Annotated in this window: 43 protein-coding genes and 1 pseudogene (1 of these 44 running past the window's edge); 21 read left to right on the top strand and 23 right to left on the bottom strand. The window is 33.4% G+C overall.

Annotation, left to right across the window (positions count from 1 at the left end; genetic code table 11):
• Positions 1–554: 554 nt before the first annotated feature.
• Genes DES48_RS13660 through DES48_RS13650 form a run of 3 tightly spaced genes read right to left on the bottom strand, consistent with a single transcriptional unit; the run spans position 555 to position 3,479 of the window.
• Positions 555–1,598, bottom strand: coding sequence for a PIN domain-containing protein (locus DES48_RS13660; RefSeq protein WP_113869935.1), 1,044 nt, complete (start codon positions 1,596–1,598; stop codon positions 555–557).
• A gap of 47 nt (positions 1,599–1,645) precedes the next feature.
• Positions 1,646–2,839: a site-specific integrase gene (locus DES48_RS13655; protein ID WP_113869934.1), complete on the bottom strand. Its 1,194-nt coding sequence runs from the start codon at positions 2,837–2,839 to the stop codon at positions 1,646–1,648.
• Positions 2,840–2,843: 4 nt separating this feature from the next.
• Positions 2,844–3,479 carry a helix-turn-helix domain-containing protein gene (locus DES48_RS13650; RefSeq protein ID WP_113869933.1) on the bottom strand — a complete coding sequence of 212 codons (636 nt, stop codon included), beginning with the start codon at positions 3,477–3,479 and terminating at the stop codon, positions 2,844–2,846.
• A gap of 150 nt (positions 3,480–3,629) precedes the next feature.
• On the opposite strand from DES48_RS13650, the gene DES48_RS13645 reads away from it, so the two are divergent.
• The 8 genes from DES48_RS13645 to DES48_RS13615 all read left to right on the top strand — a co-directional run bounded on the left by DES48_RS13645 (position 3,630) and on the right by DES48_RS13615 (position 13,838).
• On the top strand, positions 3,630–3,911 hold the full coding sequence (locus DES48_RS13645; RefSeq protein WP_113869932.1) for a helix-turn-helix domain-containing protein: 282 nt from the start codon (positions 3,630–3,632) through the stop codon (positions 3,909–3,911).
• On the top strand, positions 3,892–4,209 hold the full coding sequence (locus DES48_RS13640) for an excisionase family DNA-binding protein (protein WP_113869931.1): 318 nt from the start codon (positions 3,892–3,894) through the stop codon (positions 4,207–4,209). Before DES48_RS13645 ends, DES48_RS13640 begins: the two co-directional genes overlap by 20 nt.
• Positions 4,210–4,336: 127 nt before the next feature.
• Positions 4,337–5,152, top strand: a complete 816-nt coding sequence (locus tag DES48_RS13635) for a hypothetical protein (protein WP_113869930.1) — start codon at positions 4,337–4,339, stop codon at positions 5,150–5,152.
• A gap of 45 nt (positions 5,153–5,197) precedes the next feature.
• Complete coding sequence (locus DES48_RS13630; protein WP_113869929.1) at positions 5,198–5,467, top strand: hypothetical protein; 270 nt, start codon at positions 5,198–5,200, stop codon at positions 5,465–5,467.
• 210 nt (positions 5,468–5,677) lie between these two features.
• Positions 5,678–7,708 (top strand): MobQ family relaxase, encoded by a 2,031-nt coding sequence (mobQ, locus tag DES48_RS13625; RefSeq protein WP_113869928.1) that lies wholly within the window; start codon positions 5,678–5,680, stop codon positions 7,706–7,708.
• Between the two features lie 16 nt (positions 7,709–7,724).
• Complete coding sequence (locus DES48_RS15960; protein WP_170126225.1) at positions 7,725–7,898, top strand: hypothetical protein; 174 nt, start codon at positions 7,725–7,727, stop codon at positions 7,896–7,898.
• 362 nt (positions 7,899–8,260) lie between these two features.
• A complete protein-coding gene (locus tag DES48_RS13620; protein WP_170126224.1) occupies positions 8,261–10,885 on the top strand; it encodes a DNA methyltransferase in 2,625 nt (874 codons plus the stop codon).
• The gene (locus tag DES48_RS13615; protein WP_113869926.1) at positions 10,878–13,838 is read left to right on the top strand and encodes a DEAD/DEAH box helicase family protein; all 2,961 of its coding nucleotides are present in this window, start codon (positions 10,878–10,880) and stop codon (positions 13,836–13,838) included. Before DES48_RS13620 ends, DES48_RS13615 begins: the two co-directional genes overlap by 8 nt.
• Positions 13,839–14,316: 478 nt before the next feature.
• On the opposite strand, the gene DES48_RS13610 is transcribed toward DES48_RS13615, so the two are convergent.
• The 4 genes from DES48_RS13610 to DES48_RS13595 form a co-directional block, all read right to left on the bottom strand.
• The gene (locus DES48_RS13610; protein WP_113869925.1) at positions 14,317–14,784 is read right to left on the bottom strand and encodes a hypothetical protein; all 468 of its coding nucleotides are present in this window, start codon (positions 14,782–14,784) and stop codon (positions 14,317–14,319) included.
• A gap of 422 nt (positions 14,785–15,206) precedes the next feature.
• The gene (locus DES48_RS13605) at positions 15,207–15,737 is read right to left on the bottom strand and encodes a DUF4352 domain-containing protein (RefSeq protein WP_170126223.1); all 531 of its coding nucleotides are present in this window, start codon (positions 15,735–15,737) and stop codon (positions 15,207–15,209) included.
• A 1,918-nt stretch (positions 15,738–17,655) separates the two neighbouring features.
• Positions 17,656–18,042: a thiol-disulfide oxidoreductase DCC family protein gene (locus DES48_RS13600; RefSeq protein WP_113869923.1), complete on the bottom strand. Its 387-nt coding sequence runs from the start codon at positions 18,040–18,042 to the stop codon at positions 17,656–17,658.
• 916 nt (positions 18,043–18,958) lie between these two features.
• A complete protein-coding gene (locus DES48_RS13595; RefSeq protein ID WP_113869922.1) occupies positions 18,959–19,396 on the bottom strand; it encodes a cell wall hydrolase in 438 nt (145 codons plus the stop codon).
• Positions 19,397–19,682: 286 nt separating this feature from the next.
• Here DES48_RS13595 and DES48_RS16445 point away from each other — a divergent pair, with 286 nt between their 5' ends.
• From DES48_RS16445 to DES48_RS16440, 3 genes and pseudogenes are all read left to right on the top strand, one after another.
• Positions 19,683–19,811: a hypothetical protein gene (locus DES48_RS16445; RefSeq protein WP_281269249.1), complete on the top strand. Its 129-nt coding sequence runs from the start codon at positions 19,683–19,685 to the stop codon at positions 19,809–19,811.
• A 286-nt stretch (positions 19,812–20,097) separates the two neighbouring features.
• Complete coding sequence (locus DES48_RS13590) at positions 20,098–20,790, top strand: N-acetylmannosamine-6-phosphate 2-epimerase (protein WP_113869921.1); 693 nt, start codon at positions 20,098–20,100, stop codon at positions 20,788–20,790.
• Positions 20,791–20,869: 79 nt separating this feature from the next.
• Positions 20,870–20,980 (top strand): annotated as a pseudogene (locus DES48_RS16440) (manganese catalase family protein); the annotation flags it as partial.
• Between the two features lie 81 nt (positions 20,981–21,061).
• Here DES48_RS16440 and DES48_RS16515 read toward each other — a convergent pair.
• The 6 genes from DES48_RS16515 to DES48_RS13560 all read right to left on the bottom strand — a co-directional run bounded on the left by DES48_RS16515 (position 21,062) and on the right by DES48_RS13560 (position 25,671).
• Positions 21,062–21,241: a YetF domain-containing protein gene (locus DES48_RS16515; RefSeq protein WP_342769954.1), complete on the bottom strand. Its 180-nt coding sequence runs from the start codon at positions 21,239–21,241 to the stop codon at positions 21,062–21,064.
• Entirely contained in the window at positions 21,213–21,761 is a 549-nt protein-coding gene (locus DES48_RS13580; protein WP_342769953.1) for a DUF421 domain-containing protein, read from the bottom strand. The genes DES48_RS16515 and DES48_RS13580 overlap by 29 nt, the downstream gene beginning before the upstream one ends.
• Positions 21,762–22,059: 298 nt before the next feature.
• Positions 22,060–22,752: a hypothetical protein gene (locus DES48_RS13575; protein WP_113869920.1), complete on the bottom strand. Its 693-nt coding sequence runs from the start codon at positions 22,750–22,752 to the stop codon at positions 22,060–22,062.
• A gap of 458 nt (positions 22,753–23,210) precedes the next feature.
• Positions 23,211–23,612, bottom strand: coding sequence for a Spx/MgsR family RNA polymerase-binding regulatory protein (locus DES48_RS13570; protein ID WP_079708646.1), 402 nt, complete (start codon positions 23,610–23,612; stop codon positions 23,211–23,213).
• Between the two features lie 17 nt (positions 23,613–23,629).
• A complete protein-coding gene (locus tag DES48_RS13565) occupies positions 23,630–24,247 on the bottom strand; it encodes a TetR/AcrR family transcriptional regulator (RefSeq protein WP_113869919.1) in 618 nt (205 codons plus the stop codon).
• 164 nt (positions 24,248–24,411) lie between these two features.
• Positions 24,412–25,671, bottom strand: a complete 1,260-nt coding sequence (locus DES48_RS13560) for a methyl-accepting chemotaxis protein (RefSeq protein ID WP_113869918.1) — start codon at positions 25,669–25,671, stop codon at positions 24,412–24,414.
• Between the two features lie 323 nt (positions 25,672–25,994).
• Between DES48_RS13560 and cyoE the strand changes: the two genes are divergently transcribed.
• Positions 25,995–26,912 (top strand): heme o synthase, encoded by a 918-nt coding sequence (cyoE, locus tag DES48_RS13555; RefSeq protein WP_113869917.1) that lies wholly within the window; start codon positions 25,995–25,997, stop codon positions 26,910–26,912.
• A 74-nt stretch (positions 26,913–26,986) separates the two neighbouring features.
• Here cyoE and DES48_RS13550 read toward each other — a convergent pair whose 3' ends face one another.
• On the bottom strand, positions 26,987–27,460 hold the full coding sequence (locus DES48_RS13550) for a hypothetical protein (protein ID WP_079708650.1): 474 nt from the start codon (positions 27,458–27,460) through the stop codon (positions 26,987–26,989).
• Between the two features lie 5 nt (positions 27,461–27,465).
• A complete protein-coding gene (locus DES48_RS13545) occupies positions 27,466–27,657 on the bottom strand; it encodes a helix-turn-helix transcriptional regulator (protein WP_079708651.1) in 192 nt (63 codons plus the stop codon).
• An 845-nt stretch (positions 27,658–28,502) separates the two neighbouring features.
• Between DES48_RS13545 and DES48_RS13540 the strand changes: the two genes are divergently transcribed.
• Together DES48_RS13540 and DES48_RS13535 are read left to right on the top strand one after the other, a co-directional pair.
• Positions 28,503–30,194 (top strand): methyl-accepting chemotaxis protein, encoded by a 1,692-nt coding sequence (locus DES48_RS13540; RefSeq protein WP_113869916.1) that lies wholly within the window; start codon positions 28,503–28,505, stop codon positions 30,192–30,194.
• 118 nt (positions 30,195–30,312) lie between these two features.
• Positions 30,313–30,525, top strand: a complete 213-nt coding sequence (locus DES48_RS13535; RefSeq protein WP_113869915.1) for a hypothetical protein — start codon at positions 30,313–30,315, stop codon at positions 30,523–30,525.
• A gap of 110 nt (positions 30,526–30,635) precedes the next feature.
• Here DES48_RS13535 and DES48_RS13530 read toward each other — a convergent pair whose 3' ends face one another.
• From DES48_RS13530 to DES48_RS13505, 6 genes are all read right to left on the bottom strand, one after another.
• Positions 30,636–31,196 carry a sugar O-acetyltransferase gene (locus DES48_RS13530; protein WP_113869914.1) on the bottom strand — a complete coding sequence of 187 codons (561 nt, stop codon included), beginning with the start codon at positions 31,194–31,196 and terminating at the stop codon, positions 30,636–30,638.
• A 246-nt stretch (positions 31,197–31,442) separates the two neighbouring features.
• On the bottom strand, positions 31,443–32,447 hold the full coding sequence (locus DES48_RS13525) for a LacI family DNA-binding transcriptional regulator (RefSeq protein WP_113869913.1): 1,005 nt from the start codon (positions 32,445–32,447) through the stop codon (positions 31,443–31,445).
• Between the two features lie 23 nt (positions 32,448–32,470).
• On the bottom strand, positions 32,471–33,229 hold the full coding sequence (locus tag DES48_RS13520; protein ID WP_113869912.1) for an alpha/beta hydrolase: 759 nt from the start codon (positions 33,227–33,229) through the stop codon (positions 32,471–32,473).
• 21 nt (positions 33,230–33,250) lie between these two features.
• Positions 33,251–34,075 (bottom strand): carbohydrate ABC transporter permease, encoded by an 825-nt coding sequence (locus DES48_RS13515; protein ID WP_113869911.1) that lies wholly within the window; start codon positions 34,073–34,075, stop codon positions 33,251–33,253.
• A 14-nt stretch (positions 34,076–34,089) separates the two neighbouring features.
• Positions 34,090–34,974: a carbohydrate ABC transporter permease gene (locus tag DES48_RS13510; RefSeq protein WP_370622723.1), complete on the bottom strand. Its 885-nt coding sequence runs from the start codon at positions 34,972–34,974 to the stop codon at positions 34,090–34,092.
• 74 nt (positions 34,975–35,048) lie between these two features.
• Entirely contained in the window at positions 35,049–36,293 is a 1,245-nt protein-coding gene (locus tag DES48_RS13505) for an extracellular solute-binding protein (protein ID WP_425451892.1), read from the bottom strand.
• Positions 36,294–36,709: 416 nt separating this feature from the next.
• Here DES48_RS13505 and bglX point away from each other — a divergent pair, with 416 nt between their 5' ends.
• The 4 genes from bglX to DES48_RS16435 all read left to right on the top strand — a co-directional run bounded on the left by bglX (position 36,710) and on the right by DES48_RS16435 (position 45,456).
• Positions 36,710–38,917, top strand: coding sequence for a beta-glucosidase BglX (gene bglX, locus DES48_RS13500; RefSeq protein WP_113869910.1), 2,208 nt, complete (start codon positions 36,710–36,712; stop codon positions 38,915–38,917).
• A complete protein-coding gene (locus tag DES48_RS13495; RefSeq protein WP_113869909.1) occupies positions 38,880–42,221 on the top strand; it encodes a cellobiose phosphorylase in 3,342 nt (1,113 codons plus the stop codon). The genes bglX and DES48_RS13495 overlap by 38 nt, the downstream gene beginning before the upstream one ends.
• A gap of 496 nt (positions 42,222–42,717) precedes the next feature.
• Positions 42,718–44,469 carry a methyl-accepting chemotaxis protein gene (locus tag DES48_RS13490; protein WP_113869908.1) on the top strand — a complete coding sequence of 584 codons (1,752 nt, stop codon included), beginning with the start codon at positions 42,718–42,720 and terminating at the stop codon, positions 44,467–44,469.
• A 165-nt stretch (positions 44,470–44,634) separates the two neighbouring features.
• Positions 44,635–45,456: a methyl-accepting chemotaxis protein gene (locus DES48_RS16435; RefSeq protein ID WP_113869907.1), complete on the top strand. Its 822-nt coding sequence runs from the start codon at positions 44,635–44,637 to the stop codon at positions 45,454–45,456.
• Positions 45,457–45,537: 81 nt separating this feature from the next.
• Here DES48_RS16435 and DES48_RS13480 read toward each other — a convergent pair whose 3' ends face one another.
• Positions 45,538–46,674 carry an NADH-dependent flavin oxidoreductase gene (locus DES48_RS13480; RefSeq protein ID WP_113869906.1) on the bottom strand — a complete coding sequence of 379 codons (1,137 nt, stop codon included), beginning with the start codon at positions 46,672–46,674 and terminating at the stop codon, positions 45,538–45,540.
• Between the two features lie 204 nt (positions 46,675–46,878).
• Between DES48_RS13480 and aldA the strand changes: the two genes are divergently transcribed.
• Together aldA and DES48_RS13470 are read left to right on the top strand one after the other, a co-directional pair.
• Entirely contained in the window at positions 46,879–48,324 is a 1,446-nt protein-coding gene (gene aldA, locus DES48_RS13475) for an aldehyde dehydrogenase (protein ID WP_113869905.1), read from the top strand.
• 144 nt (positions 48,325–48,468) lie between these two features.
• A complete protein-coding gene (locus DES48_RS13470) occupies positions 48,469–49,155 on the top strand; it encodes a uracil-DNA glycosylase (RefSeq protein WP_113869904.1) in 687 nt (228 codons plus the stop codon).
• Positions 49,156–49,207: 52 nt separating this feature from the next.
• On the opposite strand, the gene ytvA is transcribed toward DES48_RS13470, so the two are convergent.
• Entirely contained in the window at positions 49,208–49,981 is a 774-nt protein-coding gene (gene ytvA, locus DES48_RS13465; protein ID WP_079708667.1) for a YtvA family blue-light photoreceptor, read from the bottom strand.
• Between the two features lie 244 nt (positions 49,982–50,225).
• Between ytvA and DES48_RS13460 the strand changes: the two genes are divergently transcribed.
• Positions 50,226–51,232, top strand: the 5' portion of a protein-coding gene (locus DES48_RS13460; RefSeq protein WP_113869903.1) for a TrkH family potassium uptake protein. Its footprint extends 361 nt past the window's final position; the window shows 1,007 of its 1,368 coding nt (coding positions 1–1,007); its start codon is at positions 50,226–50,228; the stop codon falls past the right edge of the window.

Genomic DNA, 51,232 nt, shown 5'->3' with positions numbered 1-51,232 from the left:
GATAACTGAAGCTATTATTTTTGCTAAGTATTCCACTTGTTCACCTCCTTTTCTATAATTCAATTATATCATTATGGTTGCGTGAATGCAACTATATTATAAAATAATTTTGTCTAATTTATGAAAAATAACCAATAAATATTTCCAAATAACAAAAGTATGGTAATATAAGTTACATGTATTTTATAAAAATACATCTCCAAAAAAAGACTTGGCGCGGAAACGTCAGGTCTTTTTTGTTTGTGAGAATTTAATTTCTCACAAAAATCTCACCAATAGATTGAAAGTTGCTTATTAGAGATGAATAGAATGATAGATATAAATAAAAATAGAATAATATTTTTGAGGGGAAATGAGGAGTTGTGAAAAGATATGAATCGGTTTAATTATGGGCGGCATGATGTAATATAGGTGATTAAACCTTGTTATATCAACGTTTACCACTTTGTTAATGAAAACAGAGTCCGAAAAAAAGACCGATATTAATTACTGAGATTTTTTGAGAGGTTTTCCAATTTGTTATTAAACTTTGGAAAACCTCTTTTTATATAATTTTAAGAAATTATTGATATATCATCTAAGTCAAAATTATTGAATTTGTACCCCTTACCAATATCTAAGGTAAAGGAAGTTTTTAGCTTAATCGTTCCGTGACCAGTAAGAGTTTTTGGTTCATTTAGAAAATACGATTCAAATTCATATAAATCTATATGTATAAATAAAGATAAAACTCCATTTATAATGATTGAGTCATCAATTATATCATAATTAGTCACTTCTATAGTATCAAAGGTTATGTCAGTTGTTTCAAATGGCTCCTCTTTATCATCAGAGAATAAATCTTTACTAGTATATCTTTCTAAAAACATTGAACAGCTATTGAATAAACTATTCAAAGCATTTTCTTCTATTAAATCTTGAAGCATATCATAGCGCTCAGTTAAATTTTCATCTTGAATCCAGTTTTGTAGTTCCATTGATTTTTGGATAGTTATTAATTTTTTATTTAAAGAAAAAAATTGTTTAGTGGAATTATATAATTTAAAAGTCTCGGCATCTTTTTTTAAATCGTCATGAAGTTCTCCATTATCCCCTTGAAAATCATGTTTATTATTGGTAATCAAATGACATTCTTCTAATAAATTTTCTTTGGCATAACTTACATATGATAACCATATAATGGCATCTCGAAATTCTTGCTTATTGTTAGAAAAAGGTTTTTCTCTTTTTATAGACCTATTAACCAACTCTGGTAGTAGATCATTGCTGTATCTTACAAGTCTAATGACATTATGGAAAAACATATTGTTATAAAACGATAAAAGCGCATTACAATGTACTTCTACAGATTTATCTATATATAACTGTTCCTCATACTTATTTGCAACTAAGGTCTTTATCTTATTATGTTCTAAGTTAATTGAATGATAAATTTCATTTAATTGTTTCTTATAATTGTTGATTACTTCTTCATATACAACTTCAGACATATATAATTTTATTTCGCCTAACCAAGCTAAATTTACTAAAATGTCATTATGTATACTTTTTAGGAAAGGATCTTTATACAAAATATTTGAATCTAAAAATATATTCATTTAGAAACTCCATTCTATATTAATTGTATTATGGTAATTTATTCATGCTATTTCATTAAAGTTGTAGAGAGTTCATTCATCAATTTACTGAACTTTAGAGAGGATTCTTTTTTTATACTTTTTGTCATGTGTGCATAAATGTCCATTGTTGTTTTTATATCTGCATGTCCTAGCCTTTCTTGTATCTCTTTAATGTGCACATCGGCTTCAATTAACAAAGAGGTGTGAGTGTGCCTGAACGAATGTGGAGTGATTGCTTTTTTTATGTTCGTTTTTTTTAGTAGCCGTTGTAACCTTATTGATATTGCTTTTATAGTTTTTGGATAACCTTCATTAGATGCAAAGATAAAATCATTATCTTGATAAAATGGCTTGTTATCCTTCTTTATTTGATCTTGCTCCTTTTTATACATCTGAAGTATAGTAATTAATAGCTCATCTATCGAAATGGTACGCCTTGATGTTCTAGTTTTTGGAGTTAGCAATTGATATTTTAACTTATTACTAGTTGGATTGTAATAAGTTCTTATAACTCGTAAAGTTTTGTTTTCGAAATCAATATCATTCCATTTTAAAGCAACTAATTCTCCAACCCTCAATCCAGTATATGCTAACATTGTAAAAGCAAGTAAATCACCTTCTAAGCCTTCATTTTTAGTTGCTGTTAAAAATTCCTCTAATTCTTCCTTTTCAAGATACTTTTTGAAAATAGAGTTATCATTTTCGAGATCTTCAACTGTTTCTTTTTTCTTTGGGAGTTTAATGTTCTTAGTTGGTATATCCTTAATCAACTTATTTTCATAAGCATATTGAAAAACCATGTTTGCAGAAGTATGAATACTTGAAACATAATTCGTACTAAATTTATTAGCTAGTTGATCTATACTGTCTTGGTATGCTTTTTTTGTGATCTTCTGAATTGGTACATTACCAAATGCATTTAGAATATGCTTTAAAGCAATTTTCCTAGCCCTTAAGCTACTATCTTTTGCACCTTGTGAATGATAATGTTGTTCCCAATCAATACACAAGTTATTAAATGTAATCTTAGAAGGTTGAATGTATTCACCGTTATGGTATTGTCTTTCAAATAGAGCTGCAGCAAGCTTAGCATCTTTTTGAGTTAAAAAACCTTCTTTACTTTTTCTTATGTCTTTTCCTGTTACCGGATCTGTACCCATATAAACACGGAATCCCCATTTAATTCCTTTTTTAGTTTTCTTTTTGTATATACGTGCCATGTAGTCACCTCTTTACAAAATTATCTATAAACTTAGTAATATTCTGTTTATCCTCTTTAGAAAGAAGTTGATTATCATAATACAAATCTGTATCTATATTTGTTAATTCCAATACATCAATTGTGTAATCATTTATAGAATTAATCTTTCTATTAGCTAGTTCTTTTTCAAATCTTTTTATAGCCGTATAGTCTTTTTCCAAGTCAGAATTCACCTTATTGTTACTCTGTAACTTTTCAAAAAATTGATGGGCATCTCGTATATCATTCTGCAATTTTATCAATTGTATAATATTGATGTTTTCAAGCCGAAGACTCTCAAGGTCTTCTTTTAAATTTTTTATAACCTCTCCACTAAGATGCGATTCCTCTCTCTCAAGTTGCTCTAATTCTTCTGATAACTTTAACTGTTGATGGTAAAAGCTGTTATCAATGTATCCTGCTTTGTACATTAATAGGCTAGGGTTGATGTTTAATCCTTTTGCCAATTTACGAATGATTTCAGGTTTTGGGGCATTCCTTTTACCGTTCTCTATTTGTGAAATATATGAATGTGACAAATCACCTTTTTTTGCCACTTCTTTTAAAGAAAGCTTTTTTTCTTTTCTTAGCTTTTTTAATTCATTTCCAAAATCAGTCATTTCAGACACCACCTATTTATATTACTAATATTATATACATGCAGGTGTTCATTTGCAAACTTCTGTTAAAAACTTTGTAAAAATTGTTGCAAAAGATAACCGTTTTGTTTATAATTTGTTTAACGATTTTTATAGAAAGGTGGTGAAGATATGATAAAAATGGAACTTACGAATAGAGAATTAACTAGAGTATTAATAGCCGAGCAAGGGAAAAATTTAAAAGAATTTGCACAACACATTAATATTTCACAAACTTATTTAACGCAAATATTAAATGGGAATCGCCATCCTTCACCAACAGTTGCTAATAAAATCGCCAAAGGGCTAAATCAACAAATAAAAGATATTTTTACAATAGAAAATTTTACAAATGATAACCGATTGAACAAATTGCAACAAGGGGGTGTAAGAATTGCTGAACGTTCAAATTGACGAAAAAACAGTTAATAAGATGCTAGAAAATGCAATCAATGAACGAGTAGAGGAAATAGCAAAACAAAAATATTTTTTAACTTTTTCGGAGCTATCTAAGTATCTAAATATTAGCAGACCATTAATAGAGGATAGATTGATAAAGAATGGATTAAATTTTTATAGAATAGGGTCTAAATATTTATTCAAACGTGAAGAAGTGGACGAATTTTTAGATTATATGACTGCGAATATGAATATTTATAATAATGATATTAAGCTTTTTGGTAGATTAGAAAGTATCTCTGAAGATAAATAAAGGTGCAAACGTTTATAAAAGAGAAGGTGTAAGAAATGGCGATTCTTACACCTTAAAGAGTAATCTCAAAAATGTATTTATGACTATAATAGCAGATTGCAAAGATTATTCAAAATAGTAAGGGGTGGTGAAAAAGCTGGAACCTAAAATACCAGGAGGATATATTAATATTGCTAGAAAGATTATTGAGAGCAAGATATGGGATAAGCCACCTTTATATACTAAGGTTTGGATTTATTTGCTTACAAAGGCTCAGCATTCACAATTTAAAGGATTAAAGAGAAGTCAACTTTATACATCTATTCCTGAAATAATAGAAGAGTGTAGTTGGTATGTTGGTTTTAGAAAGGAGAAACCCACAAAAGATCAAGTATTTCAAATAATTGATTGGTTGCGAAAGTGTCATGATTCATTTCATGAAACTGACACGAAAGCAACAATGATTACAACAGTGAAAGCAACTCAAGGATTATTAATAACTATTGATAACTACGACTTCTACCAAAACCCTAAGAATTATGAAAGCAATAGTGAAGATAACAATGAAAAGTCAACGAGAGCAACAAGGGAGCAACGAGAACCCGATAATACAAACAAGAATGATAACAATGTTAATAATGACAAGAATATATTATCAATTGTTAACAAGGAAGATGTCGAATCATTAGAAGAAATCGAAAATGATTTTAAAAATATATGTCATGAATATTATACTGATTTTAGTATAGGTAGATGGACAAAAGATCAATGGCTAGTTCTGGTTGATAAATATGTAGATGAAATCATACAGGAAAAAAGATATTTAAAAATTAGGAAAAACAAAAGAAAAGCCTACGTTTATAATTCTATTAAAAATATTGCTCATAAGCATGATAGTAGAAATGGACCGCCAAATAATCAAGTAGATAATATCCTCCATTATGATTATTTAGCTGATGAATAATAGATTTACAATTAACTTTGAGATATGTAGAAAGTTGGTAAACAAATGGTTGGTAGAAAAAGAATAGAGATACAATTTGATGAAAAAAAAGAAAGAGATGTTATTGATTTTCTTGAAAATGAAATAGACAACAAGGCAGGATTTATCAAAACTTTGGTAAGAGATTATGTAAGGTATAAACACTCAATAAATAAAGCAGACTCATTTCAGAATAATATTCAAGAACAACAGGCTGAATTAAAAGAACATAGTGTCAATGACGATACAAGGAAAGTAAGTCAATTTCTTATAGATTTTTTTCATAAATACAGTTGAAAGCTATTCTTAAAATGCATGAAAAAATGAACTCCCAGAAGCATATTACATGTATCTGGGAGTTCAAAAATCACTCGAGTGCCCACTTACATACCATCAATAAATGTTATTCGTGGGTGTTGGGAAAAATCGCCCAACTTTCGTTTGCTCCGCAAATAGCACTTCGTGGAATACAAAGATTAAAATAATCATACGAGAGGGAATAGTAAAATGGGCTATTATCATCTATCGGCTAACATTATATCAAGAGGAAAAGGTCAATCAGCTGTTGCTTCTGCTTCTTATCGTAGTGGTGAAAAATTATGGTGTGAAGATGATCAGGAATATAAAAACTATCGTACAAGAGAAGTTAAACCTGAAACCATGATATTAGCTCCTAAACATGCGCCTAATTTTGTTTATGATCGTGAAAAATTGTGGAATGAAGTAGAGCAAGTTGAAAGTAATATAAATAGTCGTTTATCTAGGGAAATTCGTGTTGCATTACCAAAAGAATTATCCAATGAAAGACAAATAGAATTGGTTAAAAGTTATTCAGAAGAAAACTTTGTTGATCGAGGTATGGTAGCTGATATTGCTATACATAGAGAGAAAAAACATAATCCTCACGCGCATATTATGCTAACGGTTAGACCATTTAATGAAGATGGTTCATGGGGAAAGAAACAAAAGAAAGTATATGTACTAGATGAAAACGGAAACAAAACTAAAACAGAAAACGGAAATATTAAATCAAAAACAATTCAGCTAACTGATTGGGATAAAAAAGAATCGCTACAATCATGGCGTGAAAATTGGGCTGAAAAAGTTAATGAATTTTACAAAGAAGCAGGTGTAAATAATTCTGTTTCGCATGAATCGTATGAAAAACAAGGAATTGATAAATACGCTACTCATAGATTAACTTATGATGAATGGAAAGCTGAACAAGAAGCGCAAATTCAAGCACAAATTAACAGTGAAGAATACGAGCCAGTTACACATATGGGAATGGTCAATTACGACATACGAGAAACCAATAGACTAAAAGATATATTACAAGAACAAATCGTTGATTTAGAGGATTACAAAGAGGAATTAGAAAGAGAAATTGAAGAACAATATATCCCTGATGTTAGAGAAGAATTTCCTCTAACCAATCAACAAGCTGAATCGCTACAATTTGTTGCTAAACGTATTCATGGATATGTGACATATGAAAGTGCTAAAAAGAACATGGAAACTGTGAAAGACTGGGGTAAAGCCATAGATCTAACAGGTAAAAAACTAGGTGTTGAAGCTATCATGTTGGATAAAGCACAAGATGATTATAAAGTTGATCACATAAGGGCTATACGATACGGATTGTCACCAAAAAGATTTGAAGAAGAAAAAGGTCAAAAAATTAGAACTATTAATAGTAAAGTTAATAAGTACGAAAGAGATATTGAAGCATATAAAAAAGCTGATTATTACAGCAATATAGCTTTTGAAGTACAAAAAGAAATCCTCCACAAAGAATTTGGTGAAATTTATCCTCAATACAGCCATATTAAAGAGGATCATAACAAATTAATAAGTGACTTAAAAAATGAATATGTTCAGGATTATCTAAAAACAGGTTATAAACATGAAAGTATAAAAGAATTTGAAGATTCACAGGTAATGAAACACTATACTTCTGAATGGTCAAAGGACATTGATCTGAATAAAAATTTGCAAGAGAATCAACAAAACTTATTAATTGCTAATCGTACTGTTTCTAAATACAGCAAAGAATATAGAGAGATTTATAGGGAAGGAGCAACAAAGGATAAAATATATGATGCCAAATTGAAGCTTGAAGTCGCTAAATATCAGGTAAAAAAAGGAGAGAATCAAAAATACGAATTAGATGGTAGATTGAATAAAACTTTAATCTTTAAGTATCAAAATCAACCTACTGAACTAATTGAAATAATACCTACTAAATTAAAAGGGAAATTACTTGAATTGCAACTTGACGAAAGAGCAACAGGTAAACTTTCTAAGGATCTAAAAACAGTTGAGAAGGATCTTGCTAAAGTAGGGAAAGACATGTCTCATTTGTATGATAAAGAATTTGTAGAAGCAACGCTTAGTGTCGGTAGTGTAGCTAAATTGTTTGGTGACTTAGGTAATGAAGCACAAAAAAATGATAAAAATACAGATGAAATAAAACGTAAAAGTAAGTCTAAGATGAAAGAAAAATCATTACACAAAGAGAATGAGATGGAATTGTAATAAAGGAGAGTTATCAATGAGGAAAAGAGTCGAACCAATCACAGTAGAAGAATTTGAAGAACATTGGAAACATATAAAGTACCAACTGGAGATTGAAGGGTTAAAACCTTCTCAAAAGGACAAAGAAGTCATTAGGAAAGTTCTAACAGGAGAAATGGATATAAGGCACCTTACTGATGGTATATTATAGTCTGCCTGTTATGAGAACCTTTTAATGAAGTTGAGACTTTTTATTTAATAGAATACACTTGAAGGTGCTGAAAACAATTTTTTGGGGAATCACTCATACATTAATTTGGGTTGGACTTTTTCCATATTTCTATTTCTAATAAGGTGATTACCGTCTGATATTCTCGATTCTATCTATTTAAACCTAAATTTGATATATTTGTAATGTATACATAAAGCGAGTTATAAGTACGTGGTTGGTCTAATTTTACTTGTCAAGAGAATGGTTCAAATCTAAGTTAATGCAAGAAATTCTATAATGTTGAATTTTTAGTACAACAAATAGATGATTTATTGAATCAAAATTATATTGGAGGGTTAATGATGAAAGAACAAAACATGCAATCAAAACAAAGATTTTTTAGTGCATTATCTAATGTATTCTTAGGAGAAGTTGGCTCCAAATTAGAGGGAAACTCAGGCTATACAAACTTAATGAAAATAAGAAACCAGTACTTCAATAAAATTAAACCCTTAATCGAACATGAAGTTTCAGAGGAATTTCAAGGACATGAGAATGGTGTAGGCGACTTATATAATAAACTTTACACCTTCTTCGATAGCTATCTAAACGAAACAGGTACACCATTTTATAATAAGACACAATTACATAAGAATTTATACGAAAAGATTTATAGTGATAAAGAAGATACTTCTTTATTCTGGAAAACACAAAAACTTTTCTATGTTAAATCAGAAGCAGTTTTTACTTCAATGGAATTCGATTTAGATGGTGTGAATTTTGAATTTGATGCAAGTGAGATTGAATACCAAAAAAATAATGAGAAGAAAGAAATAGAATTCTTATTAGTGGAAGCAAGTAAAGATAAGTTAAAATTTAAGGTGGAATATAAAGACAATAGTAATTCAAAGTATGAAAGACTGAAGAAATATTTAAACTTGAAGGAACCGAATGATATTAAAGATTATTTATTCAATAATATTAGCAATTTTAATCATCCTAACATTATTATAAATAAAAACGAGCTTAATTTGGAGCATTTTACCTCTAAAACTAGTTTTAGAAAAATAGTGAGAGTTAAAAATATGGATGATGCACTAGAAACAGTGGTCCTTTCTCTTGTCATTAATAGTGTTGAGGATATGGGTAGTTATTTGAACAAAGAAGAAATTACCGTAGACGAAGATTTGATAAAGAAAGCTATAAGAATATACAAAAAACAAAAAGAAGTGGATTATTTTATCCATAAAGATGCATCATCATTTTTAAAAGAACAGTTTAATATATTCATATACGATTATTTATTTAATGAAAAAGAATTAGATACATTGTGGGACAAAGATAGAATCTACGCAATTCAAAAAATAAAAAAAATTGCTTTTAAAATAATCGATTATATTGGTAAATTTGAAAATGAGCTCAAGGCAATCTGGCTAAAACCAAGATTAGTTAAAAGTTGTCACTATGTAATTACTTTAGACCGAATAGATGATGTGAATATTATTAGGAAAATAATTGAATCAGAAGGTTTTGAGAATCAAATAGAAGAGTGGAAATGGTTATATGAACCAGAAATAGATGAAGATACAGGACAAGAATTGAAAGGGGAAATGAAGGAATTTGAATTTGCTTTAGAATTGAATAAAGATGATATTTTAGTAACCAATGAAGATGGTAAGGAAGTCTTAAATGATGTATATAAGTATCTTCCGATAGACACTCGACACTTTGAAGATATCAAATTTGAAATTCTAAGTTGTTTTAGTGAAATTGATAATGAAATAGATGGAGTTCTAATCAAGAGTGAAAATTATCAGGCGCTAAATGATATAGTTTCTAAGGAGAAAGGTGAAATTCAGTTAATTTATATAGACCCACCCTTCAATACCGGTGACGACTTTGATTATAAAGATGAGTATCAAGATAGCACATGGTTAACTATTATGAACGATAGGTTAAATCTAAGTAGTGATTTACTGTCTGATGAAGGTAGTCTTTTCCTACATTTAGGCGAAGATGCATCTTATTACGGAAGGATGTTATTAGATAGAGCATTTGGGAAGGGATCTTATTTAAACAATATAATATGGGCTTATAACCTTATTGGTGGCAATGCTAAAAAATACGAAAGAAATCATGAATACATCACATGGTACGCTGTCAATCCTAACAAATATATTTTTAATAAAGATTTAGTAAGACAACCGTATAGCAAAGACTTTTTAGAATCTTTAAAGGAGAACGAAAAAGGAGAGCTTGTTTATACTAGAGGTTCTGGTAGAGATGGAGAACGATTAAACAGAAAAAAAGAAAGTAAAATTAACCCATTAGGTAAAGCACCATCTGATATATGGGATGATATTGCTTATATGCCACCAGCACCCGAAAGGTTAGGATTCGGTACACAGAAACCCGAGGAATTATTATATAGGGTTATTGCTGGAGCTAGTAATGAAGGAGGAAAAGTGCTTGATTTTTTCTCGGGAAGTGGGACGACTATAAGTGTAGCGCATAAACTGAAAAGGAAATGGATTGGTGTAGAAATGGGAGAACATTTTTATACCAAGATTCTTCCTAGGTTAAAGCGAGTCCTTAAAGGTGATGTGAGGACTAAGGTCTCTAAGAAAGTAGATTGGCAAGGTGGAGGATTTTTTAAGTATTATGAGTTAGAGCAGTATGAAGATATCTTGAAGAAGTCTAAGTATATTTATAGTGATAATAATATCTCTAATATCTTTTACGATAGTGAAAAGTTATTAGATGCTATTAATATAGAAGAAGACAAAGTCACAGTTGTGTTAAAAAACATTTATAATGATGTTGATATTGCTGAAACCATTTCCAATCTCTCTGGCAAAAAAATAAAGAGCTTAACTGAGGAAAGAGTAACATTCACAGATAATACCGAAGTAGAATTAGGTTCATTAGAGTGGGAAAGTAATAAATTTTTAAGACCTCTTATTTGGTGGGGTGAAAAAGATGATTAATAAACCCGTATTACTTGAAAAATATGTTAAAGGTTATCTGAATTCGAAGATTGATTTAACTGACTATGGTTTAGACCTAGAAAGATTTGATAATGAAAGAAATTTATATGATTATCAAAAAGACGCACTGCAAAATATTACTCGTTTATTGATCAATTATTTTAGTGATGACGGCAAAAGTGAGCTATTGAATTATTATAATATTGAATTGGAAGATGAACTTAAACAAGATTTTTCATTTACAAATGAAAATAGCCATTTTGATTTGCTCAAAGGTTACTATAGTGAAGAGAATGGAGAAATTTCTTATAAGAATTTCTTGAATCGTGCTTCGTTTTGGATGGCTACTGGTTCAGGTAAAACTTTGATAATTGTAAAGTTAATCGAATTGTTATATGAACTTATGAGTCAAAAGGTAATTCCTGAAAAAAAAGTGTTAGTTGTAACACCTAATGATGATATTTTTAAACAAATTAATGACCACGTTCATAAATTTAATGAAACTAATTTCAGATATGCAAATATTCAATTTAGGAATATTAGGCAGTACGAAAAAAGGGAGTTTGCGGGAATTAATCCTCTTCAACCTGACTCATTGACTGTTTATCATACAAGGTCAACTGTTTTATCAAACGAAAATAAAGAAAACATGATTGACTTTTCTTCATATATTGAAAGTGATGGCTGGTATATTATTTTGGACGAGGCGCATAAAGGCAAAGATGATGAAAGTTTGAGGAAACAGTATCTAAATATTCTCTCTCGAAATGGATTTATGTTCAATTTTTCTGCAACCTTCGTAGACAACTTAGATGTTGTGTCAACTATTTCAAACTTTAATTTATCTGAATTTATAAAGGCTGGTTATGGAAAAAATATTAAGGTTCTTGATGATGAATTTAGAAATTTTAAAGCTAAAAACAAACAAGAACTTAATGATAATTTAAGTGATTCCGAAAAAAGAGAAATAATATTGAAATCTTTAATAGTATATACTTCAATTAAAAAACAGTGTAGAAAAATCAAAGAAATTGATACGAGCTTATATCATAATCCCTTGATGTTAACGATATCTAATGAAATTAATACTAATAACGCTGATATGAAAATCTACTTTAAATATCTTTCAGAGATAGCTGCAAGTCCAATAAGTGAAGATGTATTAAAAATGGTAAAGAATTCAATAATAAACAACCTAGAAGATAATTTACAATATACTGTTGGTGAAGAGAATTTAGATAGTGAATTTAAAAGCTCTATTTCCAACGTAACCTATCAAGATATTTTAAGTAATGTATATAATTCTGATACACCTGGTAGAATTGAAGTTTACCAAATAGGTTCAAATAATAATGAATTATCTTTTCGACTAAAATCATCTATTAATTCAGTACCATTTGCTATCATAAAAGCTTCTGATGTTTATAAATGGAGAAACAATATCTTGGAAGATTATTTATTTAATGAGGACATTGTTGTTGATAAAAGTAGGTTTAAAGATATTCACAAAAAGAACAACGAAATAAATATATTGATGGGTTCTAGGCAGTTCATTGAAGGTTGGGATAGTAATAGACCAAATGTAATTAATTTCATAAATATGGGTACAAATGATGAAAATACAAAATTAATTTTACAGGCAATTGGTCGAGGGGTAAGGGTTGAGCCAATACCTAATGTGCGTACAAGATTTAAATTAACTGATGAGAGTATTACTGAATTTAATAAAGACGAAAGAAGTAGTATAATAAATTATGGTGAATTGCTCGAGACGCTATTTGTATTCGCTACAAACAAACAAGTTGTATCTAACATTATTAAAGAATTAAACATCCAAGATGATAATTGGAATGTTATAAAAGGAATTCAAAGAACTAATATTAAGGAGAAATTACAAGTCCCTGTTTATAGAGAGTTAAATTACAACAATAAAGACTTTAGAATTAGTAAAGTTGATTTTAATAAAGTAAATCAACTTGTTAATAATACCCCTGATAAGTTATTAATAGTAAGAGATGATTTTAGATATGAAACTATCAAGGGGATAAAAAATGGCGAAAAAATAGAAGTTGTTGATGAAAAACCCACAAGCAAAAAACCTAAAGAAGTATTAAGAAACATAGAAAAGCATAGAAATATGAAAACCAAAGAATTAGTTGGGTTTAGAATTGAAGCGCCACAAATAGATATAAAACATTACAAGCATTTTCAAACAACTTATTCAGATGAAGACTTGTTTAAATTAGAAGAATATATTAGAAATAGTATTTCTCAATACATGAAAAGAGACTTTACGTCGGAACAACAGGAATTTGTAAATGATTTGATTACCATTTATCAAGATGGAAGAGAGCCTGGTACTGCTCTTATGAACATGGCTAAAGATATGGGCATATACGAGGATGATCTTCTGAATTTGATGAATGAGAATGAATTAGAAGAAAAATATGGGTTAGAATTAAAGAATATACAATCTCATTATTACAAACCTATGATTATTTCCAATAGCAATAAATTTAAGTATTCAATAAAAGAGAATAGCGAAATTGATTTCGTTAAAAACTTGGAAGAATATTTGAAAGCTGACAATTCAAAAACTCATGAATTTGATTGGTGGTATTTTTCTAAGTTGAATGAATCTACTGATGAAATTTACATTCCTTACTATGATACTGAAAAGCAGTTATTCAGGAATTTCTATCCAGACTTTATTTTTTGGTTAAAAATAGACAATCAATACTTTTTGAAATTTGTTGACCCTAAAGGCTTAAGGCTAAGTCCACAAAATGCTATTGATAAGGTTAGAGGATTTGAAGAAGTATTTAATGACGATAATATACAAGATGATTCCGAAGTGAACGTTGAATTGCTATACTACTATCCAAGTGATTCTGGTAATCCAAAGTTAGAGGAATATCGATTCTATGATATAAGTAAGATATTTGATTATTGAATTGGATTTCTTATATTAAAAAGGAGATGAATAATACCATCTCCTTTTTAAAAAACACCAAAGGAAGTATCTGTAAAAAAATAATTAATTAAAATTCTGGATACTTTTCTTAGTTGTGGTTAGGAAAGCAGGTTTGTGTCACTATAAGTTTAAGTTTAAGCAATGATTGCTACTGTGGATTTGATAGCTGTATACTTATTGTGTCTCATTTTCATAATCAGTTATTTATGTTCGCTTTTATATTTGAATAAAAGCATTATAGTAATAAGGTTTAAACCAATTGCAATAATGGACAAAGTTATAGAAAGTTCTGGCATGTTTTATCACCCCCTTTACTTTTTTAATTAGCCTCTTTTGGTATATCCTCACGAACGACAGTGTAATCACTTCTTTTTCATTTTAAAAAATGAAATCACATATTTTGGAATAGCCTCATTTTTATTTGATTGCTTTAAGGTAAAATATAAATATGGAATTATTAATATATTTGTTTCAAATTTTCATTATATTCACTTATTAATTCTCTTAACTTAATTATATTAGTTGAATAACCAACTTCAATATATTTCAACCCTAAAAGGGCATCTAAGAAATATCCATCTCTTATTAGATCCCAGAATGAATAAATTTCTGTAATCTTAAATGGTGCTGTGAATTTTATTTTTATTATTATTCTTTTCTCAAAGTAGTAAACAATCAATTTATCTTCTTTTTCATCATGTCCCAAAATAGGACCAATTTCATTTTTTATACGCAGGTCTGGATGTTTAAAATCAACATTATTTTCTAAATACCATTCCATTACTGGTAGGTACTTTTCAATAGTATTTTTTAAAATGTTTATTTGTTCTTGCATGATTTTTTCGTAATCCTCTGTTACTTTATAGTATATATGCATTTCTTCTTCGAGTTTTTTTATGATCTTGTCGGTTTCAATGTTACACATTGCTCTCACCTTCTTTATTTTTGGTTAGAAATATTTTTAGGTATTTTAGTATCCGAAAAGTGACCGATAGTTTTTAAAAAAGTATTTTCTCATATTAGTGTAAAATTATAAATGTTGTTACAACAAGGTTTTTATTCAATATTTTTAATTATTTCAATGGTTATTATATGGGCGGCATGATGTAAACCATCTCCCATAAACGCTGGTATAACGGTGTTTTAGGTTGTTTTCAATCTGATTTTTGATAAAAAAACAACATTTAGACAACATTTTATTTTAGCTTAATCTAAGATGTTTCCGTACAGATTTTCTATCTTTGCGGAAGCATCTTTTTTTCATACTGGTAGTATGATGTGTATAAATCTGGCTCTATTATTTATTGTACAATCATAAAAAAAGCGCACCTAAGTGCGCTTAAATATTTATTCTGGACTTACTTCAAATTCAACTGTATCAGAGCTAAGTGTGAAGGTTGGTTCGTATATAATCTTATAAGTTTCTGATTCTGGCACATCATATTTCATTGTTCCAGATATACTATTACCAGAGCTTATATTTTCGTTCATGAATCCATCACCACTCATGTATTCGCTATATTGCGTACCATCCACACTTATAGTGAATTCATCTACTCCTATGTACAATGAATCATCACCAGTATTTTTTGCTTCAAAGTCTACAGCCAACACTTTACCATTCTCAGCTTCCATAAATTCATTTGCTTCGGCATAATAAACTTTGGTAAACGTAACTTCTGCATCTCCTAAATTAACCGTATCACCAACTCCGTATACTTTGTCACTTTGATCTGCTTCTTTTTCACTTTTGTTTTCATTTGTTTCTGACTGACCTGAATCACTTCCACTACTTTCATCGCTTGTGCTGCTCTCGCTTCCGCAAGCCGCCAAAAACAATAACGTACTAATTACTGCTAAAAATAAAAATTTCTTCATCATTAACCCTCCATAAATTTTGTTTATTTATTTGATTAAATCATTAATCATTTAGTTAGTTTCTTTCCATATAAATAACTTCTTTGAAATCTACAATACTTATAATCAGTTTTGAGACTTCGTTTTCTAGAGAGTTCTATAATTCTAACTTTGATTCTACTTAAATTAATTCCAGCATGATTGGTTATAGTTGAATTAACTATAATATCACTGCTCAAAACCGAAACACTATTATCATTAAAAGGAAAATCAATAATATTCTCTGGTTTATATGGGGTATCAATTAGATGTAGATGAAGTTATTATTCCAATCAGTGTTACTATTACTACCAACTGTTAACTTTAGATTTTTTAATATTTTATAAAATCACTATAGATAGTAATATCATTCATGTTTGACTACATCCATCGGTTAATATGGTTTGTTGATAACCATATTGATTTCAGTAGACTACTCGCTCGGCTCATTACTTGATTACAAGTTGATGGTTGCTCTCTAATTATTTTATCAATAGAAGCTAGCTGTATTCTTGCAGTATTTGCTCTGATCTTTTTGCACAATGTCCATCGTAACATTAAACTTATAAAACAAAAATAATTTCCAATGATAATCGATGTACGCCTCGCTAGCTTTTTAAAATCATATAGAAAGGCATAGAAGCATAAAGCCTAAATTGATTAGCTTGCTTCCATGTAAGGCTTAAAAGTTCTAACATTGTTTGCTTGACCTCCGTAGTGCTAAGTGGATGATAGAGTCCAAGGAAAATATCGCCCGAACTGCTTCTTTACTTTTTTCTGGATTTAGAAATATAGTAAAGGCTCTTTCATACCAAATTACAACCTCTTCATAACTTTCCATAAAAATTACATTTATATTTAGTTTATCGGTAACGTTATCAATATTTAAATCGAATATAGATAATAAAATATTATTTTCTATGTTTAAACTCTTCAACCAATTCTCTAAATAGTTTTTCTTAAAGGATTTAGGTATATAAACCATTCAAAATAAGAAAGTAAGTTCGTTTTATCGGCATAAAAAATACCAAACCAAACTAAAGGTTATCTTATTTATTATCTCTTAGTTTTCGGAAAATTTTTAGCCACTCTATTCCTTGGTTTGTTCTAAGCAACCTTTTTTCTAATTCCATGTTCTTCAAACTTATTGAAATACATTATATACCAATACTACTATTTCTAAAATAGATAAACAACCTAATATTCTAAAAAAATTTCAATATATTTTTATAAAATAAGTATAAAGTCATATTTTATAGGATGTTTATGTTAAAATTATACATTTTTTTGGATGGTGATTTTTTCATTATCTGTCACATACCTGCTTCATGTTCAATTCTTTTCATAATCGGTAGGGGAATCAACGCCAGGTTGAATCATCATACTAACATCAAAGAAATAAATTAGATGCACTTTAGAGTTGTGAGAGAAATTAACAAAAACGGAACAATCTAATTGAACTATACCCCGAATAATGGACACAGATAAAAAAGTGCCCTTATTCGGGGTATAGTTCACATGGTAAAGCAATATATAGAACATTATAAAAAAGAAACTAACTGAAACGAGTGTCACTATTTTATTAATTTCCGTATCGATTTCAATTTTATTTCCGTACTATAGTAAAATTATTATTCTATTATGATTGTGTATACCATCCATTAATTAAAAGACACTGAGAATAAAAAGATATTTTTTGGTTCTTTCTATTGGTCCGATCACAATATCTAATTCTATTGGAAGGTTAACCATAGAAAAGAGTGAATTTAGGAATTATTTTGGTGGGCTTACTGGGTTGACTCTACCTGTAGGTTAAAGTCCAATGCGAAAAAGCTTCTTCCTGTTTTGCAACTAAGTCTAGCCAATCCAGCTCCCAACGTGTTTTCTGAAACAGCCTCGTTTAACTCTGGTTGTCATTCATCCTATTATAAGGCACTCTCCCAAACCACTTATAACGATGAGTTGAAATAAAACGATACACAGGATCCCCAATATTTTTGACAAATGGTAGATAAAGTAATAAAGCTAAAGGGATAGTGGCTGGTAGTAAAGAAAGAATCTTTCGAACGGTATTAAATCCTGTCAGAACTCGTTTGTCTATTGTATACATATAGATTTCGTCATACATATTCTTATAGTTATTGTTAACTCTCTCTTTTATTGATTCACGTACTTCTTGAACAGGGTGCCAAAAAATAGTGTTATTCCAGTCCAGTCTTTTCAGCACAGCTTTCACTGTTCGGCATAAAGGGCATTCAGCATCGAAAAATACAATATGCTTATTCAAAGGTTTTTCTCCTTTCTGTTTTATATTTTAGCACAGAGATTATTTGTCAATTTTGTATATTCCGTTGTAAGCTTCAATTCAAATACATTTCGTTTTATTTCTTCTGTGTAAACATTTATATTTTCCCCAATAAAAAGCACTACTAACATCTTTTTAAATTTATATATGACTCAAATCGAGACTCTTTTCTCTGTCTTACTCAATTAAGTCTCTCCATACAAGGACTAAAGTGACTAAAATAACCATATTAAACATTTCAAAACATACTAACATAATAATCGAATTGAAATTTGTTCCGTTATAAAGAGGGGCGTTTTATTTAAAAAGTGTTGAATGGTTGGTTATGGCTGAAAGTGATCCTGCGCTGTATTGATCACTGTACATATAATCCTAGTATAAGTTTATTTAACATATAATAATCAGAGCTTAGTTTTTTCACATTATTTGTAATACATAGTAGCAAGCGTTCTATGATTTGGAGTATTAGAGAAATTATTTAGACGTTTTTTCGTGGAAAAATTGAACAATTTAGTTCTCTTTGGGGTTAATTTTCACTTCAATTATTTTAATACGGGCCATTATACAATAGTAGTGTATTTCTCTGCAAAATTATATATGGAAAAATATCATTGGGGGAACAGAAGAGTGAAATTCATGGAACTGGCGTGTTTATCATCATTGTAACTTGTTCTGCCTTTAGGAATAAGGTGAGGCTTCTCATTAGTTGAAAAACTTCTGAGAAGCCTTTTTTTATTAAATGCTCGATAAGCTAATCATGTTCCTTTTATCTATAAATTTGTAGTATACCGTTTATCTAATATTCAGGAAAGTAAAGTGATCGTCAGACACTCATTCTCATCGCAATCAAACAGAACGAAGCATATCTAATAGAGAATTGGCTTGGGGGTATTCGTTATTATCTGTAAGCACTGGCACACGTGTTAGCTACCGGTTCATAATAACAATGTTGTTTGAATTGTCCTGTAAGTGGTTGACCGTACCATGTAGGAGGGCATTCGCCATACGGATTAAAATACCAAAGGGCGTACTTAGAGGGGTGTTCTCTCCAGTACTTTACCACTTGGCGCGCTAATCTTCTCTCTACTTCTCTTGCGGGACTATAAAATAAATTGCCTTTTTGAACTGCTTCAAATGAATAATTTCCACCCTGCACTTGAAAAATCACATCACGTATGGATCTTACATCCCGAAAGTCTAAACAATCAGCTCTTGCTCGATTGACAATGACATTCCCAACCATCAGCATCCCTAGTTTTCCTTCGCCCTCTGCTTCTGCTCGCATCATCCTAGCAATTAAATCGATATCCTTACTGGTGTGTGCTACTCTTGCCAATGTTATCACCTCTAAAGAATTGTATGCATAAAATCTTTAAAAATTGACCACTTTTTCATAAAGAAAAAGGACTTATCTTAAAAAAAATGGGGGATAGCAGTTAAGATATATGATGAAGCATTCATTAGAAATGGTTTCAAATCGCTAAGCTTCCTTTCTCTATTTATTAAATGGAGGCTGTTTAAGAACGATGTATGCCTCCATAATGATTTAACCACTTGCATTTAATATTAAGTAAATATTTTCTTTTCTTCCACAAATAATAAGCAAGAAAGGAGGAGTTACGTTGAAAGTAGATGACGTTGGCAAAAAAATTGAAGAAACCACTGAAAGCCTGATGAAAAAAGGAGTTCCTCCCAGAGCTGCAGCATTTGCCTCTTCTATGGGGTATCTTAGACATGTGAAAAAGAAATAATCGCAATATCTAAAAAGGAGCAAAATTTTTTGCTCCTTCTTAGATATTGGATCGGATACTTTTCCAAGTTATACTAATAAGGGGTGATGACTGCTTCTATTAGAGGTATTCCATTATATCTATTTTCGAATGCCTAAGATTGGACAGTATACAATGCACATTTAAACAACAATCTCAATAGTTGAATATTTTAAAAAGTAAGTGAAGTTATTGGGAAAAAGAGAAAAGCTAAACGAAGTTGATCAGCACCAAGCAGCTATAAAAATAAGTAAGGGAAGTGTTTGCAATGCATCCGTTGTTAGAACAAATCCGAAAAGGTTTAATCGTTTCCTGTCAAGCCTTAGAAGGGGAGCCATTACATAGTTCATTTATTATGGGGCGAATGGCATTAGCGGCAAAAGAAGGTGGAGCAGTTGGAATTAGAGCTAACTCTGTTTCTGACATTAAAGAAATAAAAAAGCAAGTATCACTTCCTGTAATTGGGATTGTTAAACAAGTATACGGGACTCATCCAGTGTTTATTACGCCAACGATAAAGGAAGTGGAAGCCTTAGCCAAGACAGGTGTGGAGATTATTGCGACAGATGCTACAAATCGAATACGGCCAGATGGTAGTGACTTAAACACATTTTATCAAGAGGTAAGAAGTGCCTATCCGAATATCCTATTGATGGCTGATGTATCAACGTTAGAAGAAGCGATTTATGCAGATGAGTTAGGGTTTGATATTGTAGCACCGACATTATATGGGTATACAGAAGAGACAAAGGGTAAAAAAATCGATGATCATGATTATGCTGTTATTAAACAAATCGTCAAAGAAGTTAAAAATGCCAAAGTGATTGCAGAAGGCAACGTTTCCACTCCAGAAATTGCTCGCTCCGTGTTAGATATAAATGTGCATGCGGTCGTGGTAGGCGGGGCGATTACCAGACCACAAATGATTACGAAAAGATTCGTTGATGCCATGGGAAAATGATAAATACTATCTAAGGTAGAATAACCTGTACAAAATTTGTTTTTATCTTAAAATGAAGGCAGGTAATAATTAAGCTTATCTTCAAGTTTGTTGGCTTTATGAAATGTCTACCGATCCTGGCGTAAGGGACATGCTCTCGTTCTTAATTGCTCGTGCTACGATGCATGAAAACCAATGGGTGGCAGCTATTTTTGTTTAGATCTCTAGAGATGTGATTCCAGGTAGCCCTTTCATTCATCCAAATGGTTAAGTAGTCAATCATATATTTAACCTAGTGTAACATGTCGTCTCTTTTATCAATGTATAATGCTCCATTTTTTTGCACTTCAGCATAAAATACATCAGAAATTGCAGCAATTCCAGCAGTTTTCAACTGTTGAGATAACCATTGTTCGTTAAGGTTTAATTTATCAAGATTTGTTTTAATAATTTGCCCATCTGATACAATCATTGTGGAAGTAGGGAAAATATTTGGGGGCAGGTTGTCGTATGCTTAAATCATTTTTCGTAACAGGTAGCTGGGATTCTTTTTTCAACACAGATAATTTACCATCGGTTTCAAATATAGCATAATCTACATCCGCAATCGAGAACACATTTTTTTCTCTTAATTTTGTATTTAATGCGTTTATATCTAAACGGACCTTCTTGGGTTCATCCTCTAATACTTTCCCTTTTTTTATAAGGATCCTAGGTTCACCGTCTATCACTTTACGAGCAGCTTGTGATTTAATATCCAATACTCCGAGAGTGATTGTAAATGCACTCCAAACAATTAATGCAATCATACCATTACGTATCGATAAGGTAGCATCTATTGCTAAAGATGCTCCAATTGTTCCGACTGCGATACTTGAAACAAAATTAAAAAAGGTCATTTGTGTTATTTCTTTTCTCCCCATTAATCGCGTTAGTGTTAATAACGTTACAAAAGCAATAGCTAGTCTTAGAATCAATTCGGATAGCTCCATTGTTGTTACTCCTTTAGTGTTTTTGTGGTTTCTTGTTAGTTGTTTCAATTTTTCATTATACTTATCCCAGTTATTTCGTTTTTTGAGTCATTTCGATTTCCCCCCATTCTTGTTAAGGCTAATGGAGGGTATAATAGTTATAAACCAAAGGGAAAGGTAGTTTTGATTTTCATGGATTTGAATTGGTCTGTTTTTTTAAAGTGCGGTATTAAGGTAGTGAAATAGAGGTTGAAACTTAACTGGTAAATACTAAAAAGAAAAAGCAGGGGATCTTTACGCTTCCCCTGCTTTGTTCTAATTAGTCACGAATTTCAGATGCTGTCAGTGTGATTGGTCCACGTAACAGGACATCATTAGTAGCTTGAGCAGTTAGAATATAGGTTACATTATTTAAATCTGTAGTAGGTTCATCAACATGAAGTACTGGGATTGGTTGGTTTTGATCGTCACGATTTTCTCCATCAATTTCCATGAAGTTTGCATCATAGATAACATTTGCCGGCGCAATTGTATTACGATAGATTCTAACACGTAACGTGCGGAAAGCTTTGGCATCATTATCTACATGGAATAATCCATTTAACAGCACTTGATTACCAGCTGCTACATTGTCTAAATTGACTTCAGCTACAGTAGTTTCGTTACCTAGAGGTGTACTAGGTGCTAAAGGATTTAATGAAAATCTAGTATCATAGTCAAAATCCACTAGCTTCCCTACCTGATCTGCACTCTTACCATCAGCTGTAACAGTAACATTGACATTTTGGTTTTGGCTTGGGTTGCCGACATTTGAGATTGTGTCTGTATCATTTTGAGCTTGTGCTTGATTTTGGTCTTGATCTTGGTTCTGTAATTGTAACTGTAGTTGTTTTTGAAGTTGTAATTGTAGTTGCAATTGCTTTTGCAGCTGTACTTGCTCTTGTAGCTGCAGTAATAGATCCTCCATCTCGTACTTCAACTCTTTGATTTCCCTCTTATAATCTTTTACCACTTAAATCTTTCCCCTTTCTTATTTGGTATACAATAATTTATGTAATCTAAATCTATTGGTCCGAACCGATGTCATAGATTCACTTAAAATGAGGAAAGGGTTGATAGATTTAGATTAAATGATTAATCAGGGAAAAGGAAAGGGATGGCACGGTTGAATGTCAGGTACATGAACAGATTCAACAAATAGAATCTGTGAGATGTTTGGATAAAAGTTAAAGGGATTACCCATGTCTGTTAAGATACAATCTTTATAATTGTCCTCTATCCATTCCAGATAATCAATTAATGAGTAACCGCTTGAACCTCTACTCGTTGTGTCTCCTTAACGTGTCTCCTTCTCTCTAATGAATGCAGAAAATAAGTATCCGCTCTTAAAACGGGCGGATACTTATTGAATAATTTATAACCAAAACAGGTTACTCCTGTATGTAATTGCTCAAGCAATGCTGAAAACAACTAGTTTGCATAAAGCACATTCAAATGACTGAGACGCCAATCTAAACGCGTTCTTCGTGGCAAGAACTGACGAATATCCTCCTCACTAAAGCCTGCTAACAGACGTTTTTCATCAACAATAATTGGGCTTTTAAGTAAATGAGGATGCTCTTGGATAGCCGTAACTAATTCACGTAGCGATATTTCTTCCATGTTTAAATTTAACTCTTTATATGCTTTCGATCGGGTAGCAATAATTTCGCTTGTGCCATCTTCTGTCATTCGTAAAATTTGAAGGATTTCATCCATTGTTATCGGTTCGTGCACAATATCTCTTTCTTTAAAAGTTATATCATTTGCTTTCAACCATTGTTTTGCTTTCCTAAATGATTTACTTCGGAATCCAAAAACTGTAACAGTCATGTGTTCTCCTCCTAACATTATTTAGATTTTTCTGTATAGACACCATATTTTATAAAGTCCATTTGAATACGGAACTGTTTAATCGCTACTTCATCTGATAATTTGTTCGTTAACTTTACAATTGAATTATGAAAAGCAATAGCTCCGATCATTTGTAAAATAGAGATAACTTCTTCTTTATCTTTAAATGGTTTGTGGTCAATTAATTCCATCAAACGATTGAAATGTTCTCGATCACTTGTAGAATCAAATATATCAGCAAACGTATTCTCCACTCTATAAGTGGCAAATAGTAATGCGTTTTTAATAAAGTTATGCTCTTCTTCATCCGGCATTGTAATTAGAAAATCATTATATATTTCGATGAATGCTTCAAATATGTCACCGTGGTGTTTTTCTAAAGCTTCAATAAAATTTTTCTTGCTTGTTTGTAATTTACTATCTAATAGAAAAAAATAAAGATCTTCTTTGTCGCTAAAATATTGATAAAAACTACCTCGTGGAATACCAGCTGTTTTAATAATATTAGCAATGGATGCTTCATGGAGTGGAGCACGAGCAAATTCCTGTTCTGCTGCCTCGATTAGTTTCGATTTTTTATTCTCTGTCAGATTAAAAAATGTTTCTTTTGGCAAAAACTTCCCTCCTATGTATATGACACGGTGTCACTTATCTACTATAATATATGACAATGTGTCACTTGTCAAATAAAAATGACACATTGTCATATGTGGTGCGTTGTAAAACAAAAAAAGAGCAAAGGAAAATCCTTTGCTCTCTTGTAGCATAGTTAGCTAACCTATATTTTAAATTGGCTTACAAACTGTTGTAACTCTTTGGATACGCCGCTCAGATTTTCAGAATGATCATAAACGTCTTGAATGGCCTTAGTTGATTGGTCAGAAGAACCAGTGATTTCTTCTATGCCAGCTGCTGATTCTTCAGCTACCGCAGCAATTTCTTCAACGCCACTGCTCATCTTTCTTGTCTCGGATGTGATTTCAGCTAAGATGTTAGCAATGTTTTTGATACTAAGCCCCATTTCATGAACAGAATTAGTAATATTTTTAAATGTTTCCCCAGTTTGTTGTACTTGATCGGTACCTTTTTCAACTTCTTCATAACCATTTTGTAATGTACTTACTACCTCAGTTGTTTCTGTTTGAATACTGTTAACAATTTGGGTAATCTCGCCAACAGAGCTTGATACTTGCTCAGCTAGGTTTCTTACTTCATCAGCGACGACAGCGAAACCTTTTCCATGTTCACCTGCTCGAGCTGCTTCAATTGCTGCGTTTAGTGCTAATAAGTTGGTTTGTTCGGCAATTTCTTCAATAACACGTACAAGCTTCGTTACTTCTTTTGACTTATTATCTAATCCTTTTACCGTATTAACGGAATCCTTAATGATTTTATCAATAACACCCATTTGCGTAACCGAAGATTGCATCATATTACTGCCTTCTTCGGTAAGGTTGATGACGTTATTAGAAGATTGTGAAATTTGTTTACTTCTTTCATAGGAATTATTTACCTGTTGCACAAAACTATTCATACTGTCTGATAAAGTACTAGCGTGATTAGCTTGAGAATCAGCACCAGCTGATAATTCTTCCATAGTAGAAGAAACTTGGTCGGCCCCATACATCATTTGTTCAGAAGATTGCATCAAGACATTACTAGACCTATCAATTCTATTTGATGTATCTTTTAACATCACGTTCATCTGTACAAATTGTTCTTGCATTTGATTGGTTGTGTGGATTAATTCACCAATTTCGTCATTTCGATTGCTCTGAAGATGTTCCTCACGTAAATTTCCTTCACCTAATTGTTGAAGTCTCGTAATGATCTGTTTTACTCCAGAACTAATAGAACCTGCCATCGCAATACCTATCACAGCTCCAATGATTAAGGATACTATTAGTAATGTCATGAGTGAAATTATTTTAGCAGCGCCTTCCAATCCATCTAAAAAAGTAAATGTAACTATTGTTAATGCGGAAGTGATCAATGCAACAACTAAATGTGATAATAATAATTTCTTTTTAATCTTCATCTTATCTCTCCTAGTAAGTTATAATGTGAATACTATGTTAAGTATTGAACAAATGAAAAGTGTAGTAATTATATCGACATTTTTGCATAATAGTGTAGTGATTTTCGCTATTTATTTTATCTGTATGCTTTGGAAATAATCTATTATGTAAATAACAAGTTACATATACGAATTCTTAAATAATTAGGTTAAAATATATTGGAGAAGTGATAAACAACACATAAGAGAATACAAGCATTTGCTAATAGTCTATTGGTAATTATTTTTAGAATTTACCATTTTAGTTTTAAATGGGAAAGAATTTTTAATAAGGGGATTGTGAAATGCTAACGAATATAGAACCAGTTGAAAATAATATAAAAGATAAAAAAAGCGATCATCAATTGAAAGTCGCTGATTTCTTATCATTAGTAAAGTTTAAGGTGTTGATAGCAAATCTTTTGCCAATACTGACGGGATTTGTGTTAGCATTGGACTTTTTTCATCAATCACTTATGGATTATTGGTTGACGAGTATCTTTATATGCGTTGGTGCCATGCTAGTTATAGCAGGAGCACTTGTGATGAATAATTGGTATGATGCAGATATTGATTCTGTGATGGAACGAACGAAAAAAAGGCCAACGGTAACTGGTGTCATGCCATTAAAAGCGGTATTTATTTTGGCGATATGTCTAACCATCATTGGTTACACTTTACTATTTATGGTGAATGTAGCAACGATATGGTTCGCTTTTATTGGTTGGTTTACGTATGTGTTTTTGTACACGATGTGGTCCAAACGTCGCTACACTTTTAACACGTTTATTGGTAGTGTATCTGGTGCTGTGACACCATTAATAGGCTGGGCTTCAGTGGGATCTATCTTTCATGTGGTTCCGATTGTATTATGTTTACTTCTGTTTATATGGCAAATGCTGCACACTTATGCGATAGCTATTAAAAAATACCAAGAGTATCTAGCTGCAAATGTAGCTATGCTACCAGTGGTTTCTGGAATAAACAGAACCAAAAGGCATATGGTTATTTATCTCCATTGTTTATTACCAATACCATTTTTACTATCATCATTAGGTCTGATATTTGTTCTTGTTACTTCCATTTTAAATATTGGATGGTTGATTTTGGTGGTTAGTGGTTTTTTAATGAAGGACGATACAACATGGGCGCACTGGAATTTCTTATACTCCGTGAATTATTTAATGATTGTTTTTTTATTATTGATTATTGTGACACTCTAAATTGAGAATGGCTAACACAATGCGGAAAACACTGTACTTCAATAATGACAGTGTTTTCTTTTGTTAAGGAGATGTTATTCATCTAGTAAATTTCTATTTTTATTATAAGATTTTCGAAGTGATGTGTAATTCCCGAAAAATGTAAAAATACCTATGAGTATTGCGGGTCCGACTATATCAGCAGACTCTGATAGATTAGCAGGGATGCCTTGAATCACTATAGAAAAGATTACGATCAAAATTATTGATACGATGCTTCGAGTTAAAATAGCTTTTCTTTCTTTCGTGTATTTTGTTTTAGTGGTTACTTCCGTATATTCGATACCTGAAAGCGTGTATCTGACCAGAATATAAGCAATGAAAAAAAATAAGGCAAGTAAAGTAATCGTTCCAGTTGTTGAATTTCCATATAGGGAATAGTTATTAATCAAAGCAAACACAACTAACAGCAATGCAAGTATCACGGCAGACTCTGCAATAAAATATACCATTTTCCTTTCCTTGTATTCATCGTTAGGTAAAAACTTAGATAACCAAGATTTTTCCATTTTCTTCACTCCTCCCAGAATAATTGATCAAGTGTTTTGTCTAACGCTTTTGCAATGGATAAGCATAAACGTAAAGTAGGATTGTATTCTCCTTTTTCGATTAGACCAATAGTTTGTCTTGTAACATTTACTTTTTTAGCTAATTGTTCTTGTGTGTAAGATTTCTCAGCTCTAGCTACTTTTATTCGATTTTTCATTGAATCACCAACTATGCAATATATAAATTACTTAATGTATTATATATATTACATTATTTTTATTAGAAAATCAATTCTTTGCTTGAAGTTTATTCCATAATCCGTTTAGGTGTGCCTTGGTATGACCGCTCACAAAATACCATGATTTGTTTCAGCAAGCTTCCTCTACTTAACAGAGGGTGAGCAATTATGTAAGCAATATAATGTCATAGGGCTAGTGGCAACACATCACGGATCAATTGCACCAAGTGCAGGCTTAACGTATCATTTGATTAGCCAATTAGATCCCCAGCATATTCGGTTTTATATGAACCTGGTAAAATGGTACATGAAGGACATGAAACTTACCTCATGGGCATGGAATTGTTGGGCGAGTATCATTTAAATAGTATTACAGATGCTTGCTGGATCGAGATATAAAATTCACCAGCGCCGTACAAGCAAATGCGGTACCTGTTGCTGCGTTCACCTTATCTCAAATTTTATTTTGCTTGAAAAATGGTTGACAATTCACAAAACAGATAAGAAAAACAAAGCGATATCCACTAAAACCTTTTGCTCTTACTTAGCAAGCTAGGAGATATAATATCCGAGCATAGAACATAATAACAACAGGCGATCCAAAGTGGGTGGCCTGTTACTTTTTTATCGGTAGCGATGTAAATAGATAGTACATTGTTCTTATTGGTTATAGCGCAATCTAGGGGTCTACTAATGTAGTTCATTTCTATTTCTACTGAAATATTGTTAAAAATATTCAATATATCACCATAATTTGTTTCATTTATAGTCATTTGTGCCGATATATAAATGGTCAAAAAAAGAGAAAAAAAGGGGACTACATCATGAGATTAAATATTAAACAGAAATTGGTAGTTAGCTTTATAATTGTAGCCATGGTTTTTGGAATAGCTTCATTTGTTGCCTACAAAAATATGAAACAATCAAATGAATCCTATAATTACTTAATTGAAACAGTGGAAGAACTTAGTTCTATTAGTCAATCAATTCAAACCGATACAGCACTTCAAATTGGTTATTATCGAGCATTTATGTTGTATGATAATGAGCAGTATATCGAATCGATGAAACAAGCAAATGAACGAATAAACGAATCCATTGAGGCAGGAAAGCAACTATCGACTTTACAAGAAACAACTGATCGTTTAGACAAAATTCAAACTGCCAATAATGACTTTCTAGAGGTGGCTAATCAACTCATTAATGAAAGTAGCGTTGATAAACAACAAGCACTTGCAGATGGATTAGACTTAATAACTCCTATTGCCAACAGTTTAACGGAAGACACAGACTCTTTCGAAACATGGCTTAATGAAGATATTTTAGACGTGAAATTTGCAGAGACGCAGACGAATTCACAAGCTGCTAGTCGCACAGTTCTAATCGTTAGTGCAATTGCCCTTATCATCGCAATTGGTGTAGGATTAGTAATCGCCCGCTTCATCTCTAAACCAATTGTGAAATTAGGGGAAGTAGCAGAAAAAGTAGCTGCTGGAGATCTGAAGGTTGAATCGATAACATTAAAAAGCAAAGATGAGATTTATTATTTGAATGAATCTTTTAATCAAATGACAACAAATTTACGAGACATGATTTATTCTATTGGCGAGAATTCTAATCAAGTAGCTGCTTCAGCTGAACAGTTAAATGCTGGTGCTGATCAATCTACGACAGCTGCACAAACTATTGCTTCATCTATCCAAGAGATCGCAACTGGAGCAGAGGAAACAACAACAAAATTAGAAAAAAATTCTCAGACATTACAAGAAGTAAGACAAGGTGTGTTTCATATTTCAGAGAAATCAGCAAATGTTTCTGAACTATCGAAGAAAACAGCCAATGAAGCAGAAGAAGGAACGCAATATGTTGAAAATAATTTATCACAAATGCAACATATTCATGAGTCGGTTAGTCGTTCCAATCAAGTTATTTCTTCATTATCCAATCGCTCGAAAGAAATCGGTGGGATTTTAGATGTCATTAGTAACATAGCAGAACAAACAAATCTGTTGGCACTGAATGCAGCAATAGAGGCAGCCCGAGCTGGTGAACATGGAACTGGCTTTGCGGTAGTTGCTGATGAAGTTAGAAAACTAGCAGAACAATCACAAACATCTGCAAGTAGTATCTCTGAATTAATTACGCTAATGCAACATGATACAGAAGAGTCAGTGAAAATTATGAATGAAGTCGTGATAAATGCGGAAGCTGGGGTTAAAGTAACGGAACAAACATCAGATAAATTCACGCAAATCCTAGAAAGTACTAGAAATATGACACCTCAAATAGAGCAGGTAACAGCAACGGTACAACAAATCTCTGCAAGTATTGATGAGGTAGCAAATGCAGCAATGAATATCTCGCAGGTAGCCCAAAACAATGCGGCAAGTTCTGAAGAGGTAGCAGCTTCAACAGAAGAACAACTTGCTTCAATGGAAGAAATCGATGCATCTGCCAAATCTTTAGCGCAAATGGCAGAAGCGTTAAAAGTATTAGTAAGTAAATTTAATGTCTGATTGTCTAGATATAAAAAGTAGAAGTCCTATATACAGACTTCTACTTTTTTATTATTAGTTACCGTTTGCTGATCATCTTTAGTATAATGATAACAAAATTTCTAAAGGATGGCGTTTTATGACAATTTTTGATGGCATTATTCTATTCTGTTCTATGTTGTTGATTATTTCTACCATTTTGCAAAAAAATTTAAAAAGGAAAAAAGAGCTTATCATCATTACTGTCGCTATAACTGCCATAATTGTAATAAATAATACAATAATTTGGCTAATAATTTGGGGTGGTTTAACAATTTACTTGTTAGTGACTGTTAACGATAAGCAAGAATAGTGTTTCCGCCGTATGTAACTGTCAAAAATAAAATAGTTATCTATCATTTAATACTTTGCTAGCAGACGCAACAGCCAACTCTATTACTTAGCTTATAAGTATATTGTTAATTACGGATCAATATGTTTAATTATCTTTGCGGGGTTACCTCCGACGACAACATTATCAGGAACATCTTTTGTCACAACAGCTCCTGATGCAATAACTGCATTGTTACCTATTGTGACCCCAGGATTAATAATAGCGCCACCGCCAATCCATACATTATGCTTTATAGTAATCGGTTTTCCAAATTCTTTTCCTGAATTTCGTTCAGTTGGATGAAGCGGATGGGTAGCCGTATAGGTTTGCACGCAAGGGCCGAACATGCAATTATCACCAATTCTTACTTCACAAACATCTAAAATGGTACAGTCATAATTGGCAAAAAAGTTATTGCCAATATAGGTGTTGTATCCATAATCAAAGCGAATGGTTGGTTGCATATATACGTTTTTACCAGTGGAGCCGAGTATATCGGTCAATAAAGTCATTCGTTTTTCCAAGTCACTGTCTGGTGACGCATTAAATACTTGAACTTTTTCTCTCACTGCTGCCCGTTGACTTAGTAGAGCCTGATCCAGAGGATTATACATTTCTCCAGCTATCATTTTTTGTTGCTCACTTTTCATGCTGCAAAACCCACTTTCATAATGGAATTTTTAAAAGGTTTTTATTGCAAAGGACGTATAGTGAAACGTGTATATTTAAAATAACGCTTTCATCAATTTCATTAACAAAGTCGATACAAAAGTTAATCTACAACCATTATATCAGATTAGTAGGATAGAAAAGGGGAGGATTCCTACTGCGTTTAAAACATAGTTGTATACTTTAAGTGTGATGGTATTACGTATTACATTGCTTTCTTTGTTCACTCATTCATTTTTACTTGCTAGTTTTTTTACTGAGTTTCGTTCAATAAACTCAGTAGATAATCGATAATAATTATCGACATCCCCTCCAGCTAGCACTTGGAAAATGAGGTGGACTGACAATGCACCTGCTTCGTATTTTGGTTGTTTAATGGTCGTTAAGCCCGGTGGTAAATATTCAGACAACTCAATATCATCAAATCCTATAATTGAGATATCTCTAGGAACGTTGTATTTCTGTTCTTGTAGGGCTCGTACCCCTCCAATAGCCATCTCATCATTGGCAAAGAAAATGGCGGTAGGCAAATTGCGCTGAGCAACAAGTAATTTTGTTGCTCGATATCCACCTTCTTTGGTGAAATTCCCAACAAAATTCCATTTGGATTGGTGGACTAGTTCATGTTCCCTTAATGCTTGTTGATATCCTTTAAACCGTTGTTTATTATCAAATGAGTTTGTTGGACCACTAATATAGGCAATATCTTTGTGACCTTTCTCTATTAAATGATTCGCAGCTATATAGCCACCGTGAACATTATCTACTTCCACATGATAGATAAAATCGTGTTGCAATTTCCTGTCTAATACGACAAGTGGAAAGTCTTTTCTTGCATAAGAGATGCATGTTTCATCACTAATATTATGTGCTAAAATAATCGCTCCATCGACACGTTTCTCTTTTAAAAATTTAATTGCTGTAGACTGATCTCCGCCAATGGAGCTACAAGCGATAAAATCATAACCATTGGATGTGCATACATCTTGAACTCCTCGAATTAAGTCTGAATAATAAGGCCCAGATAAATCACTTAAAATGAGAGCAATTGTGTTTGTTTTCGTTCTTTTTAAATCAGAAGCAAATCCATTCTTTTGATAATTTAATGCTTTTGCTGCATCTAACACTCTTTGTTTGGTTGCTTCACTAATTCTCGGATTGTCGTTTAACGCATAGGAGGCTGTTGATAGAGCTACTCCAGCAAGCTTTGCTACATCCTTAATTGTTGCCATAAACCTTCCTCCACATTGTTTACTTACCTATTAATAGGTAACCAGTCTATTATATCTTTGATTTTCTCATCCCAGAATTCCCATGAATGGTCTCCTTTTGGAAAGTCACTAGTTAAATCGATGGGTGCTTGTAGACTGGCTTGGTAAAAATTTTGATTAATTGGGTACAAGAAATCTTCGGTACCACAGGTTTGATAAATTTTTGGTTTACTTCCATTGTATTGATTTAACTGATGCAATAGTGCAATAATATCATTTTCAGTTCCTTCTATTGTATTATCTCCGAACACTTGAAACAAGTTATCCTTCTTTATACCGGTTTCATTCCTGATAGTGTCTAGATGAGTTACCATGTCTGTGACACCAGATAAACTGGCGATGGCGGCAAATTTTTCAGGGTGATTGAGGCCCCATTTTAATGCACCGAATCCACCCATGGAATTGCCAGCAACAAAGGTGTTTTGTTGCTTTTCTGAAAGGGGGAAGACGGACCTAGAAATAGCCAGTACTTCTTCCGTTAAGTAAGTCCAAAAGTCCCCTCCATATACCATGTCACAATAATAACTGTTATCTACTGAAGGCATAACAACGGCTAAACCTTTATCAAGAGCATAACGTTCTATTGAAGTACTTCTCATCCATGTACTTGCATTATCGCTAAACCCATGTAATAAATAGAGTGTAGGATAGTTTTTTTGTCTAATTTCTTGAGGGAGAATCACGGACATTGTCATTGTTCTTGAAAGTGTTTTTGAAATAAATTCTCCTTGCCAAAGAGTCATTTTTTATCCATCCTTTCTGCCTTATTCTTTCATACCGCCGACATTAAAGCCTTCAATAACATATTTTTGGAAAATAATAAATACCACTAAGATTGGTACAACCATGAACGCGGCGCCAGCCATTTGCAGTCCATAATTTGTGACATTCTGATCTTGTAGTAATGATAAACCAACGGATAATGTATACAAACCGTCATCGTTTGCTACAATTAATGGCCAAATAAAACTATTCCAAGAAGCAATGAACGTTAAGATGACTTGAACAGCTAAAATGGGTTTAGAAAGAGGGATGATAAGTTTAAAAAAAATATAAAACTCACCGGCACCATCTAAGCGTGCTGCTTCAATTAACCCATCAGGAATGGTATGCATAAACTGTCGAATTAAAAAGATGTTAAATGCTACAATTAATCCAGGTAATATGATACCAGGCATCGTATTGGTTAACCCCATCTGATTTAACACAAGATAAGTTGGAATCATAGTAACTTGTCCAGGGATCATCATGGTGATTAAGACCACAGCAAATACTATTTCTTTGCCTTTAAAATTGTATTTTCCAAATCCATAACCAGCCATCGTATTAAGTAAGAGACCAATCATAGAGAAAAAGACAATGATAAGTGTGTTCATTAAATATGTGCCAAAATCTAAATTGAGAAACAAGTCAACAAAATGTTGAAAAGTTGGATTTTCTGGGAAAATCGTAGGAGGTATCTGTAATACCTCTCGATCTGTTTTCAAAGAGCTTAAAAGCATCCAAATAAATGGGAGGGCGACGAGAAATCCACTAATGATTAATAGAGCATTAATAATTATACGGCTATATCGATTTCGAATGCGCATATAGATCCACCTTCCTATAGGTTTTCTTTTTTACGTAGTTTAAATTGAATAGCTGTTGCGATAATTACAATGACAAATAATACAAATGATGCGGCAGCTCCATATCCAAATTCATTATATTGAAACCCTTCTTGATAAATAAATAACGCGATAGAGTTTGTTCCATTTAACGGTCCGCCTTCTGTCATGACAAAAGGTTCCTCAAAAAATTGTAACCAGCCGATTAATGTCGTAACAATTACAAAAAAAGTTGCAAAACTTACAGAAGGGATAGTTATTTTTGTGAGCTTATGCCACCAGTTTGCTCCGTCTATTTCCGCTGCTTCATAATAAGTCTTAGGAATAGACTGAATAGCAGCTAAGAAAATTAACATACTTACACCATTACTTTTCCAGACGGCTAGAATAATGAGAGAAATTTTAGCAATAAGTATGTCATTAAGCCAAGGAACTGCATCTATATTAACTAATGAAAGAATATAGTTGAAAAGCCCATATTCTTCATTGTATAAAAACCCCCATACTACAGCGATGGCAACAATATTTGTGATAGAGGGCATGTAAAATATCACACGAAAGGTATTTGACATCCAATTTGAAACATTGCTAAGAGCTAATGCAATTATAAAAGATGTTGAAACAGCTAATGGTACGCCAATAACTACATAAAAAAAGGTGTTCCCCATTGATTGCAAAAATACTTCATCTTGAAAAAGTCTTACGAAATTCTCAACGCCAACGAATTGAACGCTAGAAAGATTTCCTAAACCAACTAAATCCATGTCGGTGAAGCTGATAACTAAAGAAATAATGATTGGCAAAAATGTAAAAATAGTCAACAAAATTACCGCAGGCAAAATGAACAGAAATGGCGTAATTTTCATTTTAAAAGAATTCAATCTAGTCACCGCCTTAATTTATTTTCAAAAAGGGTGCAGGCATATGTATGGCATGCACCCTCATTGTATTGAGTCTATTTATTCAGAATACGAGCTGCTTCTTCTTGATACTCCTCTAGAACAGTATCGACATCTTCCCCGCCACGGTAAATACGCTCTAAGTAGTTGATTAATTCTTCACTGAGTTGATTAAACTCAGGAATTACAGGTAAAGCTCTTGTATTTTCTAATTGTTTACCAAACGTATTTACTTTGTCGTCCTTAGCTAGTATGGGATCTTCCCACGCCTGTAAGTTAGAAGGTAATTCATTTCTAGTTTCATACCAATCCACCTGAGTCTCTGGATCAGACATCCAATTGATAAAATCTAATGCTTGATCAACATTGTCTGAGTTATGAAAAATTGACCAGTGTGCGCCTCCAATCATAGAGTCATTTGTTTCAGTTTTAGGCATCACTTTAAGGTCCCATTTGCCATCTAATTCTGGTATTTGATCTCTTAGTTGATCAATTTCCCAAGGGCCACTAAAGTACATCGGTTTTGAACCATCACTAAAGGCTTGATACAATTCTTTACCATCGTTGCTTTGAGATAACTCTTCTTCAAAAAATGTATTGTAAAGTTCTACTGACTCTTTAAATTCACTTTTACCAAAGTTTGCTGCTCCTTCTGCTTCGTTATATTCCCATCCTTGCGACCAAGCTAGCATAAATGGAAAGTTCTCATCCGTTCTAGGGAATTCAATACCGTATTGACCTTCCCCACGATCCGCAAGTTGTCTTGAAGCATCTAACACATCGTCCCAAGTTTCTGGGCCATCTGGATAGCCAACCTCAGCTAAAATATCTGTACGATAATAGAGTACGCGTGTGTCCACATACCAAGGAATTCCTACTGTTTGATCTTTATATTGAGCAGACGCAACTGCTTCTTCATAGAAGTTATTTAAATCTAAGTTTTCGTAATCTCCAATGTGGTCACTTAAATCTAAAAATGTTCCTGCTTCGCCAAACTCGGCTACCCATGTAGAACCGATTTGTAATACGTCGGGTCCTTCGCCAGAAGCGACCGCTGTTAATAATTTTTCATGTGCATTATCCCAAGGGAAGGATTGAACATCTACGGTAACACCAGTTTCTTCTTCATACGCAGTAACAAACTTTTCTAAGTCTTGACTCATGGTCCAAACGGTTAGTGTGTCATTTGATTCGGACTGCTGTTCTTCATCTTGTGAACATGCACTTAAAAGAACAATTGCTCCAATTGCGACTGTTAAGAATAGAACAAACGACATTTTTTGTTTTAACAATATAAACACCCTTTCTTGTTCATTTCATCCAACAAATGTAAATTTTTTTGCTAATCACGTCCATGGTACCTCGTTTTATTACTTTTCTTACTTAATGTGTGTGATTGCATCCTTTCTTGAGAACAAACGGTTTTCCATTTTATTTTTTCGTATACTTTACCAACACCATACTTAAGGTTAAGAGTTATCTGTGTAATATATATTGTAAAATAGTCACCTCCCAAATAATAGAAACGTTTCTACAAAATAATGAATTTATAACTGTGTTGTTAAAAAGTCATATTTTAAACGTTATTATATAAGTGTTTTTTAGAAAATAAAATTCCATTTATTTTTTTAATTTGTTGAAACGTTTCTACAAATGTATTATAGTATTAAATGTAATCGGTTGCAACAAAAAATTGTTTTATTGAAGGAGGGGAAAAATGATCAATTCTAATCATTTAGAAAATTTACTTAACGAAATGACGATAGATGAAAAGATTGGTCAACTTTTACAAGTGACGGTTCCATTCTTGACAGGTGCATCATCTGAAGGGCAGGTTACAGGCCCTATGGAAGAGATGGGGTTACATCATCATTCGATCCGACAGGTGGGATCGGTTTTAGGTAGTGTAGGAGCAAAGGAAGTAAAACAAATACAGCAAAATTATTTGAAAGAAAGTCGTTTAGCTATTCCTTTGCTGTTTATGAGTGATGTTATCCATGGTTATCGCACAGTCTTTCCGGTACCTCTGGCAATGGGGTGTTCTTGGGATGTCGACTTAGTAAAAAAAAGTGCTGAAATTGCTGCAAAGGAGGCTTCTGTATCTGGCCTTCATGTTACATTTTCCCCGATGGTTGATTTAGTTAGAGACCCTCGATGGGGAAGAGTTGTAGAATCTACTGGAGAAGATCCATACCTGAATCAATTGTATGCAAAAGCTTTTGTGGAAGGTTATCAAGGGGAAGATTTACAGAAAAATCCGGAAACGTTAGCTGCTTGTGTTAAGCATTTTGCTGGATATGGTGCGCCTGAAGGAGGACGAGACTACAACACGGTAGATATGTCAGATTGGATGCAACAGGAATATTATTTTCCGGCTTATCGAACGGCTATTGAGGCAGGTGCAGCGCTAGTGATGACCTCTTTTAACATTATAAATGGCATCCCTGCCAGTGCAAATCAGAAATTACTTCGCGACACATTAAGAAAAGATTGGGGGTTTGAGGGCACAGTGATCTCGGATTGGGGAGCTGTAAAAGAGTTAATTCCTCATGGCGTAGCTTCCGACGAAAAAGATGCAGCGAAGAAAGCGATAACAGCTGGTGTAGATATTGAAATGATGTCCACTGCTTATCTAAACTCTCTGAAAGACTTGGTTATAGAAGGGGTGATTGATGAAAAACTGATTGATGAAGCGGTTTTACGAATATTAGAGTTAAAAAAACATTTAGGATTATTTGAAAATCCGTTTCGAGGAGCGAATGAGCAAAAAGAAAAAGAACTCTTATTATCAGCAACACATCGAGAAATAGCAAAGCAATTAGCGATAAAATCTAGTGTGCTATTAAAAAATGAAAGAAAAACGTTACCTTTAGATAAATCACAACAAATTGCTTTGATTGGCCCATACGCAGAAAGCCAAGATTTAATGGGGCCGTGGTCATTAGCAGGAAAACAAAAAGACGTTGTTTCATTGGCTCAAGGAATGCGAAATATATCTCCGGGAATGAATGTAAACATAGCAAAAGGTTGCAATATTAATGAACCTATAGAAAATGGCGTGCAAGAAGCATTTGATGTTGCTAACACAGCAGATGTAATTGTGCTTGCTTTAGGTGAATCAGAAGAAATGAGTGGGGAAGCTGGTTCTCGAACAGAGCTAACCTTACCAAACGTGCAACTTGAATTATTACAAAAGATTAAATCGTGTGGGAAGCCGATTGTTGTCGTTTTATTTAACGGTAGACCATTGGATTTAAGAGAGGTAGAAGAAGTTGCGGATGCTATACTTGAAGCTTGGTTCCCAGGTACGGAAGGCGGGTCAGCTCTTGCTGACTTATTGTTTGGTAGTGCCAATCCATCTGGAAAGTTAACGATGTCTTTTCCTCATTCTGTGGGTCAAGTTCCTATCTATTATAATTACTTTCAGACTGGACGACCAAAAGAACAACTTCCCGATGAAGACCGGTTTGCATCTAAGTATTTAGATGCTCCTAATGAACCTTTGTATTGCTTTGGTTATGGTTTAAGCTATACAACCTATTCTTATAGTGATTTGAAATTATCAAGCAATACTCTCTCTATCAATAATAAGCTCGATATTGAAGTTAATGTGAAGAATACAGGTCAAACGCCGGGAGAGGAAATTGTGCAATTGTATGTCCGTGATCTTGTTGGTGAAGTTGTTCGACCGGTTAAAGAATTAAAAGATTTTAAACGTGTCCATTTAGACCCGGGAGAGGAAAAAGAAATTTCTTTTCAATTATCAGAAGAACAGTTACGTTATCACCACACTGATTTAAAGAAACAAAGTGATACAGGTGATTTTGAAATTTATGTAGGATCAAATAGCTCAGATACATTATCTATGTCATTTCAATTAGAGAAAAATGAAGGAGGCGCTTATGAAAACAATAGAAATATCTAAGAATGATTTGGCCTTTTCTTTCTTACCTAGTGGAGATATTTTTCAAGTAATGCATCAAGAAACAATGATTAATCAATTGCAATCAAATGTAATAGACGGATCTTTAAATAATATTTATTTACGCATCCATTCGGAAAATGGGATAGAGGTTTTTCCATTAATAGGTGTTCAATCAAACAGTCAGTTATTTCGAAATGATTCTCAACTTAGGTGGGAAGGAAAAGCAAAAGACCTTAACTATTCTGTGACTTTCCATCTCTCAAAATTAAATGTATGGTTTTGGGAAGTCACGTTAGATAGTGATACCAAATATGAAGTCGATCTTATTTATGGGCAGGATATTGGGCTGGCGGATAAAGCTGCAGTTCAATCAAATGAAGCTTATGTATCCCAATATCTAGACCATACCGTTTTCACGGATGAGGAAAAAGGTTTTGTGGTGTGTACGAAGCAAAATCAATCACAAAATAGCGCTTATCCCTATTTGCAACAAGGGATGATAAGTGGAGGAGTGGGGTATTCTACAGATGGTTTTCAATTTTACGGAAAATCTTATAAATCCACGAACATACCTCAAGCACTCTATCAAAAGAATTTAGATAATGAAATTTATCAATATGAATTTGCTTATACAGCATTACAATCAAAAAGAACAGAACTAAAAGGGCAGCAACATTTTGTCTTTTATGGATTGTTTCATCCTAATCATTCAGAAACAGTGTCACACTTAGAATTTGACAAAGAAGTAATGGAAGCTTGGCGACAAGTTAAACCATTTACAAAAGGTGAAAAGTTAGAGGATATAAAGATAAAAGCTAATATTGGCGAGCCTATAACGGGTAAAGATATAACTCTTGAAGAACTATCCGCTTATTATCCGAATCAACAATTACCAGAGTATGAACAAGATCAGCTTCTATCCTTTTTCACCCCAACTTATGAGCACGTGGTATTAAAATCTAAGGAAGAGTTAGTGGAGCGACCGCATGGACATATCTTGTTAAGTGGTAAAAATGATGAAGTAAGAGATGATACGGTTGCAACTACCTCCTATATGTATGGGGTATTTAATTCCCATCTAGTAATCGGTAATAGCAACTTCCACAAGTTTCTAAGTAGTAATAGGAATGCACTTAATGTGATGAAAGCTAGCGGACAACGTATCTATATTGAATTAGACGGAGATTATCGATTATTAACCATGCCGAGTTTGTTCGAAATTGGGTTTAATTATACGCGTTGGTATTACAAGCTAAATGAGGATACTATCATAGTTACAAATTTTACGAGTTTAGGTTCAAAAACTGTACAATTACAAGTTGAATCTCAAGCGAATATTGCATATCGTTACCTAGTTACAAATCAAATAATTATGAATGATCACCCTTATCCGACTAACGTGTATATGGACAAAGAAGATAATGTGTTGAAATTTAAAGCGAGTGATGAAGCGCTAAGCAAACAAGTTTACCCTGAGCTCTCATATTCTCTATTAATAGAGGGGGCCGAATATGTTCAAGAAAATGAAAGTTTATTAGTGGATAATGTTTCCGAGGATGATGCTTTCATGGTTGTATTGTCAATTTCAAAGACATCCAATTGGTCAATGCTTATACATGCAGATCTTCAAGAGAAAAAGACGATTACGACTAAATTAGCTTCTTTTGCCGAAGAGGCAAAAAAATATCGTTCTTATCTCAATGAAATGGTGGGAGGTTTTAACCTTACATTACCACAGCAAGAAAGTACTGACCTAGCAAAATTAAATATGATTACTAGATGGTACACCCATAATATGCTGGTACACTTTTCTTCCCCTCATGGATTAGAACAATATATGGGAGCGGCTTGGGGTACAAGGGATGTGAGTCAAGGGCCATTTGAATATTTTATGGCTACCCAAAATTATGAAACGGTACGAACAATTATAAAAATAGTTTTCTCGCATCAATACAAACAAACAGGAAACTGGCCTCAATGGTTTATGTTTGATAAATATTCGTTTATTCAACAAGCACAAAGTCATGGAGATATTATTGTTTGGCCGCTCAAGATGATTGGTGATTACCTTGAAGCAACAAATGATTATACATTATTAGAAGAAAAAGTTCCTTATACAGATGATGCTACGTTTCAGTTCACAACTGAAACGGAAACGATCTTTGACCATATTGAAAAAGAAATTGCGTATATTAATAAACATTTTCTATATAATACGTATCTATCTGCTTATGATGATGGTGACTGGGATGACACATTGCAACCTGCAAATGAACAGTTTAGACAGTATATGGTTAGCGCTTGGACTGTAGCACTAACATATCAAGTCATACAGAAGCTTGCGGTTGTTTATGACAATGTTTACGTAAACAAAGCAAAAGAAATGAGAGAATTAGCAGAGAGTATTAAGAGAGATTTCCATCGATACTTTTTGAATCAACCTATTATACCTGGTTTTATATACATGAGAGATCCCCAAAGTGTAGAGTTAATGCTACATCCGAGTGATGAGAAAACCGGTATAGATTATCGTCTCTTACCGATGCAAAGAAGTATGATTAGCGGGCTGTTTACGCTTGAACAAGCCAATTATCATTTAGCTATCATAGAAAAGCACTTACAATTTCCAGACGGGGTAAGATTAATGAATCGTCCAGCCACCTATCGTGGGGGTGTTACACATCACTTTAAACGAGCAGAGCAAGCTGCTAATTTTGGCCGTGAAATAGGGTTGCAATATGTTCATGCACATATCCGTTTTGTGGAGTCTATGGCGAAGCTTGGATATAAGGAAGAAGCATGGAATGGTTTGATAGTTATTAATCCAATTGGCATTCGTTCTACTGTTCCCAATGCTGATTATAGACAAAGTAATGCATATTTTAGTAGCTCAGATGGGAAATTTGCTACTCGCTATGAAGCGCAAGATAGATTTACGGAATTAGCTACAGGAGCAATTCCGGTGAAAGGGGGATGGCGCATATATTCAAGTGGACCTGGAATATATATCAATCAACTAATCTCTAATGTCATGGGTATACGCCAGCATTCTAACAACCTTGTGATTGATCCTGTTATACCAGAATCATTTAATGGATTGGAATTTGATTTTCAATTTAACAAATGGCCAATTCGTTTCGTTTATCATCTCGAAGAAGCAGATAGAAAAGTACTATTGAATGGTATTGAATTAGAAACTGAAGAAGAAGTAAACCAATATCGACAAGGTGGGTTCATAATAAAAAGAGCTATTCTAGAAGAAAGACTTCGTAATCAAATAAATCAGATCGATATTTATCTATAAAGAGAGGCTGGAACAAAAGTGAATGAAGATCCCTGATAAACGAACGATGGATAACCTATTTTATCCATCGTTCGTTTTAGTTAGAAAACATAACTAAGTAACTGGAAATATACGAGACTCTTGGGGAAACAGTGCATGTTTTCGATGGGACGAGTAATCGCAGTCCCACGAGCCGAAAATCCACTTTGTAAAGCGGCTAGAAATTAGACGTTGTCACGTCCTGTGTGCCCGAGGCCGTGCCCGCAAAACGCGAGTGCATTTCCAGTTGCGATGGCTAAGCTCTCATCAATCATTCGTATACTATAGTTAAAAATTAGCTTTGTCCCAACTTCTTTTTTGGTGGCTAAAGGCATTCTCAGTAAAGAGTTAGTGACCGAATAGTGCTAAAAATTATAAATAGCAAGAATAAAATATTTTGCGTATCAACTTTTAGTTTATAGACTTTTCAAAACAACTGTTCCTATAATTAAGACATAACATAAATAGGAGTGAGCAAATGGGCAAATCAGTAGGCAAAAGGTTATTTTTTATTCTCATTTTTTTAACCGCTTTATTTACAGTGAATACAGTACTGAGTGGGATTACCAACTCCCAAGTACAATTATCGGCTAATTTAATCTCAAATTCCTTTGTGAATTTAGAATCAGAACAAATTAAATTAGCAAAACAGCGAGGTCAAATTGATGTAATGATTGAACGTTATTTTTCGGATAATAATCCCGCAAGTAATAACGAACTATCAGAAAGTATTTTAAATCACGTCGCGCAAGCAATTAAAAGCATAAATGAAATCGCTAACATAAGTAAAGAATTTTCTGAACAAGCAATGAATAATAATTTAATTAATGCGTATGCCCCATATAAGGAAAGTCTAGAAGAAGCACTCGGACAAGCAACTACCATTGTAGAAAATTCAGAGCAAAATAATGAAACCGCTATTAATAATGAATACCAATCGTATCAAGCTCTATCAGACGCAGTTGCACAATCTGAAAAAGAATTTCAAGATGTATTGGATAATAGTATTGCACATGAGGTGTCATTAATTAATTCCCGCGTTCATCGCTCCACTTGGATTGTCTGGGCTATGGCCTTTGTATTCTTTGTATCTGTTATTGTGGCTTTTTGGGCATCTGTTCGCACAATTATTCGTCCATTGAAAAAAACGAATAAAGAGTTAGGAACCATTATTCAAAAGTTAGAAAATAATGAAGGGGACTTAACAGAGCGAATTAATTATGAGGCAAAAGATGAAGTGGGGCAAATGGTCAAAGGGATTAATCGTTTCTTGGAAACATTACAACATGCCATGATTTCAATTAAATCAGGATCAACATTGATTTCTCAATCGACAGAGCAGATCGATACCAATCTTGCTGACAGTAAGGATTCAACTTCTAGTATCTCAGCATCCTTAAATCAATTATCTGCAAGTATGGAAGAGATAAGTAGTACGATACAAGAAATGGATAACGGGGCGCAACATGTACTTTCATCTGCAAAAGATATTGCTAATGATGCACAATCAAATGCAAATCATATTCAAACTATTGCAGCACATGCAAATGATGTACAGTTAAAGGCGAACCAAAGTAAAAATGATACCGAAAAAATGATTGGCGATATAGAACGTACGATGGAACAATCTATTGAAAATAGTCGTTCTGTGCAACAAATTAATGCACTTACATCTAATATACTGGAGATTTCTGAACAAACGAATCTATTGGCCCTTAATGCCTCAATAGAAGCTGCTCGTGCAGGGGAAGCCGGAAAAGGGTTTGCTGTTGTGGCAGAGGAAATTCGCAAATTAGCAGAAAATACACAAGTAACAGCAAATGATATTCAGCACATCAGTAAGGTGGTTAATGAGGCTGTTGAAGCTTTAATAGATAATGCGAACCAAGTCAACACCTATATAAATGAAAAAGTACTCACTGACTATGATGGATTTGTTCAAGTTGCTAATAGCTATAAAAAAGATGCAGATGATATGAATCAAACGCTTACGAACTTTACAGATCAATCCGACAAATTGACACAAGTAGCAACAAATATGGCAGAGGGCATTCAAGGTATTTCATTGGCTGTAGAAGAGAGTGTTAATGTAGTAGTTCATTCTAGTGAAGATACCAATACATTATTAGATTCTATTACATCCATCACAAACGAATCAAAACAAAATATGGATATTGTAAATGATTTAAATGAAGAAGTAAGTAAATTTAAGAAAGTAGAAGACGCATAGAAGGCATAAGTAGGCACTGGTTGATGAAACAGCTTGTTGACAGAAATAAAAGAAGGATTTCCTATTATATGTAGTTTCATTGTGTTTTTATTATAAGATGCGATAATTTCAATCCTTTATTTAAGTTGATTTATGTCGATGAAATATAAAAAGGGGGAATTTTGTTTGGATAAAGTACAAGCATTTATTACATCAATACCATACATTAAAGAGTTGTTAACGGAGGACACGATGATAACTGTATTTGATCATGAAAAGTACCTATACTATTCACCGAGTACAGAATTGGACTTTGGCCATAAACCAGGTGAAAGTCTACCTGAAGGTTATCTTAATTATGCGATGGTTGATCGTGGAGGTACAACTACACTAAAAGTTCCAAAAGAAGAGTTTGGTGTGCCGTTTACTAGTATTTCTTTTCCGATTAAAGATGACAAAGGAGATATCATCGCTGCTGTTAATGCCGCTGTTAGCACAACAAGACAAGAAATGTTCAAAAATATAATTGATTCAATGGATATGGTAGCAGATTCTTTATTAGGAAAGGTTCAACATATTGCTGCTCACTCAGAAGAGTTATCTACAACAGCTGAACAAATCCAGAAAAATACAGAAAAAACGGTTGAGCATTCCTCGGAAGTAACACATGTGACCAATACGATTAAAGGTATCAGTGAACAAACGAACTTACTTGGATTAAATGCGGCTATTGAAGCAGCACGCGTGGGAAACGAGGGAGCAGGATTTGGTGTAGTGGCCTCCGAGGTAAGGAAGCTATCCTTAGATTCAAAAAATGCTACAGAAACAATTGAAGAAACACTTAATGCTATTCAAAACTCGATTCATTCGTTACAAAATGATTTTCAAGAGATAACAAAATCATCACAAGAGGAAGCGCAATTAGTAAGTGAATTTATGAATGAGATTGAGACATTAAATGAAACATCTAATAAATTAAAAAGTTTTATGGAAACAAACTTTAACTAACATAATCATAGAATGAGCAGTTTTCTAATTTATTGTCCTACATAAAAAGTAGTTTTCCGAAATGGAAAACTACTTTTTACATTAGTTTTTAGCAATGCCTGGGAACCATCCGGGTACAGATGTGATGATATTCCATAGGGGTTCAGGAACGTCTAGTTCATCTTTTTTTGTCGTATCTAACGTGGTTACAATGGTATCTTCTTTACCTTCTTGGATTTTTTTAGCCCATTCTGGATCCATGACTAGTTCGCGACCTAGTGCTAGAAACTCAACCCCGGTTTTCATAGCAGCTTTTGCATCATCTGCTTGATATATCGAGCCAACGCCAATTAATGGTACACGTTTATTGATTTGTTTGAGCAATAATTCAATTCTTGTTTTCGTTGTATCCGCTTCTCTTCGTGCTTTTGACCAAAAGTCCATTAAAGAAACATGTAAATAATCAAGCCCTTTGTCAGCTAAGCGATCCACCAATTGCAATGTTTGCCCCATGGTAATACCAGGTGTTTCTGGTTCCTCTGGTGAAAAGCGATATCCAACGATAAAAGATGCATCTCCATATTGTTTCACTGTTTTTTGTACTTCATCAATTACTTTTAGCGGGAATGTCATTCGTTTTTCAACGGATCCACCATATGTATCTTCTCGACGATTGGCGTGGGGGGAGAAGAATTGTTGAATTAAATAACCATTTGCTCCGTGTATTTCGACACCGTCAAATCCTGCTTCCATTGCTCGGCGAGTGGCATCACCGAAAGCTTTGATAATGTCATCAATTTCTTCAACAGTTAATTCTCTTGGTCTCGGATTGATTGTTCCAGCCCGTTCTGCTGGTATGTTACTTGGTGCTACAACATCCCCGTTCGGAAGTAAATCTTCAGGTGCCAATCTTCCTGCGTGGAAAATTTGTAAGATAGCTTTTGCACCTTTACTTTTGATTGCAGATGCTAATTTGGATAAGCTAGGTATTAACTCATCACGATCAACGCCAATTTCACCAGGGAACCCTTTCCCTCCAGGTGTAATGTTAGCTACAGCTGTGATAATAGCTCCTACTCCTTCAGCGCGTCGACTATAGTAGGAAATTTCTTCGTCGGTTACGGAACCATCTGGGTTAGAAGAATAATTAGTCATTGGCGCCATAATAATCCGATTTCTAATTACTTCTCCGTTTGGCAATGTATACGATTCAAATAGTGGCGCATAGTCTTTGTTCACAAGCGTTTCCTCCAATATTTTTTATTACTAACTAGCTTATACGAACAACCATTAAAGTATCACTTCTTTTTATTAAATACAATTAAATTGCTTTCAAGCTAATTGTCTCATCACCAACGGGCTGGTTATGATTTAACGAGTCATATGTTTAATAGGTAAATCATGGTGGAAGAAGAAAACAAACACATATAAAGGAGTGCTAAAATGAACACCCAAAAACTTTATATTAATGGAGAATTTGTGGAATCAGAAGCATCCGAAACTATTGATATAGTAAATCCGGCGACAGAAGAGGTTATCTCAAAAATCGCAAAATCAACAGAAAATGACGTGGATAAAGCAGTCAATGCTGCGTTTCAAGCACAGAAATCGTGGGAGTTAAAGCCCGGTGTTGAACGGGGAAATATTGTACGAGCACTAGGTGACAAACTAGCGGAACATCGTAAGCAATTTATTTCTTTATTACAAGAAGAACAAGGGAAGGATTATGAATTAGCAAGTGGGGAAGTTGACTTAGCTATTGATTTCTTCCGCTATACCTCTGAATGGGGTAGAAGAATTGAAGGAGATATTGTACCAAGTGATCGACCTGGTGAGAATATTTTTATTTATAAGAAGCCAATTGGTGTTGTTGCAGGGATCGTACCTTGGAACTTTCCTATTTTTATTTTAGCTCGTAAAGTGGCTACTGCATTAGTAACTGGTTGTACCATTGTATTAAAACCAAGTCAGCAAACCCCAAATACGGCTTACTTTTTCACACAATTACTTGATGAAATGGATATCGTACCAAAAGGTGTCTATAATTATGTGACAGGTACTGGCTCCACCATTGGTAACCAATTATCTTCTCATCCTAAAGTAGCAATGATTAGTATGACAGGTAGTGTTGCTGCTGGTACGAAGGTAATGGAAGCGGCTGCGCAAAATATAACAAAGGTTAACTTAGAGCTTGGAGGTAAGGCTCCAGCTATTGTCACTGAAAATGCGGATTTGGATGTAGCCGTCGAAAAAATTAAAGAGTCTCGTTTAATTAATAATGGCCAAGCTTGCACAAATGCAGAGCGTGTTTATGTGCAAGAAAGTGTAGCTGAAGCCTTTACGGAAAAACTCAAAGAGGCGTTTAAAGAAGCAGAGGTAGACAATCCAATTACCAATAAGCAAGCAGATGTTGGGCCTTTAGTTAGTCAAAAGCGGTTAGAGGCAGTAGATCAAATGGTCAAAGAGGCAGAACAAGCAGGTGCAAACGTCTTAGTAGGTGGACAACCTACTGAAGGCAAAGAAAAAGGCTATTTTTATGAACCTACGATTATTACAGATGTAAAGCAAGATATGAAGATCATTCAAGAAGAAATTTTTGGTCCGGTGATTCCTATCGTCACTTTTGATACATTAGATGAAGCGATTGAGATGGGTAATGATACAGATTATGGTTTATCCTCTTCTGTTTATACAAACAATTTATCTGAAGCGATGAAAGTCGTTAACCAATTGAAGTTCGGAGAAACGTATGTAAACCGAGAAAATATGGAAGCGGTGCAAGGGTATCATGCAGGAATGCGCAAATCTGGACTTGGCGGAACGGACGGAAGACACGGCATGGAAGACTTTCTCGTTACTCAAGCCGTTTATATGGAGTATCAACAATAATTTGTTTTCCAAATGAAAGAGCCTATACAAACCGAAAAGATCTATCTTCAGATTATCTGAGGATAGATCTTTTTCTTCATCGAATTTTTAATTATTTCGTGTTATTCTAATAGAATAATAGAATGCAGAAAAAGGTTGAGCGTGATGAATAAACAAATTTTACATAATGATTGGGCTCCGTTATTAGAAGCTGAATTTGAACAAGCCTACTATATAAAACTAAGAGAATTTTTGAAAAAAGAATATGCTACACAAACGATTTACCCCGATATGCATGATATCTTTAATGCCCTACATTACACATCTTATGAGAATGTTAAAGTCGTTATTCTAGGTCAAGATCCTTATCATGGACCTAATCAAGCACATGGGCTTAGTTTCTCTGTAAAACCAGAAGTGACCATTCCACCTTCATTGCGTAACATTTATAAAGAATTACAAGCTGATCTCGGTTGTTCCATACCGAATCATGGGTATTTAGTGAAATGGGCCAAAGAAGGCGTTTTGCTGTTAAATAATGTGTTGACGGTTCGAGCTGGTCAAGCCCACTCGCATCGGGGGATGGGATGGGAACAATTTACACAGCGCGTGATTGATGTGGTGAATCAAAAAAATGAACCAGTTGTATTTATTTTGTGGGGGGCAGCCGCGCAAAAGAAGATGGAGAAGATTGATACCTCAAAACACTATATCATTCGTTCGACTCATCCAAGTCCTTTATCTGCTTATCGAGGCTTTTTCGGAAGTAAACCTTTTTCAAAAGCAAATGGTTTCTTAAGAGAGGCTAGTCGTGATCCAATTGATTGGAAAATACCAAATGAGATTAGATAATAAAAATGCGAGTCATTTGAGTTAATTACTCAGTGATTCGCATTTTTACCTATTATTGCAAGGCTTGCATCGCATCTCTAACTGTGCGATAGGTTTTCATTGATTTAAGTTTTTCACCAATCTCTGTTGTTTTAATGGCTAACTCTGGTCGTATGCCTGTTAGAATCAGTTGCGTGCCAATTAAAGCTGTCAAATCGTACAGCTTTAAAATAGAAGACGCTACATACGTATCTACCTCATACAAGCCGGATAAATCAAGAATCAGGTGATCATCCTTTGAATTCGTAAGATAAGTTGAGATTGCAGTCGTTAGTTTATCAATGCGATTGAAGTGCAACGAACCAATTAGGGGAAGTACAGCAACAGATTCTGCCACCGGTACAATCGGTGTAGATAATTCATCCATTTCGTTTAATGCTTCTTGCAACAACCGTTCTTGTTCTTTTTCATAGGTTACATCTTTTTGCACCCCGACGAAATAGAGCTTTTGCTCCTCTTCAATCCACATTGGATCAATCGCCAGCTCATTCCAAAAAGGCATTCCATCTTTTTTATAATTATACAATTGCACTGTAATGGACTCTTTTTGTTTTATTGCCTCACGAATAGCATCTATTGTCTCCGGGTTTGTTTCTTTTCCTTGTAAAAAACGACAATTCTTTCCGATTATTTCATCAGCTTGATAACCGGTCATATTGATGAAACCTTGATTTACGTATATGATAGGGTGATCTTCTAGTGCAGGGTCGGTAATGATAAGCCCTACTTTGGTATGATCAAGTGCTTGTTGAAATAATTTATGTTTTCTATCTATATTACTTTTCATGCCTTTTCCTCCAGCCATCGTTGTAGATACACTACTATTAGATTGGGAAAATTATCTCATTTCCATGTAAAAAAATCAACGATGTTGTTGTTCTCTATGTTATTGTCCTTTATTATCAATCATGGATATAAAATATTTCTGCGTTATGTGATTGTAAAATTATTTTTAAAAATACTTCTAAGTTTTTGTGATTATGGTACACTAACAAATAGTTTTTTGTAATTATTCGCATAAGGAGCTTACTATGCCATTCTTTTCTAAACAATTCAAATTAGCAAAACAACTTTCAACTGTACAATTAATCGTGCTATTTTATGTAGTTGCTGTAGCCTTTTCAACGATTGTGTTAAGTATGCCCTTTTTCAAAGCGGAAGGAGCTAGTCTTTCGTTTATTGATACGCTGTTCACAGCTATTAGTGCAATTAGTGTGACAGGATTAACGGTTGCTTCTACTGCAGAGACATTTAATGCAGCAGGCCATATTGCCTTAGCCTTTATTTTGCAATTCGGTGGAATTGGTATTATGACGCTTGGGACGTTTATCTATATTCTTTTTGGTAAAAAAATTGGTATACGTGCCAGACAATTGATTAGGCAAGACCAAAATCGAACAACATTATCAGGGTTAGTTAAATTAATGCTGAAGATTTTACAACTTATCTTAATCATTGAACTTATTGGAACAGTTATATTAAGCACTTATTTTCTAAGTTATTACGATACATGGACCGAAGCACTCATCCAGGGATTCTTCGGTGCGGTTAGTGCAACAACCAACGCTGGATTTGATATCACTGGAAATTCACTTATTCCATTTGCCGATGATTATTTCGTGCAATTTATTAATATCGTGCTATTGATACTAGGTGCTATCGGCTTTCCTGTTCTAATTGAAATACAAGATTTGATCAGAGGAAAAGAACATGGGATCAATGAAAAACATGCGTTTTCCTTGTTCACGAAATTAACGACCATTACTTTTTTTGGCTTAATTGTTGTTGGTGGTGTACTTATCTTCTTATTTGAACGAACGCACTTTTTTGCAGATAAGTCTTGGCATGAATCGTTTTTCTATAGCCTTTTCCAGTCTGCAACAACTAGAAATGGTGGACTTGCGACTATGGATATGAATCAATTTTCAGTACCTACTTTACTTATGATGAGCGGCCTAATGTTTATTGGAGCGTCACCAAGTAGTGTAGGGGGAGGAATTCGAACGACTACGTTTGCTATTATGCTATTATCTATTTT

The organism is Paraliobacillus ryukyuensis (assembly GCF_003315295.1).
GTDB classification, from domain to species: Bacteria; Bacillota; Bacilli; order Bacillales; family Amphibacillaceae; genus Paraliobacillus; species Paraliobacillus ryukyuensis.
Note: the sequence above shows the minus strand (reverse complement) of the source record. Positions and strands in the feature narration are given on the sequence as shown.

What these genes read in the sequence shown, in the direction of transcription:
- DES48_RS13605 (WP_170126223.1), bottom strand. Translation starts at nt 15,737, where the DNA reads ATGAAGAAATTTTTATTTTTAGCAGTAATTAGTACGTTATTGTTTTTG.
- DES48_RS13615 (WP_113869926.1), top strand. Translation starts at nt 10,878, where the DNA reads ATGATTAATAAACCCGTATTACTTGAAAAATATGTTAAAGGTTATCTG.
- cyoE (WP_113869917.1), top strand. Translation starts at nt 25,995, where the DNA reads ATGCTAACGAATATAGAACCAGTTGAAAATAATATAAAAGATAAAAAA.
- DES48_RS13645 (WP_113869932.1), top strand. Translation starts at nt 3,630, where the DNA reads ATGATAAAAATGGAACTTACGAATAGAGAATTAACTAGAGTATTAATA.
- DES48_RS13540 (WP_113869916.1), top strand. Translation starts at nt 28,503, where the DNA reads ATGAGATTAAATATTAAACAGAAATTGGTAGTTAGCTTTATAATTGTA.
- DES48_RS16515 (WP_342769954.1), bottom strand. Translation starts at nt 21,241, where the DNA reads ATGATTGTATCAGATGGGCAAATTATTAAAACAAATCTTGATAAATTA.
- DES48_RS13545 (WP_079708651.1), bottom strand. Translation starts at nt 27,657, where the DNA reads ATGAAAAATCGAATAAAAGTAGCTAGAGCTGAGAAATCTTACACACAA.
- DES48_RS13650 (WP_113869933.1), bottom strand. Translation starts at nt 3,479, where the DNA reads ATGACTGATTTTGGAAATGAATTAAAAAAGCTAAGAAAAGAAAAAAAG.
- DES48_RS13610 (WP_113869925.1), bottom strand. Translation starts at nt 14,784, where the DNA reads ATGTGTAACATTGAAACCGACAAGATCATAAAAAAACTCGAAGAAGAA.
- DES48_RS13660 (WP_113869935.1), bottom strand. Translation starts at nt 1,598, where the DNA reads ATGAATATATTTTTAGATTCAAATATTTTGTATAAAGATCCTTTCCTA.
- ytvA (WP_079708667.1), bottom strand. Translation starts at nt 49,981, where the DNA reads ATGAAAAGTAATATAGATAGAAAACATAAATTATTTCAACAAGCACTT.
- DES48_RS13470 (WP_113869904.1), top strand. Translation starts at nt 48,469, where the DNA reads ATGAATAAACAAATTTTACATAATGATTGGGCTCCGTTATTAGAAGCT.
- DES48_RS13570 (WP_079708646.1), bottom strand. Translation starts at nt 23,612, where the DNA reads ATGACTGTTACAGTTTTTGGATTCCGAAGTAAATCATTTAGGAAAGCA.
- aldA (WP_113869905.1), top strand. Translation starts at nt 46,879, where the DNA reads ATGAACACCCAAAAACTTTATATTAATGGAGAATTTGTGGAATCAGAA.
- DES48_RS13495 (WP_113869909.1), top strand. Translation starts at nt 38,880, where the DNA reads ATGAAGGAGGCGCTTATGAAAACAATAGAAATATCTAAGAATGATTTG.
- DES48_RS13580 (WP_342769953.1), bottom strand. Translation starts at nt 21,761, where the DNA reads ATGGAGCTATCCGAATTGATTCTAAGACTAGCTATTGCTTTTGTAACG.
- DES48_RS13520 (WP_113869912.1), bottom strand. Translation starts at nt 33,229, where the DNA reads ATGACTCTTTGGCAAGGAGAATTTATTTCAAAAACACTTTCAAGAACA.
- DES48_RS13590 (WP_113869921.1), top strand. Translation starts at nt 20,098, where the DNA reads ATGCATCCGTTGTTAGAACAAATCCGAAAAGGTTTAATCGTTTCCTGT.
- DES48_RS13535 (WP_113869915.1), top strand. Translation starts at nt 30,313, where the DNA reads ATGACAATTTTTGATGGCATTATTCTATTCTGTTCTATGTTGTTGATT.
- DES48_RS13530 (WP_113869914.1), bottom strand. Translation starts at nt 31,196, where the DNA reads ATGAAAAGTGAGCAACAAAAAATGATAGCTGGAGAAATGTATAATCCT.
- DES48_RS15960 (WP_170126225.1), top strand. Translation starts at nt 7,725, where the DNA reads ATGAGGAAAAGAGTCGAACCAATCACAGTAGAAGAATTTGAAGAACAT.
- DES48_RS13655 (WP_113869934.1), bottom strand. Translation starts at nt 2,839, where the DNA reads ATGGCACGTATATACAAAAAGAAAACTAAAAAAGGAATTAAATGGGGA.
- DES48_RS13490 (WP_113869908.1), top strand. Translation starts at nt 42,718, where the DNA reads ATGGGCAAATCAGTAGGCAAAAGGTTATTTTTTATTCTCATTTTTTTA.
- bglX (WP_113869910.1), top strand. Translation starts at nt 36,710, where the DNA reads ATGATCAATTCTAATCATTTAGAAAATTTACTTAACGAAATGACGATA.
- DES48_RS13560 (WP_113869918.1), bottom strand. Translation starts at nt 25,671, where the DNA reads ATGAAGATTAAAAAGAAATTATTATTATCACATTTAGTTGTTGCATTG.
- DES48_RS13525 (WP_113869913.1), bottom strand. Translation starts at nt 32,447, where the DNA reads ATGGCAACAATTAAGGATGTAGCAAAGCTTGCTGGAGTAGCTCTATCA.
- DES48_RS13550 (WP_079708650.1), bottom strand. Translation starts at nt 27,460, where the DNA reads ATGGAAAAATCTTGGTTATCTAAGTTTTTACCTAACGATGAATACAAG.
- mobQ (WP_113869928.1), top strand. Translation starts at nt 5,678, where the DNA reads ATGGGCTATTATCATCTATCGGCTAACATTATATCAAGAGGAAAAGGT.
- DES48_RS13620 (WP_170126224.1), top strand. Translation starts at nt 8,261, where the DNA reads ATGAAAGAACAAAACATGCAATCAAAACAAAGATTTTTTAGTGCATTA.
- DES48_RS13515 (WP_113869911.1), bottom strand. Translation starts at nt 34,075, where the DNA reads ATGCGCATTCGAAATCGATATAGCCGTATAATTATTAATGCTCTATTA.
- DES48_RS13630 (WP_113869929.1), top strand. Translation starts at nt 5,198, where the DNA reads ATGGTTGGTAGAAAAAGAATAGAGATACAATTTGATGAAAAAAAAGAA.